This is a genomic window from Neisseria sp. P0020.S005, assembly GCF_051957055.1.
Taxonomy (GTDB): Bacteria; Pseudomonadota; Gammaproteobacteria; order Burkholderiales; family Neisseriaceae; genus Neisseria; species Neisseria subflava_A.
Genome location: NZ_JBQCWV010000003.1, coordinates 173,014 through 230,684 on the forward strand (window position 1 = coordinate 173,014; position 57,671 = coordinate 230,684).

Consider the following 57,671-nt stretch of genomic DNA (forward strand, 5'->3'; position numbering starts at 1 on the left):
GTCTTTAAAAATCGGCGTAATCAGGCGTGCGTTGAGTTTTTTGGTGTTGACGGATTTGAAATATTCTTGTGAGGCGAGGTTGATTAAAACGTCGCTGCCTGCCTGCTTCAGCGTTTGGTTGAGCAGGTCGGTGATTTTATCGCCCCAAAATTCGTAGAGGTTTTTGCCGCGCGTGTTGGTAAAGGCTGTGCCCATTTCCAAGCGGTAGGGCTGCATCAAGTCGAGCGGGCGCAGTACGCCGTATAGGCCGGAGAGCAGACGGACGTGTTGTTGCAGGTAGTCGATTTGTTTCGGTTTGAGCGTATCGGCGGCGATGCCTTCATAGACGTCGCCGTTGAACATAAATACAGCCTGTTTGGCGTTTTCAGGCGTAAACGGCGTGTGCCATACGGCATTGCGTTCGGCGTTGAGCAGGGCGATTTTGTCGGAAACATGCATCAGCTCGGCGATTTGTTGAGGGGCAAGTTTGCGTAATTCCTGCATCAGGATTTCCGCTTCGGGCAGAAGGTCGGGCTGGGTAAAGCTGCTGACGGGGGAGGGGTCTTTTTCGTTGAGGTTTTTGGCTGGGGATAAGACAAAAAACATAATAATTTCGGCTTTGAAATGAATAATGTGTGGGATTGTAGGTTTAAAATCGGGGAAGAACAAGACGGGCTAAACGCATTAATTGAATGCTTTTATTGAAACGTATTTCTGTTGAAAGTAAAATTCGAAGCTTCCACCTGTTTCTGACATTTCTACTTGAGGAGAATATTATGTCTAAAACCATTATCCATACCGACAAAGCCCCTGCCGCAATTGGCGCATACAGCCAAGCAGTCCGCGCAGGCGATACGGTTTATATGAGCGGCCAGATTCCTTTGGATCCGGCCACGATGACTGTGGTCGGTAATGGCGACTTCCGCACCGAAGCAGTGCAAGTATTTAAAAACCTGCAGGCCGTAGCCGAAGCGGCCGGCGGTTCTTTAAACGATATCGTCAAACTCAATGCTTATTTGACCGATTTGGCCAACTTTGCCGTGTTTAATGAAGTGATGGCTGAATTTATTGCACAACCTTTCCCTGCGCGTGCAGCGGTTGGCGTGGCCAGCCTGCCTAAAGGCGTTCAGGTTGAAGCGGAAGCAGTATTGGTTTTAAACGCATAATTGATGTTTCAGACGGCCTGGGCTGGGCTTGAGGCCGTCTGAAAAGAATAACAACGGAAAACAATAATAATGGCACATTACGCAATCGGAGACATTCAAGGCTGCTTTGACGAGTTGACTTTGCTGCTTGCCAAAATCGGCTTTAATCATGGTACGGACACCCTTTGGCTGGTCGGCGATATTGTCAATCGCGGCCCGAAGTCATTGGAAACCCTGAAATTTGCCAAAGAGCACGACAGCAGTGTGCAAATGGTTTTGGGTAATCATGACTTGCATCTTTTGGCCGTCGGTTGCGGTGAAGGAACGCTCAAGCGCAGCGATACGGTTGAGCCGATTTTGACACATCCCGAGAGTCAATCCCTATTGGACTGGCTGCGTCATCAACCGCTTTTGGTGCGCGCCAACAGGCATGTGATGGTGCATGCCGGTATTTTGCCACAATGGTCGGTTGATAAGGCCGAAAGCCTTGCCCGTGAAGCCGAGGCTGAATTGCAAGGTAAAAAATACAGGAAATTTTTTGGCAAAATGTACGGCAACAAGCCGACTGCGTGGACGGATGATTTGACCGGCTACGAGCGCCTGCGGATGATTGTCAATGTCTTTACCCGTATGCGTGCGTTGACGTACAAAGGCGAATTGGATTACGAATATAAATCCACTTTGAAGAAGATGCCGCTTTACCTGCGCCCTTGGTTTAAAGCGCCTGATAGGCAGAATTTGGATTATATTACCGTGTTTGGGCATTGGTCGTCGTTGGGCTACGTTAATACAGACCAAGTAATTGCTTTGGATACCGGCGCGTTGTGGGGCGGAGAGCTGACAGCGGTCAATTTGGATACCAACGAAGTAATACAGGTACCGTCATTGGGCGGATTGGACTGGAAAACGGCATTAAAATAGTTTGGATAAGATAAAAGGCCGTCTGAAATGTTTCAGACGGCCTTTTTGTATTGGTTAATCCAAAGAAGGAAGGAGTTTTCCCGGATTCATAATGCCGTAAGGGTCAAGCTGATTTTTGATGGCATGCATCAGAGCAAGTTCGGCCTGTGTACGCACTCGGGGCAGCCAATGTTTTTTGATGATGCCTACGCCGTGTTCGGCGGCAATCGTGCCGTGGCAGGCAAGGATGTTTTCATAAACAATGGTATTGACGGCGTCTTCGTATTGGTAGGCTTCGTTGCTCAATACGTTGGGGAGGAATGTATTGTAATGCAGGCTGCCGTCGCCCAAATGTCCGAAGCAGACAATTTGTATGCCGGGAAAACGGATTTCCAGGGCAGGAGCGCATTGGCGGACAAAGGCGGCCACTTGGGCGATAGGGACGGCGATGTCGTGTTTGATGCTGGTACCGAGTTTGCGTTGGGAAGCGGAAATATTTTCACGCAAGGTCCATAAGTCGGAGCGCTCTTGCTCGGATTGCGCCAAGATACTGTTTTCCCAGCCGTTTTGATAGAGAAATTCGGCAAGTTTTTCATCCAGTCCGGCCTCGGGAAGGGAATCTGCAAGTTCAATCAAAATATGCCATTCCGCATCGGCAGGCTTTTTGAGTTGGCTGAATTCTGAAGATAAATCGAGGGCAAAGCGGCTGATCAGCTCGAAGCTGGTCAAGCGCTCGGCAAAATGACCTTGCACAGCAGTTAAAAGCGAGACGGCGGATTCAATATCGTCTAAACCTACCCATGCGGTCGCTTTGGTTTTGGGCTGGGCAAAGAGTTTGAGTGTGGCGGCGGTAATGATGCCCAATGTTCCTTCGCTGCCGATAAAAAGATGGCGCAAGTCGTAGCCGGTCGTGTTTTTGTGCAGGGGCTGAAGGTGGGAAACCAGTTCGCCGTTTGGTAAAACGACTTCCAAACCCAATACCAAATCACGCATGCTGCCATAACGCAAGACATTCAAACCGCCGGCATTACAGGCGATATTGCCGCCGATTTGGCAAGAGCCTTCGCTGGCCAGGCTGAGCGGAAACAGTCGTCCGACTTCGGCTGCCGCCTTTTGAGCATTTTGCAAAATCACGCCTGCTTCAACCGTCATGCTGTTGTCGGCAAGGTTGATATCGCGGATACGGTTGAGCTTGGAGAGATTGAGCAGTACGCCTTCGCTGGTTACCGTTGCGCCGCATAATCCGGTATTGCCGCCTTGCGGGGTTACGCGGATGCGGTTTTCAAAACAGAAACGCATGATTTTCTGCACACTTTCGACAGAGTTCGGCTGTAAGACAATATCCGGCGAAGAAACAAAACGACGGCGTTGGTCGTTTAACAAGGCCGGAGTGGCTTCGATGATTTCAGAGGCGGAAAGAAACTCAGCAAAACGGTCGTGAAGGTGCATGGCAGTCAGGCGGAAAAGTTGGGAAGTGGAGTGTGAAGAATGTAAAAAAGCAGGATACGCAATGGTATCCTGCCTTTCTTATATTCAAAAGAATATTATTTAGCAGCTTCAGAAGCGGCAGACGCAGCGGCTTCAGCAGCAGAAGCAGCAGCTTCAGTAGCAGAAGCAGCGGCTTCAGAAGCAGATGCAGCAGCTTCAGTAGCAGCAGCTTCGGTAGCTTCAGCAGCAGATGCAGCAGCTTCAGTAGCAGAAGCAGCGGCTTCAGAAGCAGCAGATGCGGCAGAAGCAGCAGTTTCAGCAGCTTTATCAGCACCGCCACAAGCGGCCAAAGCTAAAGACAACAAAGCAGCAGCGAACAGAGATTTTTTCATTTTTGAGGACCTTTTTTAAATCGATTTAAACTAAAAATAGCCGTCAAACGGCCTGTACAGTAGAAATTCATTGCTGAATTTTTCGTTATTATGCCCCACGGGGTTGGTCAATGCAACGTTGCTTAACCGTTTGCATACTAAAATCAATACAAAATTAGCGAAAATAATGTAAATCAGGGGAGTAGGTAAAAAATAATCTAAAAATATTCATAATTAATGAAAATTTTAAAAATCATTTTTATTCAATAGCTTGATTATTTTTAACTGTTGTTGGATTTAAGGGTTTGGAATGTTTTTGCGTTTGGGGATTTTTTTGTAATTTAGCAACTTTGTGTTGTGAAAAAGCAACTTTTATGGATTGGAATCATTCAATTTTGTTTTTTATATGGACTTTTTCGGTTTTGTTGTGTTCACCAAAAGTATTTGTTTAAGGTAAACCGATTGTTTAGTTACAGCTGTGATAGAATAGCCTGAACCTGACTTTTAAATATTGATTAAGGACGACATGATGTCTATTGTTAAAAATTCCGTAGTTTCCCTGCATTATGAAATGTATGATGCAAACAACCAGTTGTTGGACAAAACCGAAGAGCCGATTGCTTACTTGCATGGCGGTTATGACGGTATTTTCCCTTTGGTGGAAGAAGCGTTGCACGGCAAAAATGTAGGCGATACCGTCGAAGTGGCTTTGTCGCCTGATGATGCTTTCGGCGAACAAGATCCTGAGCTGGTGCGCATTGAAGATGTCAGCGTGTTCCCTGTTGAAGTTGAAGTCGGCATGATGTTTGAAGCCGATGATCCGGAAACCGGCGATGTATTGATTTATCGTGTAACCGATGTTGCCGACGGCAAAGCCGTGGTGGACGGCAACCATCCTTTGGCCGGTATGAAAGTATTGTTCAAAGCGACTGTTGAGGGCGTGCGCGATGCGACTGAGGAAGAAATTGCCCACGGTCACGTACACGGTCCGCACGGTCATCACCACCACTAATCAGGCTTGAAGCATGATAAAGGCCGTCTGAAAAGGAATGTAACCTTCCTTTTCAGACGGCCTTTAAGTTTTTACAAGACAGATAAATAGGAAATTTTGGCGCAGGTCAAATCAAACAGGGAAATATGGATTTTGTTAGAGACTACAATGAATTACATGTAACGGTGCGACAAGATCTGTATTAAGATTCAGATATTGGTAAAACAGGCAGAATGCAATGAGTGAGACATTGGAGCAGCAGGCTCTAGAGGCCGGTATTGATTTAGGCTACCACGACATCAACGGTACATATCATGCGACCAAACCTGAGGTTTTGGAATCGATCGTTGCTGTTTTGGACAAAAGCAAACCGGATTCAGACGGCCTTTATCTGAATACGATGGTCGCGCATGAAAACGGTGAAGAATCTTTACAGATGCCGTCTGAATTTCATGGTGCAGAAGCGGTCGTATTGAGTGATGAGGCGGATGAGTGCCAGAACTTGACTTTATATCCGGGCGACAACGATACGCTTTGGATTAAGCTGCCCCAACTGGCTTGCGGTTATTACACCTTGTCGGCCGAGACCGGCGGCAAATGTCGCCTTGTGCGCCTGATTGTTGCGCCTGAATCGGTTTATCAGCCTAAACTGCTTGCCAATGGCGGTCGGATGAATGGTTTGACCATGCATTTGTACAGCCTACGTTCCGAGCGCAACTGGGGCATAGGCGACTTTACCGATTTGCTGAACCTGATGAAATATGCAGCAGAGAAAAAGCTGGATTTTGTCGGTATCAATCCTTTGCATGCCTTGTTTACCAGCAAACCTGCCTTTGCCAGCCCGTATAGCCCTTCTTCGCGCGAATGGCTCAATCCCATTTATTTGGATATCGAAAAAGTCGGTGCGTTTACTTATAACGAGCAACTGAAAAACTGGCTGGCACAACCGAAAATCCGTCAGCGCATTGCCGCTTTGCGTGTTACGGAAACGGTGACTTATACGGCGGTTTGGGCATGCAAGCGTGATGCGTTGCACATGGCGTTCAACGCTTTTGAACAGGATACTTGCGAAGCTGCAGAAAATGAACGCGCTGCATTTGAAGCATTTGTTGCGGACAAAGGCGAGGCTTTGCAGGGCTTCGGTTTGTTTGAGGCTTTGGGCCAGTATTACAGCCGTCCCGGACAAGTGGGTTGGCAGTCATGGCCGTCTGAATTTCATCAACCTGATAGCGAAGCAGTAGAAAAATTTGCGCGCAGTCATGAGCGTGAAATCCGTTTTTATATGTGGCTGCAATGGCTTTGTGCGGAGCAGTTGCGCGAAGTCAACCAAGCCGCTGCCGAATACGGTGTCAAACTCGGCATTTACGGCGATTTGGCGGTTGGCGTGGCGCGAGGCAGCGCGGATACTTGGTTAAACCGTCAAGATTATTGTATGGACTTGTCAGTCGGCGCGCCGCCCGATCCTTTGGGGCCGACAGGGCAGAATTGGGATTTGCCGCCGCTTAATCCGTTGATGTTGAAGCATACGGGCTATGAAAAGTTTGCCCATCTGTTGCGCGAAAACATGCGCCTGTATGGCGTATTGCGGATTGACCATGTGATGGCATTGTGTCGTTTGTGGTGGGTTTTAAACGATAAAACAGCAGATTTCGGCGCGTATGTGCATTACGATGCCGAAGTGATGTTTGCTATTTTGGCGTTGGAAAGCCGGCGCAACCGTTGCGTCATCATCGGCGAGGATTTGGGTACGGTACCGGACGAAGCCCGCCATCTGCTCAACCGCTATCAGGTTTTCTCTTACAAAGTAATGTATTTCAGCAAGGGCTGGAACGGTTTCCAATTGCCGGAAGAATACCCCGAGCAGGCGATTACGGTCATCAGTACCCACGATGTTGCGCCCTTGGCGGGCTATTGGACAGGCAAAGATTTGGATACGATGTTCAAACTCGGTACTTTGCATGATGCAGCCGCTTTTCAGACGGCTTTGGATGAGCGCGAACACGATAAAGCCGATTTGCTGGATAAATTGAAATATACCGGCTGTCTGGGTGCAGACGTACAAATGCCGGCAAAAGCCGATGAAACCTTGCTGGCGGCTTTGCACAAATACGGCGCATTGAGCCGCAGCAAGCTTTACGCCGTACAACTGGAAAACCTGCTGGGCGTCATTGACAATCTGAATGTCCCGGGTGTAACCAAAGGCTATCTGAACTGGGCGCAAAAAATGCCGGTTTCTTTGGAAGATTTCCTACAACACCGCCTCATGGGCGGCCAACTTGCCATTATTGACGAGGTACGCATGAAAACAAACAGCCAAATCAAGACTTATCATGAACTTGACCAAATCGAGCGCGATACGGTCGAAAGCCTGTTTCTTGCCACCCATAGCGATGTGTTCGCTTATTTGGGACGACACCGCCTTGCAGAGGGCGATGAAGTGGTACGCGTTTTGATTCCCGGCGCAGTAAGCGTGGATATCGTGAACCGCCGCAGCGGCGAACTCATTGTGCCGTCTGAAAAAATTGATGAACGCGGTTTCTTTGTGGCTGTTTTGCCCGATGATGCGCCCGATTACGCTTTGAGTATCCGTTATGCCGAAGACTCCGAGCCTGTAATTGAAGAAGACCCTTATCATTTCAGCTCTGCGTTGCAAGACATGGATTCTTGGCTGTTGGCCGAAGGCAAACACCTGCGTCCTTATGAGACTTTAGGCGCGCATTTTGCCGAGTTGGATGGCGTAAAAGGCGTACGCTTTGCCGTCTGGGCGCCAAATGCGCAACGTGTTTCCGTCATCGGCGAGTTCAACAACTGGGACGGCCGCCGCCATGTGATGCGTTTTCACCGCGACAACGGCATTTGGGACATCTTCATTCCTGCTGTCAAACTCAATGCCCTCTACAAATTTGAAATCCGCGATGCCAACGGCGATGTGCGCGAAAAAGCCGACCCGTATGCTTTTGGTGCGGAACTACGCCCGACCACGGCATCTATCGTGCGCGGTTTGCCTGACGAAGTCGAAGAACCGGCCTTCCAAGCCCGTGCCAACGCCATTGATGCACCGATCAGCATTTATGAAGTGCATTTGGGTTCGTGGAAGCGCAATCCGGAAAACAATTTCTGGTTGACTTACGAAGAGCTCGCCAAAGAATTGGTCGCATACGTCAAAGACATGGGCTTTACCCATATCGAGTTCCTGCCTGTTTCCGAATATCCGTTTGACGGCTCATGGGGCTATCAGGCAACCGGTTTGTATGCGCCGACCAGCCGTTTTGGTTCTCCGGAAGACTTGCGCGCATTGATTAAAGCCGCACACGACGAGGGTATCAGCGTTATCCTCGACTGGGTAGTCGGCCATTTCCCAACCGATGATCACGGCCTGGCCAAGTTTGACGGAACCGCGCTGTACGAACACGCCGATCCGCGCGAAGGCTACCACCAAGACTGGAACACTTTGATTTACAACTTCGGCAGAAATGAAGTGAAAAACTTCCTGCAAGGCAACGCCCTGTATTGGATAGAACGTTTTGGCTTTGACGGTATCCGCGTTGACGCGGTGGCTTCGATGATTTACCGCAACTATTCACGCAAAGACGGCGAGTGGATTCCGAACCAATACGGCGGCCATGAAAACCTTGAAGCCATCGCTTTCCTGCGCGATACCAACACCATGTTGAAAGAGGAAGTTCCGGCTGCGACTGAAATCGCCGAAGAATCTACATCATTCGCCAACGTCACCCGTCAAGAAGGTTTGAACTTCAGCTTCAAATGGAATATGGGCTGGATGAACGATACTTTGCGTTACATGATGGAAGACCCCATCAACCGCAAATATCACCACAACAAAATGACCTTCGGCATGATGTACCAATACAGCGAAAACTTTGTGCTGCCACTTTCACACGATGAAGTTGTGCACGGCAAACGTTCGCTGCTCGGACGTATGCCCGGTGACTGCTGGCAGCAATTCGCCAACCTGCGCGCCTACTACGGCTTTATGTACGGCTTTCCCGGCAAAAAACTCTTGTTTATGGGCAACGAGTTTGCACAAGGCCGCGAGTGGAACTACAACGAAGGACTGGATTGGTTCCTGCTCGACCAAGAAGGCGGCTGGCACAAAGGCGTACAAGACTTTGTGCGCGAGTTGAACCATGTCTATAAAGACACTGCGCCGCTTTACCAATTAGACCAATGGCCTGAAGGCTTTGAGTGGCTGGTTGCCGATGACGGCGACAATTCCGTATTCGTTTTCGAGCGCCGCGACCGCGAAGGCAACCGCGTTATCGTCATCAGCAACTTCACACCAGTAGTACGCGAAGGCTACCGTTTCGGCGTGAACTCTGCCGGCGAATACCGCGAAATCCTCAATTCAGACGACCTGCATTACAAAGGTAGCGGCGTTTCTGCTGGCGCAACGGTGGAGACAGAAGAAGTTTGGTCGCATGGCAAACCAAATTCCCTGTCTGTTACCGTACCGCCGTTGGCAACCGTGTACCTGTATCAGGCGGCAGTCAAAGAAGAAGCGTAAATCAACTTTGAGGGTGGGCATCATGCTTGCCTAAACAGCTGAAAATTAAAAGATAGTGGTATCAATATGACTCAAGGCCGTCTGAAAGATTTTCAGACGGCCTTATATTGGACACGAAACCAAATACATACCAAGGAATCATTCTATGACTGCCAAATCATGGCATATCGAGGAAGGCAAGCCTTATCCCATGGGCGCGACCCTGACGAGCAAGGGCGCGAATTTCACCTTGTTTTCCATCAATGCCGAAAAGGTCGAATTGTGTCTGTTTGATAAGGATAAAGAAACCCGTTTGGAGATGCCTTCGCGGCGCGGTTCGGTATTTTACGGATTTGTGCCGGACGTTAAGGCAGGGCAGCGATACGGTTTTCGCGTGTATGGACGTGAAAACGCAGAATACGGCTCATGTTTTAATCCCAACAAATTGCTGATTGACCCGTATTCCAAAAAAATTGACGGCAAACCAAGCTACCGTACCGCCGAAGAAATGGCATGGTTCAGGCCGGAAGATGAACGCGACAATGCCGCCGTTGCGCCGAAAAGCGTCGTGATCGGACGCAGCCGATTTAATTGGGCCAAAGATTGCCGTCCGGAAATACCGTGGGGCAAAACCGTTATTTATGAAGCCCATGTCAAAGGGTTTACCAAGCAGTTCCCCGATTTGAAGTACGCAGGCACTTATAAAGCCTTGAGTGATAAACGGGTTTTGGCCTATTTGCAAGAATTGGGGGTGACGACGGTCGAGCTGCTGCCGATTCATTATCATCTGGACGAATACCATCTTCAGCAGATGGGCTTGAGCAATTATTGGGGCTACAACACTTATTCCCACTTTGCCGTCGAGCCGTCTTATGCCGATAATCCCGAGCGTGCGACGGCGGAGTTTAAACAAGCGGTCAAAGCCCTGCATCAGGCAGGTTTGGAAGTGATTTTAGATGTCGTGTACAACCACACGGCAGAGCAGGACGACAAAGGACCGATGCTGTGTCAGCGCGGTATCGACAACACCTTATGGTATTGGCACACCCCTTACGGCAATTATGAAAACTGGTCGGGTTGCGGCAATACGCTCAATATTGTCCGGCGCGACGTTACCCGTTGGGCGGCAGACAGCTTGCGCTATTGGGCCGAAGAGTTTCATGTCGACGGCTTTCGTTTCGACTTGGGAACCGTATTGGGACGCGAACCCGATTTCCAATCGTATGGCCGTTTTTTCCAAGTCCTGTATCAAGACCCGGTTTTGGCCGGCTTGAAACTGATTGTCGAAGCATGGGACATCGGCGAGGGCGGCTATCACTTGGGCAATTTCCCTCAACCTTTTGCCGAATGGAACGGCCGTTTCCGCGATGATATGCGCGCGTTTTGGTCATGGGAAAGTGGCAATTTGGGCGCATTTGCCGAACGTTTGGCCGGGTCGTCCGATATTTTCAACCACAGCGGCCGCCACCCGTCTGCCAGTATCAACTTCATCACTGCACACGACGGCTTCACTCTGCGCGATTTGGTCAGCTACAACGAGAAACACAACGAAGCGAACGGCGAAAACAACCGCGACGGGCATAATGAAAACATCAGCTACAACCACGGCGTAGAAGGCGAAACTGATGATGAAGAAGTTTTGCTCAACCGCGAATACACTTCCAAAGCGCTGCTTGCCTCCTTATTTTTATCCAACGGTACGCCCATGCTTTTGGCCGGCGATGAGTTTGGCAACAGTCAGCACGGCAACAACAACAGCTACTGCCAAGATAATCCGATTACATGGTTGGATTGGCAAAATGAGTCCCATATGTTGCAGAATTACACTCAAGAGCTGATACGCGTCCGAAGTCAAATCAAGTTGCTGACAGATGATTGCTGGTGGGAAAAAGAGCGTGTGCAATGGCTCAATGCTGATGGCAGCCCGATGACGGAATATTGTTGGCACAACAGGGGCAGCAAGGCGATTCAGATTGTTTTGGACGATAAATGGCTGCTGTTGGTCAATGCCAAACGTAGTCGTCAGTTATTTAACCTGCCTCAAGGCAATTGGGAAATTTCTTGCGTACCATCTGAGAAATTTAATTACGAAGAATCAGGAAAATGTGTTGTTGAGCATATGGGGATTTGGATTTTACATAAAACAAATTAAATGAGAATTAAACTATTGATTGATTAACTCTTTGATATTTTGTCGATATTTGTTCATTTTTAGCTTGGTAGTATAAATTGAAAATGCCGATAAGATGATGAATGGTTTAATTGTTAATTGAATGTTTTATAAAGAAAAATATATCCTTTTTTTTGAATCTTTCCGCTATAATCTCCTTAGTTTGTAACAAATCTACGCACCATTCCTTTCAGACGGCCTGTTGCCGTTGTCAGGCCGTCTGAAAACCGAGTTTCGTTGTTTTTAATAAAACCATCAGGCGCGTTGTCCAGTGCCTCACGCTAGAGAAAGGCTTCCATGGCTAAGAAAAAACTCCCCATCTCCGGTTACGATTATGTAATGCCTAAACCGGACGCCGAAACCATCCGCAAGTCCATCGTTTACAAGCTGATTTTCATCTTGGGCGTAGATCCGAAGGAGGCAACTTCACACCAATGGCTCAACGCCGCCATGCTTGCCGCGCGTGACCTGATTGCGGAAGATTTCCTCAAAACACGCCGCGCCCACATCGATAACAGCAAACGCATGGTTTATTACCTGTCTATGGAATTCCTGCTTGGACGTTCGTTTGTCAACGCGCTGATTAACGAAGGCGTTTACGCCGAATTTGAAGAAGCCTTCAAGCAACTGGGCAAAGAATTTGCCGATGTTTGCGAACAAGAAGAAGATCCGGGTTTGGGTAATGGCGGTTTGGGCCGTCTGGCCGCCTGCTTCCTCGACTCTTTGGCAACCCTGCGCATTCCGGCCATGGGCTACGGCATCCGTTACCAATACGGTATGTTCAAACAAGAAATCGTGGATGGCCAACAAGTTGAAAAACCCGATTTGTGGCTCGACCAAGATTTGGCATGGCAATTTGCCCGTCCGAACAAACAATATTCCGTCCGTTTCGGCGGTCAAGTGTTGAACTTGGGCAACAAAAAAGAATGGCAGCCGAGCGAAGAAATCTCCGCTTGGGCATACGATGAAATTATTCCGGGCTATGGCGGCGAATGTGCCAACCCATTGCGCTTGTGGACTGCACACGCAGGCAACCTGTTCGACCTTGCCGACTTCAACCGAGGCGATTATGCCTCTGCCGTTCGCGCACAAAACAGCGACGAAAACATCTCACGCGTTCTGTATCCGAACGACTCTACCGATTCCGGCCGCGAATTGCGCCTGAAGCAAGAATACTTCTTGGTTTCCGCTTCTGTTCAAGACATTGTTGCCCGCCACAAATGCCGTTTCCCAAGCATCCGCACTTTGGCAGACGAAGTCGCCATCCACTTGAACGACACCCATCCGGTGCTCGCTATTCCTGAATTGATGCGCATCCTGATTGATGAAGAGGGCATCGCATGGACTGAAGCATGGAATATGTGTTGTAAGATTTTCTCTTACACCAACCACACATTGATGAGCGAAGCCTTGGAAACTTGGCAGGTTGACCTGATGGGCCGTCTGCTGCCGCGCCACTTGGACATCATCTTTGAAATCAACGCCTACTTCCTCAATGCCTTACGTGCCATCGGCAACTTCGACGACGACTTTGTCCGCCGCGTATCCATCATTGATGAAACCCACGGCCGTCGCGTCCGCATGGCATGGCTTGCCGTGATCGGTTCGCACAAAGTCAACGGCGTGGCAAAAATCCACTCCGATTTGATGACCACATCCATCTTTGCCGACTTTGCCAAAATATTCCCAGAACGCTTTACCAACGTAACCAACGGCGTAACCCCGCGCCGCTGGATCAACATCGCTAACCCGGGCTTGACCAAATTCTTGGACAAACATCTGGGCGACGAAGACTGGCGTCTGCATTTGGACAACCTGACCAAGCTCAACGACAAAGTAGACGATGCTTCCGTACAGGCAGAATTCGGTGAAGTGAAAAAAGCCGCCAAAGATCGCCTTGCCAAATACATCGAAACTGAGCTGGGTATCAAAGTTAACACCGATGCACTTTTCGACATCCAAATCAAACGTATCCACGAGTACAAACGTCAAGCATTGAACGTGATGCACATTGTCGACCGTTATAACAAAATCTTGGAAAACTCGGATTTCGATTGGCAGCCGCGTGTGTTCATCTTTGCCGGTAAAGCCGCTTCCGCCTATTACATGGCGAAGAAAATCATCCGACTGATTAACGACGTTGCCAAAGTCATCAACAACGACACCCGTATCCGCGACCTGATTAAAGTCGTTTACATCCCGAATTACAGCGTCAGCCTTGCCCAAATCATCATCCCAGCCGCCGATTTGCACGAACAGATTTCACTGGCAGGTACAGAAGCATCCGGTACCAGCAACATGAAATTCGCCCTCAACGGCGCAATCTGTATGGGTACACTGGACGGAGCGAACGTTGAGATTTTGGAAAAAGTCGGCGCGGACAACTGCTATATCTTCGGTAACACCGTCGAGCAAGTCGAAGAAATCCGCCGCAACGGTTATGACCCATTGAGCTATATCGAGCGAGACAGCGACCTGCGCCGCGTCGTCAACCAAATCAGCCAAGGCACTTTCTCTCCGGAAGAGCCAAACCGCTACAACGACGTGTTGCAACCATACGGCGACTTCTATCAACTGATGGCCGATTTCCGCAGCTACATCGACACGCAATACAAAGCGGACGAGCACTACCGCAACGTATCCGCATGGCGCAAATCAGCCTTGATCAACATCGCCAACATGGGCTTCTTCTCATCCGACCGCTCCATCGCCGACTACTGCCGCGATATTTGGTACATCAAACCATTGAGCGAAAAAGAATTGCCCAGCAGAAATTAAGCGTTGAGCAGATAGCGAAAGCCGATACATCGGAAAGGTGTATCGGCTTTTTTCAGACGGCATGAAATAGAAACGAGTAAAACAGTATGGTTGTATCGCTGTTTTAGCGTATTTCGAAATGACTCAATTTTAAAATCGATATTTAAAATTTAGTAACCATTCATTCTGACGGTAGCGGTAATGTGCTGTATTGCTATGGGAGATTGAGCGTCTGAAACGAAATTCAGGATACACGCCTTTAAGGTTCCACTGCGGAAAGCCCACAGCGGCTATCATTATGTATTGATTGTCGCGCCGCCGTTTGTTGTCGCTGACAAAACTTGCCGCATCATAAAGACTGCGGCGGTGAAGCAGGATGGCGTTGAGGTAAGTACCGCTTGAAAAAAAACTATACGCTCCCAGCCGTGTTGTATATTCCTTGCTGGAAGAAGATTTTTCGGGATAGGCTTTGCGTGTTGCATCAAAGTTGGCGAACAGGCCGCTTTTCGATGTGAGAGAAAATTCTGTCCCCGCGCCCAGTTCGTATTGTTTGTAGTCGGCAAAATAATCTTTGCTTTGTCCGCTGTATCCGGTCTTTTTCGCTCCGGCACGGGCATTGACACGCCAGCGCGGGGAGAGTGTGCGCGACCAGTCGGCATCCACACCCCATGCGCGGTAGTGGGTGTGGCGGTTGCGGAAGTCGTATTCGAAATAGGGCAGCAGGGAAAAGGAGGAGCGTGTGTCGGCATAGGTATATCCCGCGTACAGCGAACTGTTGTGATAGCTGTAATCCGGCATGGCTGTCGAATCTTTGTCTTTTTCCGTGTAGCGGTTGCCGTACAGTACACCGCGCACCAGTACACCGTGATGCCCTTTGAGCGGGATGGTTTTTTCGGCGGTCGCGCTATAGGATGAGAAGGTCGAATCCGTTGGCGCGGGCAGGGTGCGCTCCATCAGGCACATGCCTGAGATTTCCCACACGCATTGGTTGATGCCGTTGCCTTGGTTTACATTGCTATTGTAGCCGTAGCCGAGGCTGATTTGGCCGTGCCAGCGGCGGCGTTTGCCCAGTTCGGACAGATAGTTTTCCACGATGGGGCGGGTTTCAGCAGGAATATCCGTTTTCAGAACTTTCTCAAACGCGGCGGCGGACTCTTTGTTTTGGTTGTCTTCGGCATAAAACCGCCCCGCTTCGAGCAGCAGGCGGGGGTTGTCGGGTTCGGCTTCCAAGGCCGTCTGAAAACTGTTCCCCGCCGCGTGGAAATCCCCTTCGTCCCGTTTTTGCAGCGCATCAGCCAAATGAATCAGCGCGGGTTTATGCTGGGGCAGTTTGGCGTAGCGGGCAGCGAACTGGCGCACCTTGTGCCACTGCCGCGCGTTGAGGGCGTGGTAAATCGCGCTTTCCAACTCTTCCGCCGTGTCGCCGACTTGGTAGACTGTACCGTCTATCATGATGTAGTCGTCGTTTTCTCCCACTTCCCCGTGTGCCTGCTCCGTGTCCAGCCAGCCGCTTTCGCGGTATTGCTGCGTTTGGCGGCTGCCCTCGTCCAGCAGGCGGCGGCGTTCGTCCGCGGCATCGTCGGACGGGGCGGCAAGGCAGACCGTACAGAGCGGTAGAAAAAGCAGGCAGAAGTGGTGTTTCATGGGATAGGGTCCTTTGGGCGGGGAGGCCGTCTGAAAGAAGTCAGATTCGATAAAACCAAAGCGGGATGCAGACTATGGTCAAGCTGCATCCCGTTGTATTCTTGACAATTTGGGCTTATTGTTTGCGACCGCCGAAGGCTACATCTTTATCTGCTCCCGCGCGATCCACGATACCGGCCAAGGCTTCCGCACTGTTGCCGTAGAAACGGCCGGTAATATGTTCGTTCACCTTGCCGTTGTCAAATGTGCCGTTGCTCCGAATATTGGTACCGGCGAAGTTTACACTGTCACCTGGACGGGAGATACTGCCTGTCAGTGAACCTGACCCTGTCCCGTAATTAGCGGTAAGTGTACCGGTGTAGAAATCGTTGCGGCCGGGAGTGTGTTTGTTCACGCCCAATACATTGTATTTAGCATTAACGAGCTTCGGCATATTTCGGGTCGGATTGTCGCCTACATACCAAACGGTGCGTTTGCCGTCCGCCATATTCAAATCCGTACTGTTTTGCGGCGGATTGCCTTTGCGCGGTGCCCATTCGCCGAAGAACACGTTGCCGTCGCTGCCGTTCATACCCGGCACCTTGGCGATGACTAGGCCGCCGAACTTGGGTGCGGCGGGAATGGCCGGGTTGGCCATCTGGCGCACGCTGTATACTTCGGTGTTGTTGTGGCGGTTTTCATACCACACCTGTCCCAACGGCGGATTATAGAACCAGCCGATTACCGGTTTCACATCCTTTAAGGTCAGATAATGCGGATTGCGCGTGCCGTCCACATTGGCATAGGGGTCGTTGCCGTTAATCGGAACTTTCTGTGTGCCCTGTTTATATTTGATACCGATATGTTTAACCGGGCCGTCTTCCAGATTGATGGAGTTTGACCAACTATGGCCGTTGTCGGTACTGAATGCTAAGCCTGCCTTGCCAGCACCGAAGGGCTGCCAACTGGAGGTACCTGGTTTGACCGTTATCCAATAGCCATCCTTTCTTTTTTGACTTGAACCACCTTCCGGAGCGGCGACGGCTGCGCCAAAAACACCGCACAGCGTCGCGGCCAACAGGGTTTGTTTGAAGATAGACATGATAAGTCTCCTTTTAAACATTAAGTGAATAACAACAAACATCCGCTTTATTGCCGCCGGCTGGCGGAAAAAACGGCAAAAAGCCTTCCCCTGCGGGGCGGTTTGGTTTGTGTATCCCTATGTCCGGCGCGTTTGCCGCACCTGTCGTTATCCGTCCGGCTAAAATTTCGCCGTCAGCCCGAAGGTAACCGTCCTGCCCGGCCCGGGGGCGGGCACGTTGGACATCGGGTCAAGGTAGTAGCGGTTGGTCAGATTGGTAATGCCTAAGTTGACGTTGAGGTTTTTGTGCACCTGATAGCGGCCGTACACGTCCCATGTCAGCGAGGGGTTCCAATGGTAGGGCTTGCCGGTGCTGTTGAAGATATGCCCCAAACCCCGCTTCAACAGTTGGTCGTATTGCTTGGTATTGACGCGGCTGTGGTAGATGCCGCGCAGGCCGAATTCGAGTTTCTCGCCCAAGGCGCGCATGCCCGCATCAAGGTTGACCGAATACTTCGGCTGCAGTGCCTGGTAGCCGCGCGTGCTGCCGTAGCCCCCTTCGATGCAGACCGGTATGCCTTTGTAGCCGTAGGGGTCGAAATCGAAGGCCGTGTCGCGGTCGCACATCTGCTGTTTCAGGCGGTAGGTCGCGCCCAGCGCGGCGAAGAAGCGGCCGCTGTCGATGCGGCCCTGCCATTCCAGCCCGGCGGTATCCTTGCTGTCGTATTGCACGGTGCGGAAATGGTCGGTGGTCTCGATTACGTTCCGGATGCGGTTGCGGTAGTAGGTCAGGCGCATATCGCCTTGGCGCAGCCGGGCAAAGTGCGGTGCGAAGTTAAAGTTGTAGCCGATTTCCAGGCTGCGGCTGCGTTCCGGCTTGAAGCGGAAATTCGGCGCTTTGGGCGATCCGACATAGTCCAGGTCGTTGTAAAAGCTGCCGACTTCGTACACGCTGGGGAAGCGGGTCATCTGCGCGTAGCGCACGAATAAGCGGTTGTTGTCGGTCAGGTCGTAGCTGACGGCGACGGTCGGCGCCCAGGCATGGGCGCGTATCGGTTTGGGCTGCGCCCAGTATTGCTCTTCAGTGTAGTGTTTATTGATAATCTTATGTTCTGATCCGGTATCACCGCCGGTTTCCGGATAACCGACACCCATATTGGATAGTTTTCCTGCTTTGTAATGATCAAGACAGGTTATTACGCTATTTCTTATACAGTTCTCAGAATTCCCCAACCCTGCCCAATATCGGTAATGTGACTGATTCAATCCCTGTGGATTGGCAACCTTTTCCTGATAATTTTTCACAAAATCATGGAAATGTTCGGGCAGCGAACCGCTGTCCAGCTTGCCGTTCACAAACGGCACATATACGGGGCGCACCCGGTACAACGGATGATTTTGAGAATTATTACCATAATAACCTGTACCGTCACCATAAGCAAGCCCGTCACTGCCGATATATTGATACTGGTCGTATACCTTATATTCCGAACTATTATACTCTTTCGGCAGTTTATAGCGTGCGCCGTGCGCCTGCATAGCCCGGTTGGCGGCGGCGATGGCGGCATCATCGCCTGACTGGTGGGCACGTCGGCTCTGTTCGGATACCGCGTCCCAATCGCGCCGCTCCCGATCGCCAACCAGCTCGAAATATGGGATGTACACACCGTCCGAATAAGTGCCGCTGTCGCCACCTCCGGCCTGATAGCGTGGGTCGCGGCGGGCGCGGCCTTCGGCCAGGGCGGTATCGAAGCCCCTGAAGTTGTGGTAGCGGATGCCGGCGGAGATTTTCAAACGGTCGGTGGCCTGCCAGTCGAATACCAAGTTTGTTCCCCATTCGCGCCGTTTGCCACCGCGCGGGCCGGCGATTTTCGTCATGCCGGTGGCCATGCCGGCAAGATTGAACAAATCCTGAGAGTTAACCACATCCACTTCTTCCTCAAGCTTCTCGTTCTGATAGTCGGCGGACAGGGTCATGTTCAGGCGCGGGTGTAGGCGGAAGCGGTTGTTGAGGTCGAAGCCCGTACGGCTGACGCGGGTTTTCTGTTCTGCTCCGGAAAGCACACGGTATTGTCCGTTTTCGTTGGGCAGGATTTTCATCACTTCTTCTTTGCTCAAACCGTTGATGCCGTAATCGTTCAGCAGGCTGCCGCAGCTGCTGTAGTTGTCAGCATAATCTGGCGGAAGTTGTCCGCGTTTGGTACACCAGTACCAGGCATCGTAATAGGGGTCGGGGCGGGCGGCAGACAAATCCATGCCGCCGCTCTGGTGGCGGGTGGAGTTGGTTTTGATGCGCCACAAGTTGGCCTGCAGGTCTATCCAGCGGCTGTTTTCGGGCTTCCAGTCCCAGCCGAGTTTGTAGGTGTCGGTGCGGATATTGGAATCGATACTTTGCATCTGCGGCGACAATGATCTGGGGCGGCTGCTGGGGTTGTGCTCTTCCATATTCATCACATAGGTGGCGTGGAAGGGGTTGATTTCGCCGAAGCGCACGTCGGTGCGCATATACTGCCAGCCAAGTTTATGGTTGCTAGGCAGATGCCAGTTGTTTTTCAGCAGCAGGGTTTTGGTCCTGATGTTGCTGTTGAACACTTCCACACCGGGGTGGTAGACCTTGGCCATATTGGGCACGAAGGTGGCGGAGTTTTTGCAGTCGAATTCGCTGCCGCCTTCATCGCCGCATTTTTGCAGGTCGTATACCGGATTGTGCAGGTAGCCTTCCGCATCCTTGCGTCCGGCAAAGTAGTTGCCCTTGTCGCGGTAGCTGTAGGCGGCCAGGCCGTCTGAAAGTTCGGTTTTGAAGGCGGCGGCGGCCATATAGCTGCGGTCATTGCCGAAACGCCAATTGTCGCGGCCGCTTTTATGTTTGGGCGGGGTCAGGCCGTCAGCCACCAAGGCCTGCGGGCTTTGTTTGCCGGTATGCGGGTCGACGCCGCCGCCCGCGCCGTCGGCCGTCGCGCCGAAAGGCAGGGTTCGGTAGTCTTCCCAGCCCAGCCATTGGTTGAGGTTGTTGGCCTGTTTGTTGCTGTTGTTGGAGAACTCCGTTTTCAGTTGGAAGCCGAATTTTTTCCCTTCGGGGATGATGTCGGCGGGTTCGATGGTGCGGATGGTTACCGCGCCGCCGACGCCCGATTTCACGCCGCGCGTGAGGGCGGGGCTTTTTTCCACCGCGATGCTGCGGAATAGGGCGGGGTCGAGGTAGTTGCGGTCGCCCACTCCGTAGTTGTTCATCCATACGTCTATGGTTTGCTCTGTACCATCCACAGTAACGGGGATGCGGCCCTTGCCGGTGATGCCGCGTATGTTGGGCGTAATCGCGCCGCCGGCGGTGCGGGTGTTCATGTTGTACACGCCGTTTAAGCCTTTGAGTACGTCGCCGGCGGATTGGACGCGGTAGCGTTCGAGGTATTCTTTGCCAACATAGGCGTTGGAGACGTTTTTGTAATACACGTCGTCCGCGCCTTTTTGGTCGTTGGTACGTTTGCCACTGACAACAACGGTATCCAATTCTTGGTATTGTTTGGGTTGAGCTGAGGTTTCGATGGCATTAGCAACGGTTAATGTACTGAATGCGCTGGCAAGGCTGAGAATAATTATTTTGGGTTTGGGAGTAAAAGTAGACATAGTTTCTCTTTGTTAAGAACTTAATATAAGAGGTTAAAATACTCTTTTATATAAAAAATATAAAATTTTTAAATATTATTAATATTTATATCATAATTGATTATTCTTATCATTATTGAAATAATCTAATAAATAGTCGTTTTTATCATAATTTTATTTGGATAATATTCAGATAAATAGAAATATGAAAAGGCCGTCTGAAAATGTTCAGACGGCCTTTTGTTTCATTTACTTTGAGAATCAATCAAGCAAGATTATTTTTCAGCTTCTTCAAAACCGACGACTTCTAAGCCGAAGCCGGTGAGGCCGGTGAAGGATGATGGCTGGCCGAGGACGCGCAGTTTTTTGACGTTGAGGCCGGCGAGGATTTGTGCGCCTATGCCGTAACTTTTGCTGTCCCATTTGTAGGCTTGGTTTGCGCCTTTGGGCAGGGTGCGGTCGAGCAGGGTGGCGCCGTCTTCGGTGCGGTGCAGGAGGATGACTACGCCGCTTTCGGCTTGTTGGATGCGCTCAAGGGCTTTGGGCAGCGACCATGAATGGCGCGGATTGGCTTGGATGAAGTCCATGACGCTGAAGGGTTCGTGGACGCGGACGAGGGTTTCTTCGTCGGCGGTTGGTGTGCCTTTGACGAGGGCGAGGTGGGTTTCGCCGGAGAGTTTGTCGACGTAAACGTGTTGTTGGAACTCGCCCCACGGGGTTTGTACGGGTGCGTTGCCCATGTCTTCGAGCAGGCTTTCGGTACGGCTGCGGTATTCGATGAGGTCGGTAATGGTGCCGATTTTGAGATTGTGTTCTTCGGCGAATTTCATCAGTTCGGGCATACGCGCCATGGTGCCGTCGTCGTTGATGATTTCGCAGATGACGGCGGCCGGAATCAGGCCGTTCATTTGTGCCAGATCGACGCCGGCTTCGGTATGTCCTGCGCGGACGAGTACGCCGCCTTTTTGGGCGCGGAGTGGGAAGATGTGGCCGGGTTGGACGATGTCTTCTGGTTTGGCGGATGGGGAAACGGCGGTTTGAATGGTCAGGGCGCGGTCGGCGGCGGAAATGCCGGTGGTAATGCCGTGGGCGGCTTCGATGGAGACGGTAAAGTTGGTGCCGTATTGTGCGCCGTTTTTCTGGGTCATCATGGGCAGGCCGAGTTTTTCGACCATTTCGCCGTCCATCGGCAGGCAGACCAAGCCGCGTGCGTTTTTGATCATGAAGTTGATGGCTTCTGGGGTAACGAATTGGGCGGCCATCAGCAAGTCGCCTTCGTTTTCGCGGTCTTCGGCATCGGTGATGATGACCATTTTGCCGGCTTTGATGTCTGCTAGGATTTCGGGGATGGTGGAGATGTGGGACATGGTATTTCTTTCTTGGCTGATGGTGGGGGCGTGGCGGTCTTGGTGGTCTTGATCCAGCCACATGTCAGGCATATTGGCTGCCTGCTCGATTTTTCGGGCTTTTTTCTCGCCGAAAGATTTGTTTTTCAGCAGGGCGGACAGCTCGCCTTGGTTGATGGCGATGGCTTGTGCAAACTTGGTCTGCTGGCCGTTGTAGTGTTGTGTTATCCATTGCCGCAGATTGTGGCGGCGCAGGTCGGTGGTATTCATGATGAGATGAAATTGAATTGTGTGTAATGGATTGTAGTCTTGTCTTTACCAAAAGGCAAACTTTGTTTGTTGAGATTTTTTATTACTTTTTGGTAATGAAATTTATTGTTTCAGACGGCCTGGGTATGGCTTGAAATTGACGGTTTTGGGAGAATATGGGGAATGTTTTGATGATTATTTTAACGGGGGATGTTTGAAATGAAAATGCTTGGGCGCGGATTGGTCGTGCTGGTGTTGTGTGTGCTGACGGCTGCAGGCGGCTGGTTTTATGCCCTGCATGGTCAGAACGAAGAACATCAGGTTTTGTCCCGCGAAGGGGTTTTGATGCAGATTAAGCAGATGAACCGCTTGGAAAGTACGGCATTTTATATCGATACGATTATCCGTACGGAGAAAAAAGGGGATTGGCGCAGGCTTTGGCAGGATTCTCAAAGCGGTATTTTTATTGTGCGCGGTAAGGTGTTGGCCGGTTTGGATTTGGACAAGTTGAACTCGGACAATGTCAATATTGTGGATGACAAGGTATTGATCAGCCTGCCGGCGGTGGAAATCTTGAGCGTGGATTTGGAAAATATCGAAGTGTACGATATTCAGACCGGCTCGTTTAATTTGCTGCCTATGGATAAGTCTGTATTTAAGACGGTGCAGGAAGAGGCGAAACGGCAGGTATTGCAAAGCGCGTGCAAGGCTGAGATTTTGGAACATGCCAACCGTCAGGCGCAAACGCAATTGGAAAACTTATTTGCATTGACGCAGACGAAGGTATCTGTCTATCCGGCTGCAGTAGGGAAGTGCGGTTAAATAGATTGCTTGAAAAGATAAGGCCGTCTGAAAAATTTTCAGACGGCCTTTGTTTCATTAAACCATTATCCGCGTCGTAAAACGGCGGTATTGATGTATTTTTGAATGCCTGTTGCAATGGCTTGGGCGCATTGTTGGCGGAAGGATTCGCTGCCGAGCAGCCGCTCTTCGGTAGGGTTGGAGAGGAAGGCAGTTTCCACCAAAATGGACGGAACATCAGGCGCGCGGAGGACAGCAAAGTTAGCCTCGTCAACGCGGCCTTTGTGCAGTTGGTTGAGTTTGCCCAATTCGGTCAAGACGGAATGGCCGAGCTTGCGGCTGTCGCGCAGGGTCGCGGTTTGGGTCATGTCCAAAATGGCGTTGTCGACATTGGAGTTGCCACTGGTTTGTACGCCGCCGATGGCGTCGGCGTTGTTTTGGGTTTGGGCAAGGAATTTTGCCGCCGAGCTGGTCGCGCCTTTGGTATTGAGCATATATACGCCGGTACCGCGTGCAGACGGGCTGGTAAAGGCATCGGCGTGGATGGATACGAATACGTCGGCATTGCGCGCACGGCCTTTGGCAACGCGTACGCCCAATGGGATAAAGATGTCTTCGTTGCGCGTCATAAATACGTTGTAACCCAAGGCTTCGAGGCGTTTTTTGGTTTCGCGTGCGATGGAGAGTACGACATTTTTTTCTTTGAGGCCGCTCGGGCCGATTGCGCCGGGGTCCTCGCCGCCATGACCGGGGTCGATCATAATCACAGGACGGCGGTTGCCGCCGCTGCCGCGATTGTTTTTAGGGGCAGGGGTGTCGTATGCGATATTGGTATTTTGACGTTGTTTGGGGACATTGCCGTTGAGTAAGGCCATCATCGGGTCGTTGGCATCTGCGCCGTGCGGATAGAGGTCGATAACCAAGCGGTTTCTGAAGTTACCGACGGGTGCGAGCGCAAAGACTTGCGGATGGGTGCTTTGTTTGAGGTCGATGACGATACGCACGGTATTGGGCGTATTTTGACCGGCACGAATGCTGCGGATAAAAGGGTCGTTAGACAGCACTTTGCTGGAAATGCCTTGCAGGACGCTGTTGATTTCCGCACCTTGAATATCCACGACCAACCGGTTGGGGTTATCCAACATAAAATGTTGGTATTTCATCGAGTGGTTGCTCTCAAGGGTAACGCGTGTGTAGGCGTTCGCCGGCCAAATGCGGACGGCAAGGAATTGCGCAGGAGAGGCCGGTTTGGCCAATGCGGCACCAACGGGCGTGAGGGTGAGAAATAGTCCTGTGCCTTGACGGAGAATGTGTCTTCTAGTTAATTTGACCATGATTCTAAACTTTTTCGGCCTTGGTTTGTGTGGGCGGAAAAGGTGCAGGTTCTGCCCTTATCGGTGTACGTCAATGTAATAGTAATGTCTGCCGGAGGCGTGAATTCCCCACCTTGTTGCGGCCATTCGATGAGGCAGATGCTGTCGGGCGCAAACAATTCGTCCAAACCGGCATCTTCCCATTCCTCGGGCATGGTAAAGCGGTAGAGGTCGAAATGGTGGAGGGTGAATGTATCCAGCGGATAAGATTCGACAATGGTGTAAGTCGGGCTTTTGACTGCTCCCGTATGCCCCAGTCCGCGCAAAATCCCGCGTGTCAGCGTGGTTTTGCCTGCACCCAGCCCGCCTTCAAGATAGATGGTCAGCGGAGCGGAAAGCTGTTTGCCCCATTCTTCACCCAGTTTCAGGGTTGCTTCTTCATCGGGCAGAAAACGGGTGTACAGTCCGTTTGAGTGCATGGAATAGGCCTTGTCGTTCAAAAGGCTTAATTATGATGGAATTGGCGGCGTTTGCAAACCTGATAGACGATAAAGTTAGATAAAGATAGTGTTGAGGCCGTCTGAAAACGGAATTCAGACGGCCTTTAATGTTAAAATCAAAATATCCCCCATAAAATTGCGAGACAGCTTATGCCTTTATCCATAGACGAACAATTATTGCCACACCGCAATGCCATCGACAGCATCGATGCGGAAATCCTCCGTTTGCTCAACGAGCGCGCCGGTCATGCGCATGCTATCGGCGAATTGAAAGGGACAGGCGCGGTGTACCGTCCTGAACGGGAAGTGGCCGTTTTACGCCGGATTCAGGATTTGAACCGCGGCCCTTTGCCGGATGAATCGGTTACCCGGCTGTTTCGCGAGATTATGAGCGAATGTTTGGCGGTAGAGCGTCCGCTGACGATTGCCTATTTGGGCCCGAAGGGAACATTTACCCAGCAAGCCGCCATCAAACATTTCGGCCATGCCGCACACACCATGGCGTGTACCACCATTGACAACTGCTTTAAACAGGTTGAAACGCGTCAAGCCGATTATTTGGTGGCACCGGTAGAAAACTCGACCGAAGGCTCAGTGGGCCGTACTTTAGACTTGTTGGCCGTAACCGCTTTGAAAGCCTGCGGCGAAGTGGTTGTCCGCATTCATCACAATCTGCTGCGTAAAGACAGCCACGAAATCGGCGGCATTACCAAAGTTTTCGCCCATGCCCAAGCCTTGGCGCAATGCAACGACTGGCTCGGCCGCAACCTGCCCAATGCGGAACGTATCGCCGTAGCCAGCAATGCAGAAGCAGCGCGGTTGGTTGCCGAGTCTGACAGCCCGAATGTGGCCGCCATTGCCGGACGTATCGCCGCGGAAATTTATCAGTTGAGCTTTGCCGCCGAGTGTATCGAAGACGAACCGAACAACACCACGCGCTTCTTGGTGATGGGCCATCAAGAAACCGGCCGCAGCGGCAACGATAAAACCTCTTTGGTCGTCTCCGCGCCGAACCGTGCCGGTGCCGTTACTTCTTTATTGCAACCTTTCACCGAGTTGGGCATTTCCATGACCAAATTTGAAAGCCGTCCAAGCAAATCGGTTTTGTGGGAATACCTGTTCTTCATCGATATCGAAGGCCACCAAAGCGATGAAAATGTCCAAAAAGCCTTGCAGCTTTTGGGCGAACGCGCTTCCTTCGTGAAAGTTGTCGGTTCTTATCCAACCGTTGTTTTGTAAGGATTATTGGGTATCAAAGGCCGTCTGAAAAGTTTTCAGACGGCCTAAATTATGTTCTCAATAGTTGCCATTTATGCAACATTATTGGCAGATTGATGTCAGTAAGTTTGCATGATTGGAAATGAACACTCTATAATCCGAACGTTTTTAATATTTTCATGCAAAGAAAGGAGCAAGCCATGACACGCAATACTTCAATCCGCTCAATCACATTCTTTGCAGCCCAAGCGTCGGTCTGACTTTCGGATAACGCTTTTCGCATTCCATGTCGCCCGCTTCGGGCTGCTTTCCCTACGATTATCGGCTAGAAACCAGGTCGTCTGAACATTTCGCAGACGGTGGATACTTATTGTCATCTGTTGACGGTTTCTATCCGTTTTAAAGAAAGCATAAACACATGGGCAATTATCCCCATCATATTCAAATTATTGCCGATTCAAATACATGGATTGAAGGCAACGCTGTCGCACAGCTCGAAACCACCGCCCGATTACCGCATATGCTGCGCGTTGCCGGAATGCCGGATTTGCATGCAGGGCGCGGTTATCCGGTTGGTGCGGCATTTTTCAGCGACCGTCATTTTTATCCTGCCCTGATTGGGAACGACATCGGTTGCGGTATGGCGTTTTGGCAGACCAATTTACGCGCAGCCAAACTCAAACCGGCTAAACTCGCCAAACAACTGGGTAATATCGATACGCCGTTGAACAAAGACGAACAGGTTGATTTGTTAGGCGACGCTGTCGATATGCGCCAATTTTCAGACGGCCTTGCCGTAGGTACGATTGGCGGCGGCAACCATTTTGCCGAGTTGCAAACCGTTGATACCGTTTATCGCATCGATTTGCTTCCGCCTAATTTTGATGAAAACTATCTGCAACTGTTGGTGCATAGCGGTTCGCGCGGATTAGGCCAGCAGATTTTGCAACGCCATATTGCCGCCTTTGGGCATCAAGGTTTGGCAGAAGGGGGCGAAGCGGCAGCAGCCTACCTTGCCGAACACCAAACAGCCCTTGAATTTGCCAGCCTTAACCGCCGTTTGATTGCGGCCAGAATGCTTGACCGTTGGCGTGCAGAAGGAACATGCCTGCTCGATGTCCACCATAATTTTTTGGAGCAAACCGAGATTGACGGCATAACCGGTTGGCTGCACCGAAAAGGTGCAACGCCCACCGATAAAGGCTTGGTTATGATACCCGGCTCGCGCGGCGATTACAGCTATCTGGTCCGACCTGCCGAAGATTGCCAAATTTCGTTGAACACATTGGCTCACGGCGCAGGTCGGAAATGGCAGCGCGGCGAATGTAAAGGCAGGCTGTCGCACAAATATACTGCCGACAGCCTGCGCCAGACCGAATTTGGCAGCGTAGTCGTTTGTCAGGATAAGGCACTGATTTTTGAAGAAGCGCCGCAGGCTTATAAAAGCATCGACAGCGTTATTACTGCCATGAAAAACGCTGGTTTGATTGAATTGGTCGCGCGGTTTAAACCTGTTTTGACTTATAAAACCGGCGGCGAGTGTGGAGCGTAAAGATGAAACAGAATACACCAGCGGTTTATCTGCAAATTTCCACCGCGCAAGGGCCGGCAGAGTGCCGTATATTTGCCCGTTTCGTCTTGGCCAAATTGCTTGCCGAAGCTCAAGTAAAAGGCATTGATGCCGAACTTGTTACCGAAACCGCCGATAAGCACGGCATTTTGTCGGCGACGCTTAAGTTGGCAGGGCAGAAAGCCGAAAGCTTAGCGCAAACTTGGCAGGGGACGCTCCAATGGATATGCCCCAGCCCTGTCCGTCCGAAACATCCGCGTAAAAATTGGTATATAGGCGTTTTCCGCTTGCCCGATATGCCGCAGATGTATGAAATGCCGTCTGAAAACGGAATCGAGTTTCAAACCTGTCGTTCGGGTGGCAAGGGTGGGCAACACGTCAATAAAACTGAAAGCGCCGTTCGCGCTACCCATAAAGAAAGCGGCATTTCCGTGCGGGTCGAGAGCGAACGTAGCCAGCATGCCAATAAAAAATTGGCGGTAATGTTATTGGCGCAAAAGCTGGCGGAACATCATGTCGGACAGGCTGGAAATTTTGCGCAGGAGCAGCACGCGCAACTCTATCAAGTTGAACGCGGCAATCCGAAAAGGACGTTTGTCGGTACTGCATTTAAGGAGAAGTAATTTGCCTGCCGGATAAGGAGGTATTTAAAACATAAACAAAGGCCGTCTGAAAACTTTCAGACGGCCTTTTATCGTTTTATCGATTAGCGTTCGCTCAACGCTTGTTTCATACGCGTAATCGGTTTGATCAGGTATTGGAAGATGGTTTTTTCACCGGTTTTGATGTCCACCGTTGCAACCATACCCGGAATAATCGGCATAGGTTTGCCATTTTTGTCTTTCAGGGAGTTGTTTTCGGTTTGGACGAGAACACGGTAATAGACTTGGTTCGGGTCGAGTTTCAGGTCGTTGGCACGGTTTTGCATGGAATTGCTGACGGTATCGGCACCAACGAGGGTAACCTTGCCTTCCAAACCGCCGTAGATGGAGTAGTCGTATGCGCTGACTTTAACCAATGCAGGTTGGCCTGCGCGGATAAAGGCGATGTCTTGCGGGCGGATATAGGCTTCGACCAACAGTTTGTCGTCAACTGGGACGATTTGCATGATGTCTTCGCCTGCGTTCACAACGCCGCCGATGGTGGTGACTTTTATGCCTTTGACGATGCCGCGCATAGGCGCGCGGATTTGTGAGCGTTCAACCGGGTCGGCACGCATGGCAACGTTTTCTTTGGATTGCGCCAGTTCGGATTCGGCTTGCAAGAGTTCGTTGTTGGCATCGGCTTTGTAGCGGTTGCGGCGTTCGGAGATTTGGGTAGCCAAGTCTGCGGAATCGCGGCGCATTCTTAAAAGTTCGACTTCGGAAACATAACCTTCGGAAACAAGAGGAGCAGTAATGGCAATCTCTCGATCAAGTGCGGCCTTGCTTTGGGATAGGCCGTTGATGGCATCCACCATGACTTGGCGGCGTGCTTTGTAGGCGGCAATTTCGCGACGGCGAAGCTCAGGGCTCACGCTGTCTGGGAAGGAGAGCTTGGTTCCGTAGGCTTCAGCTTTAAGGCGGGCAATAGTGGCTTCGAGGTTTGCGACTTTGGCTTCGCTTTCGCGCAAAACGGCGGAGCTGCGTGTGTCGTCGAGTTTCATCAGAATCTGATCTTTCTCGACCATATCTCCTTCTTTAACCATGATTTCGGTTACGATGCCGGGATCCAGGCTTTGGATTACTTGCTCACGGCTGCTGGGAATGATATTGCCGTTGCCACGGGTCACTTCTTCGACAGGGCTGTTGTAAGCCCAAATAACGAAGACAATCATCAGAATAAAAAACAGGATGATGACAATAAACTGGCCACTGTGTTTTTCTTTTTGAAGGGCGGCGTTGAGGTCGTTGATAAGGTCGAGATCTTTGGATTTGACGTTGTTTTCGTGGCTCATAATCGTGTGTCTTTATTGTGTTTGGTGGATTTTAACCATTAGGGCAGGCTGTTTGAAAGGGCAAGTAGGTTTCAGACGGCCTTTTGCTTTATCGTGCTGCTGATTGAGAGGTAGCAGCAGCTTGTTGCTGTTGTTTGACGTTGGCTGCTTTGGCCTGTTCGTTTTGCATGAGTTTTTGCAATACGAGGTCACGCGGGCCGTCCATCACGACTTTACCATTGTCCATCACAATGATGCGGTTGACGATTTGCAGCACTTGCGGACGGTGGGTCACCAAAAGCATGGTGCGGTTGCGACCCCATTGGGCAATGGCATTGAGCGCCATGCGTTCGGTAGCTTGGTCCAGGCTGGTGGTCGGCTCGTCCAGCAAGACGACTTTCGGGTTGCGCAAGGTCATGCGCGCCAAGGCGATGATTTGTTTTTGACCTCCGGACAAGCCCAAGCCGTCTTCACCCAGAGGCATATCCAAACCGCGCGGATGGTTGCGGATGATTTTGTCGAGGCCGAAGCGGTTGAGCGCAGTCAGTAAGTCTTGGTCGGTAGAGTAGCTGCCGGTACGCGCCAAGTCCATGTTTTCACGCAATGTGCCGAGGAACAGGCGTGGCGATTGGCTCAACAGCAGGACTTGATCGCGCAGGAAGTTGGGGTCAAGCTGGCGCATATCGACGCCGTCAAGGGTAACATTGCCTTTTTCAGTGTCGTACAGACCGCTGGCCAGTTTGAGCATGGTGCTTTTACCGCTGCCGATACGGCCCAAAATACCGACTTTTTCGCCCGGTTTGATGGTCAGGCGCAAATCTTCGACCGCGCTGTTGTTGTCGGCTTGATATTTGAACGATACGTTTTCAAAGGTAATACTGCCTTGAACATTGTCCAAAGTAATGTATTTTCGTTCCGGATTGCGCTCGATAGGGCGGGTAACGATGTCGTTTACGCCTTTAAGGGCAAGTTTGGCCTGTTGGAAGCGGGTAGCCAAACCGGCGATTTGTGCCAACGGCGCCAAGGCGCGGCCGGACAGAATCACGGAGGCAATCAACGCACCCATCGTGATGCGTTCCGCATGGTTGTCGGCATGAATCAGATAGGTACCGACGACGACCAAGAAGACGGTGTTGAGCTGCTGCATGGCAACGGCGAAGTTGACCATAAAGTTGCTGGTGTCTTTGACTTTGATGGAAGAAGCGGAAGTTTTGGCGGTGTATTCGTCCCAGCGTTGTTGCGCCCAAGATGTGGCGTTGTTGGTTTTCAGGGTTTCGATGCCTTCGATGGCTTCAACGGCAAGGCCGGAGCGTTGCGAACCTTCTTTCATCGATTCGTTGATGTGGCGAGAGAGCGGGCGTTGTACGACAAAACCGACAATCACGACAATCGGAATGATGGTTAGGGGAACGAGTGCCAGTTTGCCGCCGACCATGGAAATTACGAAGATAAACAGCAACAGGAAAGGCAAGTCGACAATGGTCAACAAGCTGGCACTGGTCATGAACTCGCGTACGGCTTCAAATTCGCGCAGGTTGCTGGCGTATGAACCGGATGAAGCGGGACGGTCTGCTAGACGCAATGCCATCACGCGGCGGAACAGGGCCGAGCTGATGATTAGGTCGGCTTTTTTGCCGGCAATATCGGTCAAATGACCACGAATCATCTTGGCGGCAAATTCAAACAAAATCGCCAAGACCACGCCGATGCTCAATACCCACAAGGTTTCATAGGCTTGGTTGGGAATCACGCGGTCGTACACGTTCATCACATACAGGGAGCTGACGAGCGCAAGGAAGTTGATGATGATTGTGGCCAAAATGACTTGGTAGTAGTAGCTGCGGAAACGCCAAATGACTTTCCAAAACCATGCTTTGGGCAAATGGTATTCAGGCAGCTCCGAGCGCATATCGGTAGCCATTTTGGGTTTGATAAACCAGCAGTAGCCCAAATACAGGCCGGAGAGCTGCTCGTGGCTGAGTTCCTGTTCCAAACCGTCAACCTGGCGGATATGGTATTTGCGCTCTTGTCCTGAGCCTTCGATTTGGGTGATGACCGCTGCTTCTTCGTTGTGCAGGATAATCATGACCGGCACGGCAAGCGAGGGGATATCTTCCAGATTGCGTTTGGATAAGGTGTTTTCAAAGCCGTGGCTGCGCAGAATTTCGACCAGCGAGTGATAGTTGACCTTGAGCTTTTTGTCACGCACGACTTCGGCGGACAAAGCGGCTTCGGATACGGGTGCACCCAAAAGGCGGGTCACTAAAACGATGTGTTCAATGATGGCTTTCATATTTTTCGCGTAATGTTTTTGATTTAACCGGCGGATATGGCTTTATTTTTTTGCCAAACCGACCCAAGCGGAGATTTTGGCCTGAGTATTTAAATAGTCGAGTGCCGCATCGCGGAAATCGTTGCGGGCGGCAACGTAATCCTGCTCGATGGAGGATAACTCGCTGTATGCGCTCAAAACGTCGGTCAGCGTACGTCTTGCAACTCTAAATTGCATTTCATAGGCTTTGATAACATCTTTTTGAGCGAGAATATGTTGAGCTGTTAATGCGGTGCGCTGTTCGCTTTCCTGCATATCGATGGCCGACGTTTGAACGCGTTCGTTCATGTCGCGCAGGATTTGTTCGGACTTGGCTTCTGCAGCAATCAATGATTTGGCATTGCGCTCTACATTGTGGCGTGCAGCAATATCCAACACATTCCATGCAACGTTTAAATAAAGCTGTCTGGTGTTGCGCGTTGCACTGCCTTCCAAATTGAGGGCAGGCAGGCGTTCGGCTTTGGACGCATCCAAATCTGCACGGACGCTGTCGCGCTCGGCCAATTGCGCCTGATAGGACGGATTATTGTTGCGGTTGGGGTTGTTGTAGCGTTCGCTGATGGATTTCGCCGTATCGTTTTTAAACGGATCTTCCAAATCGTTGGCGGTCAGCTGGCGCGAGGTATAGCGGGATAGGCGGCTCAGCGCCAAATCTATGGTGCGGCGTTGTTGGGCGATAATGTTGGCTACTTGCAGCTGGCGTGCGCGCGCTTCAATCAGTTCAAAGTGGCGGCCGGCATCCTGTTTGACGATTGTGGTCAGGGTTTTTATGAGGGCGTTATGGCGCGCCAAAGTCTGCTCGTTGAGGAGCAGGGTTTCTTTTGCACGCAATGCGCTCAGATAAAGGCGGCCGATATCGCTGCCCAGCTGCTCTTGGCTTTCGGTGTATTTGTGTTGATAGTATTCTTCGCGGCTGCGGTCGCGGCGGACGGCGGCTTCAATCGCACCCCATGAGTAGATGTTCACGCTGCCGCGCACGCCGATACCGTCATCCATGTCGTTACTGTTGTATTTATTGTGTTGCGCCAGCACTTTCGTGCCGGTCAGGGTAACGACAGGATAATGGCGCGCACGGGTGGCCTTGGTCGTGCTTTGCGCTGCTTCTTGAGTGGCTTTGGCTTCACGCACAATCGGGTCGCTTATTAAAGCATCCCTGAGGATGTCTTGCAGGCTGTATGCAGAGGCCGTCTGAAACGGCAGCAGACAGCAGGCGACGGCAACGGCCGATGACAATAAACGGGGCTTTGTGGGGGAAGAATAAATATGCGGCATGATTTTTAACCAAATGATTTATATATTATCGTTGTCTGTATCGGGTATCGCCTGAGGTCATGACCGGGCAAATTTTGAACGAGAACACATACATTTACAAAGCATAAAGCATTTTTTCCAGCTTTTCACAATATTCTGATAAAAGGTCGAGATACAGGCCTCAAAGTATATTATTGCAAAGCGCGACTATCGTATCTAATAATTTTAATGTAAAAAATCTATCAAAAAGGCCGTATGAAAGGATTTCAGACGGCCTTTTTCAACCTTAATCCTTACGTTGCAATACAGCGGCAAAGAAGCCGTCGGTTTGGTGTTCTCCGGAGTTGAGGCGCAGGTATTTTCCGGTATCCAAATCGACCTTCAGGCTTTGCAGAAGTTCGGTGCAGTTGACGAGTTCAAACTCGGGATGTTCGGACAGGAAACGTTCGACTTGCAGCTCGTTTTCTTCCGGCAACACGCTGCAGGTGGCGTACACCAAGCGGCCTTGCGGTTTCACCAGTTTGGAGGCGGCATCGAGGATGCTGTGTTGCTGTTCCAAAAGGTTGGCCACGGTCTCGGCAGATTGGCGGTATTTGAGGTCGGGATTACGACGCAGCGTGCCTAAGCCGGAGCAAGGGGCATCGACCAACACACGGTCGGCTTTGCCTGTCAGTCGGGCGATGCGGGTATCGTGTTCGCTGCTGATGCGTTCGGGGTGGATGTTGGTCAGTCCGGCGCGGGTCATGCGCGGTTTGAGGTTGGCAAGGCGTTTTTCGGCGATGTCGAAGGCGTAGATTCTGCCTTTGTTGGCCATTTGCGCACCGACAGCCAAGGTTTTACCGCCGGCACCGGCACAGAAATCGACAATGATTTCGCCGCGTTTTGCGCCCACCAATAAGGCAAGCAGCTGGCTGCCTTCGTCTTGGACTTCCAGCGTGCCGTCCAAAAACAGCTCATGCTTGTTAAGCGCGATTTTGTTTTTCAGGCGGATGCCCCAAGGCGAATAAGGCGTTGCCTCTGCATCGGCACTTTCGGCTTGCAACAATGGCAATACTTTGTCGCGTTTACCTTTCAAGCTATTGACGCGGATGTCGAGCGGGGCAGGTTGGTTGATGCTGCGGCCGAAAGCGAGGATTTCTTCTTTGCTCCAATGCTGTTGCAGTTGTTCCACCAGCCATTGCGGCAATTCTGCGGCGGTATTCAGGCCGTCTGAAAACTCGGTTTTACGGGCTTTCAAATTGCCGAGGAACGCTGTTTCTTCTTCATCAAGCAGGTCTTTGATTTGGCTGATGTTGGTACTTCTGCCGAGAACCAGTGCGGCGAGAGCGGCTTTGCGCGGCTGCGCGTGCGGACGGCGCAGGGCGGTACTGATTTTTTGATAGTGGCGCAATGCGGCAAAGGCGGTTTCGGCGATTTCGTGGCGGTCTTGGCGGCCGAGCTTTTTGTGTTCGCGGAAGTAGGCGGAGAGGACGGCATCGGCAGGCTGTTTGAAAGTCAGCATTTCAGCCAAAACTTTGGCGGTATGGTCGAGTTGTGCGGCGTTCATAATGTAATGGGTTCTCTTAAAGTTGGTAAAGGGTTTCAGACGGCCTTCATGATGCGTTCGATTTCGTGCCAAAAGCCGTCCGGCCGTAATTCCAAAACGGCAATCAAGCCTTGGTCGATACGGCGGATTTCGGTTGCGTTTAATGTTTCGGTTTCGGCGACACGCGCAGGTGCAAGATAGGCCATGCGGTCGAGCAAGTGATAACGCGCTTCTTGGCGTTCAAACCCGTATTCCGCCCAATCTTGAATATAGATGCCGCGCCAGCCGTATGAGTTAAGTGGCGGCTCAAAAGCATGGGAACCTTGTGGAAAAAATCCGATGCCGCGCACGATGGAAACAGGGAGCGGATTTTCCGGCAGGGCTTGTGCGGCTAAGGTTGCTTTGCCTTGCGGCGTATGCAGCAGCTGGGATTGCTGCACCAATTTGGCGGCCTTGTCCGTCAGCGTGTCTTTGGGATTGAGGCCGCGCAGGTTTTGCACTTGGTCTCCGCCGTAGTATTTACACGCCAGCTCGATATGGTAGGGCTGTTGGTTGAGGGAAACGACGAAATCCGCAGCGCCTAAGGTTTGGCCGTCTGAAAAAACGGGCAGGTTGTAGGCATGCAGTTTGGCGTGCGGCGCGTTGGCAAACCAAAAAGCCAGCAGCTCTTCGGCATAAATGCCGAGACGGTGCCCGAATGGGGCGCGTTGGGCAAGGTGTTCATTCAGCGGCGCGGGATCGGCGTCCAATGCCAAAAGGTAGCGGAAACCGTGCTCCCCCAATAGTTCGCGCACGCTCAATTCGCAACCGCTTTGCCACAAAGGCGGCGCAGTCAGCAGCGAGGCGAGATCGCGGATGGGTTGGCTGGTGAGTTTCCACCATAATGCGTCTAGGGCGTAATTCATGCTTATCCGAATATCAGTCATGCCGTCTGAAAAAGCTTGTAATGTTTTCAGACGGCCTCAATCAGTCTTTTTTATGGATGCGATGGCTGACGGTATTGAAAAAACCGCGCAGGATGTCGATGTCTTCGGTTTGCGTGTTGGCGCGGCCGAACAGGCTCTGCATACGGCGCATCAGGCGCTCTCCGTTGCGGCGGTTGAAAAAGCCGATGTCGTTCATCACGCTTTCCATGTGGGCGACCATGCCTTTGATTTGCTCGTGGGTCGCAGCGTGGTCTTCCTGTTGCAGGTGGGTCATGGGCGAATCGGTTTGGCTGAAGATTTCGTAGCACACGACCTGCACGGCTTGGGCAAGGTTGAGCGAGAAATAGTCGGGATTGCCGTTGATGGTCATCAGTCGGTTGCAGGCTTGAACTTCTTCGATGCTCAAGCCGAAAGTTTCGTTGCCGAAAACCAGTGCCACTTTCTCGCTGCGGTTGGCGGCCTGCAGTAATTCGGGCACCAAATCGCGCGGGGTTTGCAGCGGCGCGGTGATTTCGCGGCGGCGGCTGGTCAGGGCGCAGGCGATGGTGGTGTCGGCAAGGGCTTCGTCCAAAGAGGCGGCAATGGTGGCATTTTCCAAAACGTCTGCCGCGCCGGAAGCGAGGATGAAGCTTTCTTCCGGTAATTCAAATGATTGCGGGTGCTCCGGATCGAATACGGGCGGATTTTCCGTCATCGGCGTTGCCATCAGATTGGGGGCGACGATGGTCAGTTTGTGCAGGCCCATTGTTTTCATGGCGCGGGCGGCGGAGCCGATATTGGCAGGATGGCTGGTACGCGTGAGGATGATGCGGATGTTGTCCAGATAAGCGGGCAGGGCGGGTTTTTCGGAAGTCATGTTTTGTTTTCTGTTTGTACGGGAATCAGGTATAATGCGCCATCTTTTTGTTTTCAGACGGCCTTTTTCCATGCCGTCTGAAATGTTCTTTAACAGCATCGGAAACGATTAACAGCCTCTTGTGTGCCATGTTCGGCGCATTAGGGCGTATTTTACCTGAATTAGGAAGAAAACCATGAATCCGTTTTTAAATACCGCTTTCAAAGCCGCCCGTAAAGCAGGGCAAATGATGATTCGCGCCGCCGGCAATCTGGATGCCGTCAAAGTAGACAGCAAAGCATTCAACGACTTCGTTTCCGATGTTGACCGCAGCTCCGAAATGATTTTGGTGGAAGCGCTTAAAGAAGCCTATCCGCATCACAAAATCACTTGCGAAGAAGGCGGCTCCCACGGTAAAGCCACCGCCGAGTACGAATGGATTATCGACCCGCTCGACGGCACAACCAACTTCCTCCACGGCCATCCTCAATACGCTATCTCTATGGCACTCCTGCACAAAGGCGTGTTGCAAGAAGCTTTGGTGTACGCACCTGAGCGCAACGACGTGTACATGGCTTCCCGCGGCAAAGGTGCGTTGCTCAACGACCGCCGCATCCGCGTTTCCAACCGCATTGAATTGAACCGCTGCCTGATCGGTACCGGTTTCCCTGTCGTCGATCAAAGCATGATGGACAAGTATCTGGCGATTTTGAAAGATTTCTTGGCAAAAACCGCCGGCGGCCGTCGTGAAGGCGCGGCTTCTTTGGATTTGTGTGCCGTTGCGGCCGGTCGTTTGGACGGTTTCTTCGAGTTCAACCTCAAACCTTGGGATATTGCCGCTGGTGCATTGATTGTCCAAGAAGCAGGCGGCATCGTTACCGATATGTCCGGTAATGAAGGCTGGTTGGAAAGCGGCGACATCGTTGCGGCCAATCCTAAGGTATTGGCGCAAATGCTGAAAATTATTTCTGACCATCAATAAGCGTTTGTAGGGAACGGTCTGTATTTATCATGGCAGGCCGGATTTTCAATAATCGGTAAAAGGCCGTCTGAAACCTGAAATAGGGTTTCAGACGGCCTTTTGTTTTGTTGTTAACGGATTCGGATAAAAGCTGAAAATATGGCTTTTAAAGGAGGCGTTTTTTAATTTTGTCTGTATTTTCTATTGCTTCGCAGTTATGATGTGGATACGTTTGGCTGAAATAATGCCGCATGCAATCATAAAAATAGAAAGCAGAGGAGAATAATGAAACGAGATTTTGAAGCAGTAAAACGCATTGTCATTAAGATTGGAACCAGTTCTTTGGTGTTGCCAAACGGCAAAATCAATTTGGCAAAAATCGACCAACTGGCCTTTGTCATTTCCAGCTTGGTCAGTAAGGACAAAGAAATTGTGCTGGTGTCTTCCGGTGCGATGGGCTTCGGGCTGAATGTCCTCAATATGGAAAAACGTCCGGCAGAAATGGCGCAGCAGCAGGCTGTTTCCAGCGTCGGCCAAGTGGCCATGATGAGCCTTTACTCGCAGATTTTTTCCCATTATCGGATGACGGTATCGCAAATCCTGCTGACGCGTGATGTGGTCGAATATCCGGAAAGTTTGGCAAACGTTACCAATGCTTTTGAATCCCTGCTTTCCATCGGCGTCATCCCTATTGTCAATGAGAACGATGCGGTCAGCGTGGACGAGATGGACCATGCGACCAAATTTGGCGATAACGACCGTTTGTCGGCAGTCGTGGCGAAAATCGTTAAAGCCGATTTGCTGATTATGTTGTCCGATATCGACGGTTTGTTTGATAAAAATCCGGCTGTTCACGCCGATGCCAAGCTGCGCAGCCATGTTGCCGATATTACCGAGGAAATTATTGCTTCTGCCGGCGGATCGGGCAGTAAATTTGGTACGGGCGGCATGCTCAGTAAGATTAAGAGCGCGCAGATGATGTTTGAACATCACAGCCAGATGGTGTTGATGAACAGCGCCAATCCGCGCGATATCCTTCAGGTTTTAGATGGCGCGCCTATCGGAACGTGGTTTGCACAAGAGAAATAGGGAGGTTTGATGAGCTATATCGAACAGATGGGCAAGAATGCCCAAAAAGCCAGTAAAACGTTAATCAGCTTGGGAAGCGTGGAAAAAAACAATCTGCTGCGTCAGGTTGCAAAGGATTTGGTTGAACAGGCTGAGATGATTTTGGCGGAAAATGCCCGCGATTTGGTCGCTGCAAAAGAAAACGGCATTTCGGACATTATGCTCGACAGGCTGCGCTTGAATCATGAACGCATCAAAGGCATTGCGGAAGGTGTTGAGCAGGTTGCCGATTTGCAGGACCCGATTGGGCAGGTTGTCCGTGGCTATACTAATCTGGACGGTTTGAAGATTGTTCAAAAACGCGTGCCTTTGGGTGTGGTCGCCATGATTTTTGAAAGCCGCCCGAATGTTTCGGTCGATGCGTTTTCTCTGGCTTTTAAAACCGGCAATGCCATTATTTTACGCGGCGGCCGCGATGCCATTTATTCCAATACCGCATTGATTGCCGTCATCAGGCAGACTTTGGTACAAGCGGGAATGGATGCCGATGTGGTGCAGCTGGTTGAAGATACCAGTCATGCCGCTGCCGAGGAATTAATGCAGGCAGTCGATTATATTGATGTGCTGATTCCGCGCGGCGGCGCGCGCTTGATTCAGACGGTGAAAGAGAAATCGAAAGTCCCCGTCATTGAAACCGGGGTCGGCAATTGCCATATTTATGTCGATGACAGCGCCGATTTGGAGATGGCGGTCGATATCGTCGTGAACGCGAAAACGCAGCGTCCGAGCGTGTGTAATGCCGCGGAGTCTTTGGTTGTTCATGAAAAGATAGCGGAAGTGTTTTTGCCCAAACTGGAAGAAGCCGTTGCCAAAGTGCATCCGGTCGAATTTAGAGCCGATCAAGAAGCATTGCGTATGTTTAAAAATGCTGTTTTGGCAACCGAGGAAGATTACAGTACCGAGTTTCTTGACTATATTATGTCGGTTAAAACGGTAAAATCGGTGGAAGAAGCCGTCGATTGGATTAACGGCCATACGACGCATCACTCGGAAGCGATTGTGACCCAAAGTATTGCCCATGCCGAGTTTTTCCAAGAAAGCATTGATGCGGCGGCGGTTTATGTCAATGCGTCCACTCGGTTTACCGACGGCTTTGTATTCGGATTGGGCGCAGAAATCGGGATTTCCACCCAAAAAATGCACGCCCGCGGCCCGATGGGTTTGGAAGCGCTGACTTCGACCAAGTTCTACATTAACGGCAACGGTCAGATCCGACGTTGATAAACGCCCCTCAACTTCATCAATTTGCGTATAATGGCGGGAAATTTGATTTTCCCCGAACAACCGATTTAGTAAAAAGGAACACACCATGTCCTCTATCCACGATCAAATCAAAGAAGTCGTTACCACACACCGTGTCGTATTGTTCATGAAAGGCACGAAGCAATTCCCGCAATGCGGCTTCTCTTCCCGTGCCGTACAAATCCTCAATGCGGCAGGTTGTACCGACTATGTAACCGTCAACGTATTGGAAAACGATGCCGTGCGCCAAGGCATTAAAGAATACAGCGACTGGCCGACCATTCCTCAGCTGTACGTTAACGGCGAATTTGTCGGCGGCTCCGACATTTTGATGGAAATGTACGAAGCCGGCGAACTGCAAGAATTGTTGAAAGCTTAAGCATTTTAAATATTCACGCAATGTAAAATTGTTGACAAAGGCCGTCTGAAACCCTGATTCAGACGGCCTTTCGCATGAATACGCACTTTGCGCGCCATGCGAAAAAAAGTATAATCCCCCTCCATCAACGCAATTCGGAAAATCAACATGAACGTTACCGTTATCAACCACCCTTTAGTCCGCCACAAACTCACGCTGATGCGTGAAGCGGATTGCAGCACTTACAAATTCCGCACGCTGACCACCGAGTTGGCACGTCTGATGGCATATGAGGCCAGCCGTGACTTTGAAATTGAAAAATATATTATTGACGGCTGGTGCGGCTCTATCGAAGGCGACCGCATCAAAGGCAAAACGCTGACCGTCGTCCCGATTTTGCGTGCCGGTTTGGGTATGCTCGACGGCGTACTCGACCTGATTCCGACTGCCAAAATCAGCGTTGTCGGATTGCAGCGCGATGAAGAAACTTTGAAACCGGTTTCTTATTTTGAAAAATTTGTTGACAGCATGGACGAACGTCCCGCGCTGATTATCGACCCGATGTTGGCGACCGGCGGCTCTATGGTTGCCACCATTGACCTTTTGAAAGCTAAAGGTTGCCGTAACATCAAAGCATTGGTATTGGTTGCCGCACCGGAAGGCGTGAAAGCCGTCAACGAGGCGCATCCTGATGTAACCATCTACACTGCCGCGCTCGATAGCCACTTGAACGAACACGGCTACATCATCCCTGGTTTGGGCGATGCCGGCGATAAGATTTTCGGTACACGTTAATTGAAATGTTTAGGGCCGTCTGAAAAGTGTCAAATATCAACTTTCAGACGGCCTTATTATATGGTTTGTTTTAAAACCCACATCAGAAAGGACAATCATGAGCTTCCAAGATAATCTGGCCACCATGCCTGCCATCGACCATTTGAGCGGCTTGGATATTCTCGATAAAGAGGACAATGTGGTTCATCACATTCCCAATGCGCCCGGTAAACAAGGCTCGCTCAAGCTTTATCATGCTTTGGCGCAAGAGTTTGACGGCAAGCTGGACGCAGCGGCGGCAGAACGCGGCCTGGCATGGTTTGCTGAACATGTTGCCGATGCCGAAGCCAATCCTGGCAAACATCCGAATATTGATTTGCTGTTTAAAGTGAAAGCTGACAATATCGGCCTGACTTTGAAACCCTTGGCTGCTTAATGAATACAAAAAAGGCCGTCTGAAAATTATTTTCAGACGGCCTTCTTATATGCTTAAAGCCTTAAGCGATAGAAGCTTCAACGAATGCAGTCAGTTGACCTTTAGCCAATGCGCCGACTTTAGTTGCAACGTTTTCGCCGTTTTTGAACACCATCAGGGTAGGGATGCCGCGAACGCCGAATTTGGCAGGAGTGGCTTCATTGTCGTCGATGTTGATTTTAACGACTTTCAGACGGCCTTGGAATTCGGATGCGATGTCGTCCAAGATTGGGGCGATCATTCTGCAAGGGCCGCACCATGGTGCCCAGAAGTCCAGCAATACAGGTACGTCGGATTTCAAAACGTCTTGTTCGAAGCTGGCATCGCTGGCGTGGATAATCAATTCGCTGCTCATGTTTGTTTCCTTTTAAATCGGGATTAATGAATATGTTGTTCAGAATAGTGGCAGACAGGGAAAATTTCAAGTGCCGCCACTAGGTAATAGTTTTTTTGAAATGCGCCTATCGTAATCTTTAAAGATTCAGACGGCCTCTTGAACCATGTGGCCGGAGTGTGCAATCAAATGGCGCGTGTAGTCGCTGCTTGGATTGGCAAACACGTTTTCACATTCGCCTTCTTCAACGATTTTACCGTCTTTCAACACCATCACGCGGTGGGAAATGGCGCGGATGACGGCGAGGTCGTGGCTGATGATGATGAAGGCGAGGCCGTATTCTTTTTGCAGGCCGCTGAGCAATTCAAGGATTTGTTGTTGCCATTGGACATCAAGCGCGCTGGTTGGTTCGTCCAATACGAGGATTTTCGGGCGGACAATGATGGCGCGGGCGATGGCGAGGCGTTGGCGCTGGCCGCCGGAGAATGCGTGTGGATAGCGTTCGAGTGCATCTTCGGGCAGGCCGACTTGTTTGAGGACTTCTTGAACGCGGCGGCGCATTTCTTCGCGCGGCATTTCAGGTTCGTGTACGCGTAAGGCTTCGGAAACGGTATCAAAGACGTTCATGCGCGGATTGAATGCGCCGAACGGGTCTTGGAACACCATTTGGATTTCGCGGCGCAATTCATGTCGCCATGGCTCGCCGTTGATGTTCAGGCTGCCTTCGGAATCGATAAGGTGCATAACGGCTTTCGCCAGCGTGGTTTTGCCGCAGCCACTTTCGCCGATGATGCCCAATGTTTCCCCCGATTTGAGATCGAAAGAAACGGGGTTGAGGATGGTTTTGTCGCGTTTTTTAAACCAGCCGTCTGATTCTTTGACGGAGAAGGCGATTTGTTCGGCCTTAAGGACGGTGGCAGGGTTTTCAGGCAATGGGGCCACTCGGCGCGTTGTGCCGGCGTTGAGCAGCATTTTGGTGTATTCATGCTGCGGATTGGCGAAGACTTCGGCTGCTTTGCCGGTTTCGAGAATACGGCCGTCACGCATAACGGCGACATCGTCGGCAAAACGGCGCACAAGGTTCAAGTCGTGTGTAATGTAGAGCATGGTCATGCCGTGTTCTTCCTGCAGGCGTGAGAGCAGGTCGAGGATTTGGGCTTGGACGGCAACGTCCAAAGCGGTGGTCGGTTCGTCGGCAATCAGGAGCTTGGGCTGGGCTGATACGGCCATGGCAATCATGGCGCGTTGGCGTTGGCCGCCGGAAAGTTGGAAAGGGTATGCCTGGGCTTTTTGCTCGGGCTGGTGGATGCCGGTTTCGTCCAAGAGTTCGATAGCGCGCGTCCATGCCTGTTTTTTATCCAAACCCAAATGCAGGGACAGGACTTCGGCGATTTGTTCGCCGACGCGCATGACGGGGTTGAGGGCGGTCATGGGTTCTTGAAACACCATGCCGATTTCGCGGCCGCGCAGTTTTTGCAGGGCGCGTTCGGGCTGGGTCAGCAGATTGGTTCCGCAATATTTCAGACTGCCTTCAAAGGTAACCATCGGATTGAGGCGCATAATGCCTTGCGACAATACGGTTTTGCCGCTTCCGCTCTCGCCGACCAATGCCAGTTTGCGGCCGGGTTGCAGGGTAAGGTTGATATCGTACAAAACTTGTTTGCTCGGAAAGGAGCCGTTTAGGTTTTCGATTTCGAGTATAGGTGTAGTCATGGTCGTGGCCGTCTGAAAAGTTTGTTGATGACAGATTTTCAGACGGCCTGCATGAATCAAGGGGCCGTCTGAAACAGCGGTTTAGTCTTGAAACTGTTCTTTGAGTTTGCGTTTTAATACTTTGCCGGTGGCATTGCGCGGCAGCTCGTCTTGGAAGATGACTTGTTTGGGGATTTTAAAGTTTGCCAACAGGCCGCGCAGGTGGCTGCGGACTTCGGCTTCTTCCAGTTTCATGCCTTCTTTGAGTTGGATAAAGGCAATGATTTCTTCATCGGCGTATTGGTCTCTCACGCCGATTACGGCAGTGGCTTCCACAGCTTCGAGTTTGTAAATGGCTTCCTCGATTTCACGCGGATAGACGTTTTGGCCTTTGGAGATAATCAGGTCTTTTTTGCGGTCGACGATGAAGATAAAGCCGTCTTCGTCTATGGTGACGAAGTCTCCGGTTTTCAGCCAACCGTTGACAATGGTTTCATCTGTGGCGTCAGGCATATTGAGGTAGCCTTGCATGACCGAGCCGCCTTTGATGATGAGTTCGCCCACTTCGCCGCGCGGCACTTCGACCAATTCGTCATCGACGGCTTTCACGGTCAGGCCGGGCAGGGCGACGCCGACGCTGGCGGTTTTTTGGCGTTCGGGTGTATTGACGGCCACAACGGGCGAGCATTCGCTCAAGCCGTAGCCTTCCAGCAATTTGGCGCGCGGGAATTTGGCTTTAAAGTCGTCGATGGTTTGTCCGGCCAGAGGCGCACCGCCGCTAATAAACAGACGGACGCGGTTGAACCATCTGAAATACCAAGGGATTTTAGTTTTGCTCATGGCGGTGTAAATGGCCGGTACGCCGAGGAAAATGGTAGCGCGTTTGAGTAAAACCTGTTTCAACACGTTGGAGAACGGGAAGACGGATTTGACCAAAATAATCGAGCAGGCTTGATATATCGGCAGCAAAACCATGGCGGTCAGCGTAAAGCTGTGGAACATGGGCAAGAAGACGACGAAGCGGTCTTTTTGCGAAATTTGGAAAATTTGTTCGATGCCTGAAAGGTTGGAAAACAGGTTGCTGTAACTGATTAATGCGCCTTTTGGGTGGCCGGTTGTGCCGGAGGTGTAGATAATGTGCGCCAAATCGTTGGCAGACGGCTGACGGCTCAGATTCGGTTTGCCGGGGAATGTTCGCGCGGCATCGAAATAGCTGTCATCACTACTGGCAGCTTTGGTTTCGCCAATCCAGATGATTTTATTGACTTTGGTTTTGGCTTTGATGTTTTTGAGTTCTTTGGCCAACGGCGCGGAGGCAAACATGAAGCGTGCGCCGCAGTCATTGAGGATGTAGGAAAATTCTTCGCTTTTCAAAAAGACGTTGAGTGGGACGGCTACCGCGCCGATGGAAGTAATGGCGAAATAGGCGGCAATAAATTCGGGAGAATTGGAAACGACAAGGGCAACCCTGTCGCCATATTGTACGCCTTCGTGTTGCAGATAGGCGGCGACGGTTTCTACTTCGCGTTTGAGGGAGGAATAGCTGATTTTTTCTTTGTCGTTGAAAATGACTGTGCCTTTACCGTTTTTTTGGCAGGCTGCAGTCAGCATAGCGTAAAAATTAGGGTGGGTGTGCATTTCGGAGTTTGTGTCCATATTGTGTCGATTGATGTACGGTTTCGATGAACCGTTTATTTCGAAGGATAGGTTTTACATCCTATCGGTAAAATAAGCAAGAGGCCGTCTGAAAATACTTTCAGACGGCCTTGCGCTTTGCTGGGCTTAGGAAAGCAATATTTTGAATTTAAACTTATTTATTCTGTTGATGGGAATATTCCCATTCTTCAAAAGTCTGCCGTTCGGAAGATAGCGCAAGCCGATTGCGTTTCTGTCTCAAGCCATTTTGAGTTTACCGTTGAGTTTGAGGCAGAATCCTGATGACGGATTGGCAGAGCCAATGTTTAGAGACTTTGAGACCTAGCCATTGTTCAGACGGCCATCGGGTACTTTCTTAAACAGGCGATAGAAATTGTCGCTGGTGTTTTGTGCCAATGTTTCTAAACTCTCGCCGCGTAGATTGGCTAAGAACTCGGCTGTATAGCGGACGTAGGAAGGCTCGTTTTGTTTGCCGCGTTTGGGAACCGGCGCGAGGAAAGGCGCATCGGTTTCTACCAAGATTCTATCGGCAGGGACGTATTTGGCGGCTTCCTGTATCAGCGGCGCGTTTTTAAACGTCACAATGCCGGAGAAGGAGATGTACATGCCTAAATCCAAAGCGGCTTTGGCAAAGGCGATGTCTTCAGAGAAGCAGTGAATCACGCCGGAATTAGTATGGCATTCTTTCAAAATCCGCAATGTGTCTTCGGCCGCATCGCGCGTGTGGACGATAACGGGCAGGCCGCTTTCGTTGGCGGCTTGGATGTGGTCGGCAAAGCGTTGATGCTGCCATGACAAATCGCCTTTGCACCAGTAATAGTCCAAACCGGTTTCGCCGATACCGACGATTTTGGGATGTTTGGCCGCTTCTACCATTTCGGCAATGGTAAATTCTTCTGCTTCTTGGCTGTCGGGATGTATGCCGATGGTGCAGTAGATGTGGTCGTTTGCCTGAGCAATGTCGAAGACTTCGGCAAAACTTTGTTTGCTGACGCTGATGGCAAGCGCCTGTTTGACGCTTTGCGCTTCCATATTGGCAAAGACTTCGGGCAGGCGGTCTTTTAAGCCGTCAAAGTTGAGATGGCAATGTGAATCGATTAAATACATGGTATTACAGGGTAAAAGTAGTGCGGTCGCTGCGCAGGCGCGGGCCAAGCTCGGCTTCGATCAGGTTTTTTGCCTGCAGGCAGCTTTCGTGTTCGGAGAATGCAAGACCTACGCCTTTGGGGCGGTGGGCCGAAGTGCGCGCCGGATTGATCCAAACGACTTTGGTTGGCAGGAAGCGTTTGGGATAGTCGGCGATTTCCACGGCCAAGAGAATGTCTTCGCCTAGGGAGAATACGTCATCGGTCGGTACGAACAGGCCGCCGTGTTCTAAAAACGGCATATAGCAGTTGTACAACAGATTGGGGTCTTTGAGTTGCAAAGCCAACATCTTCGCCGGAATGTCTTTTTTATTCATCATTGATTACCTGTTAGGGTTTGTTTTGCCAAAAATCTAAATATTCGATAAGCAGATACTCAAGCTGCATTTTAACACTCAAGGTATGGTATCCGTAAGGGTTGAGCGCGTTCAGACGGCCCAATAGGGCAAACAGCTTGCGTGAATCGGTTTTAGAGGCTGTCTGAAGCAGGGCTTGGGCATGGTGCGGATAATAAAGCGGCGCCATGTTTTGTTGTGCCAAGCCGACATCCATCAGCCACTTTTGCAGCCAGTCGATGAAAACGGCCAGCGGTTGTTTTTGTTTGTCGAACGCGGCGGCGTAGTCGAGTATGGCCAACAGGCGCGGGGCAGCCAGCAGCGTCAGCAACTCTTCGCGCAATGCATCCAATTCGGGAGTCGGTGTGAATAAAGGCGCGCCGCTGTGGAATGCCAACAAGGCTTCGGCATTTTCCACGCCCTGTTGGCGCAGGTATGCCGCAGCCTGCTCATGGGTAGGCGAGGGCAACACCATCTGGCGGCAACGGCTTTTGATGGTGGGCAGGAGTTTGTCGCGCGCATGGGTAACGAGCAGGAAAACGACGTGTTGCGGCGGCTCTTCCAGAGCTTTCAACAAACCGTTTGCCGCCTGTGTATTCATGCTTTCGGCCGGATGTACCAATACCACGCGCAGGCCGCCACGGACAGCGGTCAGGTAAATGTTTTCCACAATATCGCGCACGGCATCGATTTTGATTTGCAGGAGTTTGCGTCCCGTTTCCTCGCCTTCGGGCATTTCCGGCGTGAGTTCGTAAAAGTCGGGATGGGTGTTTTGGCTGAACAAATGGCACGAAGCGCACTCGCCGCATGGTTCATGACTGGACTTGGGCGATTCGCACAGCAATGCTTGCGCGACAAAGCGGGCAAACTCGGTTTTGCCGGTATTTTCTTTGCCGGTAAACAGCCAAGCGTTGGGACGGTTTTGCCAATGGGCGGCGAGCTGTTGCCATTGGGTTTCATGCCATGGGTAAATCATATCGTTTGGGAACTATAAGGTAGGTGGTTATTATACTCTCAGGCCGTCTGAAAAAGGTTTCAGACGGCCTTTAATAAACTGCCCAAAAATTAACCAAATATTGTTTTGCTTTGAAATATCAATGATTAAGCTGACTTATTCACAGCCTTTGCACACGCTTGTTTGGGGAAAATGTGCATTTTGTTTGGGAGTAAAGTTGTGCTTAAAATTTAGGCAGATGTGTTTTTTAATTTTAAATCAGACAGTAATCTGATTTATGCACAAGCTGTCCACGCGATTGAACAGTGAAAATGTGCATGGTGGGGATATATTTCAGACGGCCTTATTTGCTGCTTTTCAACAAAGCGGTCAAATCCCCGATAAATTTTGGTTCCCGTTTGATGAGGTAAACAATCAACGGAAGATTACCCACGGCAACAATCAAATACAGCAACGTGATGCTGTCAAACAACATCAGCAAAACCGCGCTCAAAATGGCGGCTGACACCATAAATACGCCGTTGATGATGTTGTTGGCAGCGACCGCGTGGGCGCGGAAGGTTTCGCTGCTGGCAGTTTGCAGCCAAGTGTAGAGCGGTACGGAGAAAAAGCCTCCGAAAAAGCCGATGGCCGACATCACGAGCATAATCGGATACGCCTTGGCTTGCGATAAGAACCAAATAATGCCGTTTAATTCGGTAAAGCGTTGGCCTTGGGTCAGCCACACCAGCAATAATCCACAGACGGTCAGCCCCAGAGTGCCGATGGTAACCAAGCCCAAAATCAGGCGCTCATGGCTGAGTTTGGCGCATAACACCGAGCCGATGGCGATACCGATGGAGAATAGCGCCAACATCAGGTTGAACACATTATCGTTGCCGCCCAAATGGATTTGAGTGAACGTCGGCAGTTGGGTGGTATAAACCGAGCCGACAAACCAAAACCATGAAATACCGATGATGGAAGTAAATACGGGACGATTGGCTGCCGCTTCACGAATCAGTGAATTCGTACCTTTGATGATGTTCCATTCGATTTTTGTGTCCGGCATTTTAGCGGGTACAGACGGCATAAACAGGCTGGTCATCGTGCCGCCGATGGCGACCAATAATACCAAACCGCCGACAATATACGGCGGAACGCCTGCGACTGCGGTGCCCAAAATTTGGCCGAGCAAAATGGCGATAAACGTACCCGATTCAATCAGGCTGTTGCCCATAATCAGCTCTTTGTCGTTGAGGTAATCGGGCAAAATGGCATATTTCAGAGGGCCGAACAAGGTCGATTGCGTACCCATGCAAAACAGGCAGATTAAAAGCAAAGGTGCGGATTGGATGTAGAAGCCATATGCTGCCACTGCCATAATGATGATTTCCAACAGCTTGATCCAGCGCGCTAAAACGGCTTTATCGAATTTGTTGCTCAGCTGTCCTGACAGTGCGGAAAACAGGAAGTAGGGCAGAATAAACAGCATTGCGCCCAAATTCAGCATTTGGCTGGGCGGCAGCAAGTCATTTTTGCCCAAACCGTAAAAACTGATCATCACGAATAATGCGGTTTTGAATACATTATCGTTAAACGCACCCAAAAACTGCGTCCCAAAGAGCGGCGCAAAACGGCGGGTCGTGTGGAAATTCAGATTGTCTTTTTTAAGGCTCATTGTTTGGATTCTTTGTCTTCGTCTTTTTCGATCAGTTTTTCAGTGGAGTCGTCATCCATCAAAATGCGGTGCGCAGGTCCTTCAAGGTCGTCAAACTGTCCGTTTTTACCCGACCACCAGAAAAACCAGCCGATGATGAAGGCCAAAATAATGCTGATGGGGACAAGGATAAACATACTTTCCATTACATCGCTCCGGTCAAATCGGTCAGGATAAAGGTTTTACCGCTAATGGTCAGGTATTCGTTGCGCAACGAACCGATATTTTTATCGTCAAAAAACAGTTCGATACGGTCTTTAACCACGCGCCAGTATTGCGGGATATCGGTTTGCTCAAAAGGCGACAATACCGCCGCTTCGGCTGCGTCTTCACTTTGCAGCTTGATTACAAAGCGTCCGCTTTGCGGCGGATTTTGCGATTCATCGTCTGCCAACATAATAAAAAATCCGGCGTGTTCGCCGTCTTGAGTGTGGATACTGAAATAATGCATATCGGGGAAATCTTCAAATCTGCCGTCATTTTTTCAGACGGCCTAAAATAAAATTCCGTCCATTTTACATCAAATATTAAGTCAAGCAGCCGATTACATTTTTTGTTAGAATACGACGTTTACTTTGTTAATCTGTTCAGACCGCTACCCACTACGTCCCACAAGGGGTGCAACATAGCCGGAGCAGCAGTCAGGCCCCGACAAAAAATGCCGTCTGAAACCTCAAGGAGCATAAAATGACACAAAAATTAATCTTGGTTTTGAACTGCGGCAGCTCTTCCCTCAAGGGTGCTGTATTGGACAATGACAGCGGCGAAGTATTGCTGAGCTGCCTGGCAGAAAAACTCAATCTGCCTGATGCCTACATCACCTTCAAATTCAACGGCGAAAAACATAAAGTTGAATTGACTGCCAAGCCAGACCATACCGGCGCGGTAGAAGCCCTGATGGACGAACTCAAAGCCCACGGCCTCGACAGCCGCATCGGCGCCATCGGTCACCGCGTGGTAAGTGGCGGCGAATTGTACAGCGAATCCATTTTGGTTACTGACGAAGTTATCGACGGTATCGAAAAATGTATTCCACTTGCTCCTCTGCACAACCCGGCACACCTTTTGGGTCTGCGTGCTGCACAAAGCATCTTCAAAGGCCTGCCGAACGTTGTCGTATTCGACACCGCATTCCATCAAACCATGCCTGAACACGCTTACAAATATGCTGTTCCACATGAATTGTATGAAAAATACGGCTTGCGCCGCTACGGTGCGCACGGTACCAGCTACCGCTTCGTTTCTGACGAAACTGCGCGCTTCCTCGGTAAAGACAAAAAAGACCTGCGCATGGTGATTGCCCACTTGGGTAACGGCGCATCTATTACCGCCGTCGCCAACGGCGAATCACGCGATACCAGCATGGGTCTGACTCCGCTGGAAGGTTTGGTCATGGGTACCCGCAGCGGCGATATCGACCCTTCAGTTTTCAGCTTCTTGGCTGAAAATGCCAACATGACCATCGCCCAAATCACCGACATGCTGAACAAAAAATCAGGTCTGCTCGGTATTTCAGGTTTGTCCAATGACTGCCGTACCATCGAAGAAGAAGCTGCCAAAGGTCATCCAGGCGCCAAACTGGCTTTGGAAATGTTCATCTACCGCTTAGCTAAATACATCGGCAGCATGACAGTAGCGGCAGGCGGTTTGGACGCATTGGTCTTCACCGGCGGTATCGGCGAAAACTCCGACATCATCCGCGAACGCGTATTGGGCTACTTGGGCTTCCTCGGTCTGTACATCGACCAAGAAGCCAACCTGAAAGCCCGCTTCGGTAATGCTGGTGTGATTACCACTGCCGACAGCAAAGCTGTTGCCGTTGTGATTCCTACCAATGAAGAATTGATGATTGCACACGATACTGCCCGTCTGAGCGGCCTGTAATCCGTCATTATTGAAAACCTGCCCGAAAGGGCAGGTTTTTTGTTGTGTATAGATGAAGAAAATTTTGAGAATATATTGAGAAAAGCCGGTAAACATTACGTTTGCCGGCTTTTCCGTTTGATCCACTCGCAGTTTCTGCGAATTCTCTTTTAAGTATTTTTCATAGGGTTGCATGAATGCTATTTCTTACCGTTCTTAATACCCTCACTCAACACCTGTTGAAAACGCTCGTAATCACAAAAGCCCTTTTCATCTTTTTCACAGCCTTTGAGCGTTAAAGCTGTTTGGTTTGGTGGTGTCGCTAAACTTAATGGCGTGGTGTTAATCAGCTGTTCGGTAGATTGATACACATAATCCAACTTAAATTTGAGCTTACCACTTGGTTTGTGCTTCCATACTTCAAATAGCAGCTTGCCACCGATTGGGATATTTTCCAATGAACCATCTAATTCATAAGGCTCAACACCTAATGCAGCCAGCAGAGCGACGATATTAGAATCGTGTCCAACCAATAAGTTAATTTTATTTTCGCTATTTAGCTGCTGCTGAATAAATGCCAATAACGGATATGATGCATTTTGTGCTAACGCTTCATTGTTTTTAAATAAAGTGCGGTAATATTCGTTTTTAATTTCGTTAATTGCGCGCCATTTTTCTTGGCTATCCACACGACCGTTTGCAATTTCAGAATCAGGCTTACCCACATAATGTGCGAGCAATAATGCACTGACAATTTTCTTCCCGGTGCTGATAGAACCCGTAATCTTGACCGACTTGCCGTCTTTGATACTGTATTCACCGACTTTTCCACCTAAATCACATTCGCCTTTTTGCAAGCAGTTTGGTGAATTTTTATAATCGATGATTTCACTCAATAGCGCATAATTTGGCGCTAATTTTTGCTGTAAAGCGGTTAAATCAACGTTATTTTTTGCAGATTCAATCAAAGCTTGGCTTGGATTGTGCGCCTGCGTGTTAAAAATTGGATCTTTTTCTGAACCAATTTCACCGTGATGTTGCAGTTGAACATTACAGCCTGCAAAAGCTCCCGCCACAATGGCCTGACCTGTTGCAATGGTGCGTTGCACTCCATTCGCATAAGCGAAAATACCTTCACCCGATGCACAACGATCTGTCGTTGATAATCCTTTATCAGCAAGCCATTGTCCTAAATATTGGCCGAAATAGGTTTCTAGCACTGTCCCTTTTGCCGTGAGATAACCAGATGGCACATCCCATTTTGCCCACGCATACGGGGAATATTTCGCCATTTCTTGCGGATCTTTTTCCACTGGTGAACGCAATCCGTGTCGGCTGAAAATCAATACTTTCTCTAATTCATAATCAGAACTTGAGGAAGTTTGACCATTTTCTGTTGCAAACGCACTACTTGCTAAAGCTGAGCCAAGCAAAAGTGCGGTGAATTTTAGGGTTATTTTTTTCATATTCGATACCTAATCATTTAATGTTGAAATTGAGCTATAAAAATTCAAGGCATATTTGGTGCCGTAAACTAACACCATAAATACTGCAACAATATTGACTACCGCTTAATCAGTGCAATATTAAGATACTGAGACCTTTGCAAAATTCCTTTTCCCCCGACAGCCGAAATCCAAACACAGGTTTTCGTTTATTTCCGCTCCTAATTACTCCTGATTTTACCCAAATATCCCCTTAATCCCTCTTGGATACCTGATAATCAAGCATCCGGCCGCCTTTTAGGCGGCAACAGACACACTTAGCCTGTTGGCGGCTTTCAACAGGTTCAAACACATCGCCTTCAGATGGCTTTGTGCACTTACTTTGAGCAGCCCGAAATAGGCTGCCCGGGCATAGCGGAACTTACGGTGTAGCGTGCCGAAGCTTTGTTCGACCACATAACGGGTTTTCGACAAATACCGGTTGCGCTTGGTTTGCGCTTCCGTCAGCGGACGGTTGCGGTGGGCTTTGCGCATAATACCGTCCTGCAGCCGATGCTCTTCCAGATGTTGCTGATTTTCCTCACTGTCATAGCCTTTGTCGGCATAGACGGTCGTACCTTCGGGCAGACCTTCCAATAAAGGCGACAGCTGTTTGCACTCATGGGCGTTGGCGGGGGTAATGTGCGGTTTCTCGATATAGCCTTCCTCATCGGTACGGGTATGTTGTTTGTAACCGAGTTTGTAGATGCCGTTTTTCTTTATCCAACGGGCATCGCTGTCTTTACTCGGTGTGGTTTGGCCGCTGACTTGTCCTTTGTTATCGACTTCTATAGCCTGACGCTGTTTGCTGCCGGCAGTCTGAATAATGGTGGCGTCAACGACGGCAGCAGATGCTTTCTCTACTTTTAGGCCTTTTTCGGTCAGTTGTCGGTTAATCAGTTCCAGCAATTCGGACAGGGTGTCGTCTTGCGCCAGCCAATTGCGGTAGCGGCATAAGGTGCTGTAATCGGGGATGCTCAGTTCGTCAAAACGGCAAAACAGGTTGAAATCGATGCGGGTGATGAGGCTGTGTTCGAGTTCGGGATCGGAGAGGCTGTGCCATTGTCCGAGCAGGACGGCTTTGAACATGGACAACAGGGGATAGGCGGGACGGCCGCGGTGGTCTCGGAGGTAACGGGTTCTTTGACGATTCAGGTATTGTTCGATCGGTTGCCAATCAATCACCTGATCCAACTTCAACAGTGGGAAACGGTCGATGTGTTTGGCAATCATGGCTTGGGCGGTTTGCTGAAAGAAGGTGCTCATGGAAAATCCCCTAAATGTCTTGGTGGGAATTTAGGGGATTTTGGGGAATTTTGCAAAGGTCTCATACTGATAGATAGGTTTAGAACTTATAACTGATGGTAAACAGCAAAGTCCTGCCTCGTGCGTAGTTGTTCAAAACGGAGCGTGTCGTACCGCCATATTTGCCATTGCATAAACCGTTGGCATCACATTCGACCTCTTCATCATCCCAACCGCCTTTTCTTTCAAATACGCTGAAATAGCGCTGGGTTGCGGCATCGTTTGCGGCATCCAAAGGATCGACATAGCGTTTATTGAACGCATTTTGAATGTCGAAACGAAGGATAAGGTTTTTCTTCGGTTCATAATTGGCATAGAAATCAAAAATCATTGGCTGTCTGTTGATGCTTTCTGTTTTTTTGATTACCCTTCTGCCCATTTGATGCGAAGAGTAGGTATTGGCACCGGTTGTACCGTCAACAAATTCCTCCTCAGTCGTTGCCCGTGTACTTTTGCCGTAATAGCGCATAATGCCGCCGATGGTCAATTTGTTGCCCAACCATCGGGACCCTAATTCAAACCGACCGTAATCTCGGGGCAAGCGGGAAATTTTGCTTAAGCCGTAGCCTTGTTTGATTTGGTCTTCTTTAGAAGAGTTGCGGGGCGATTCGCTGGCATCGCTATAATTGGTCGGCTGGTTGGTTTTTTGATAGGCGTAAGACAGGGTTGTAAAAAAGCGGCCGAAATCATAGTTCATTTCCACTTCCAAACCGTTTTTATGGACAGGTTTGGCATAGTTTCGATGCTGGATGGAGTATTGCAGGCCGGTACTGGTTACCCAGCTGGGTGCTTTATCCAAATCCCACCATTTGCCATAAACATTGTGGATATAGTTGTTTATTCTGCTGCGGTAGGCGACCAGTTTGAAACCCAATACATCGTCCGGCTTGAAAATCCCTTTTTTGAAGGTATTGAAGCCTATTTGGTAAGTATTGGCCTGTTCCGGCTTAAGGGCTGTATTAACGCCCGAGTCGCCAATTTGTGAAAAATACATTTCTTGAATATTTGGCATTCTATGCGTACGCGAATAGCTGATAAACGGCATAAAGTAGTCGTTGACATTGATGTTTAATGCCACCGAATGGTTTACTGCATGCTTTTTACCGGATTTGGTATAAACCGGTTCGTAAAGGTCGCAGCTTGGCGTGCAATGCTGTTTATAAATTTCAGAATCTTCTCCAAATGCTTTTTTAAAGTCTTCTTGGGTATTGAAGTAGTCGGTATATTCGCCCTTATAGCGGTAGTTGACCATATTGGCGCTGTAATTCAATTGATAAATGCCTTTTTTCAAGGAAGTATCAAAATAGAACGTATTGAATTTTTGCTGGCCTGAAGGTTGCAATATCGTTGATTTTTGGGGAAAGATTCCTTTGTCGCCTTTGAAGCGGCCTAAAAAGCTGTACAGGCCGGCATCTTGATCCGGGCCGTCGTAAAACAGGCTCAGCTCTTCCGGAAAGCGGTTTTTACTGTATTGGTTTTTAAAGAAATTGAAACCGACAGTAGCTTTTAAATCTGTTTTTTGGGGAAGTTTGAAAGAAAAGCTGTTGTTGATATCCAAAAGATTGGCTGTGTTTTTGGTTTCCAAATAATCAAGCAGTCCCCATCCTGAAAAACGTGAGTTTTTCGGATATTTTTGTTTTCCCAAATTATGGGCAGCCAACACGTTTAAATCGACATAATCGCCAATGTTTAAGTTGTAATTGGCTTGGTAGTTGCGGTTTTCTACTTTGCGGCTGCCGATACGGTTGTTCATGGTACGAAGCTGAAGGTCCAGCTTGTTGTTGTCGTTTTCGTATTCCACTTTGACCAAATGGCTGTTTGAGCGTTGTTGCAGGCTGGTCGGGTCGATTGGAGTCAGATCCCATTGCGGTGCCAAATTCTCTTTCCAGCCTCTTTCCAAGTCATCGACATAATCTCTTTGCAAAACTTCAGGATCGTTATATTTTTTGGAGAAAGGGTAGTCCCAATAGCTTTTACCGACCGCATTGCGCTTGGAAAAGTCGCGAACCCAACGATTTTGCCCTTGGTCGAATTTTAATAAGTTGCGTTCAAAATATTCTTGTTTTTTACGGTCCAAATATTCTTCGCCAAAATTGCCGATACGCTGACCGCCGTCGCCTACTTTATAGTTTTGCTCGACATTACGGTGGCTGTAGCCATATAACGCGCCAAGGCGCGCACCGCTGTCAAACCATTTTTGTACTGCTCCGGTTGCCATAAAGTTGCTTTTGGTGCTGTTTGTGCCGGTCAATCCTTTGGTCAAGAGGCCGAAGGTATTGTTTCCGTGTACCACATCGTCTACCCGTAAAGTACGGAAATTGGCTGTACCGGATAAGGTATTGATGCCGTTGGCACCCGAGAAACTGCCTTTGGTTACATCCACGCCGGCAATAAAATTGGGATCCAGTGCCGTACCGAATTGGGAGGAGCTGCCACTGCGTCCGGCATCGGCAGAAGTGGAATAGAAGGTTTGGGTTACGCCGTCAACCATTGTGTTGACACGTCCCAAACCGCTATCGCCACGGATATTGACTGCCAATACGCCCGATCCCTTGTCTTGTTGGGTGAAAACGCCGGGCATGCTCCGAACGATGGTATCAATGTTTTCGCTGGATTGATAAACGCGTTCACGCGAACTTTTGGCTTGGCCTTCGGTAAAAACTTTTTTCTCTTTGGCAATGTGTTTACCTTTGACTTGAATTTCATCAAGCTCTTGAGTTGAAAACTCTTCTTCTGCGTGTGCGATACTTGTTATAGCCAGTAAAGATAATGTTAGTAGATTTAATTTGAAATTCGGATTCATGATAGTTACCTCAGAAACGAAGCTGCTACTGTATAACATATTATTAAACTTTACAAATATTTTGATAATGGTTTTTATTTGTTAAAAAATAAAGTAGATCCTTGTTTCAGGAGATAATCCAACCGCATATGATTAATCTGGCTGAAAAGATAAAGCAGGTCTGAATTTGAATTGGGTTGGTCGAGAAAAGGGGAGATTTAATTGAATTTAAACGGCCGGAAGAAGAAAATTTGATTGCGCTATGTGAATTGAACCGTCGGTTTCAAATGAAACCGGTAAAAAACATGAAATGCAAAATATAAAGTCGATATAGAAAGGTTTGAAGGTAGTTGAAGAAAAGGCCGTCTGAAAATGATATTTCAGACGGCCTTTATTGTTTTAAGCCTTATTCCGGACCGCGGAATGTGTCGTGGCAGGATTTACAGGTTGCACCGGTTTCGCCGTAAGCGGCTTTGATTTCTTCGAGCTTGCCGGTTTGGGCAGCGGCGTTGAGTTTCTCAACTGCAGCGGCAAATTTTTCTTCTTCGGCTTTGAATGTTGCTGTGTCTGTCCAGATGGCAGGCAGGGCGCGGCCGTTGCCTTGAGGGTCGGATTCAAACAGGGTGAACGGTTTTTTGCTGTTTTCGGCGAAGGTTGCGGCGGCTTGTTTGAATTTTTCTACGTCGTAAGGCTCTTCGTCTTTGACCATTTTGCCCATGCGGGTAAACTCAGGCATCATGGATTTGAACGCGGCCGTACGGTCTTCGGAAATAGGGCCTTTAGGCTGGGAAGGCGCGCTGCTGCCGCCGCAGGCGGAAAGGGTAAGCGCCACTGCTGCCAAAGCAACAGGGAGAAAACGGGTTTTCATATGGAGTGTGTCCTATTGTGATGATATGATTATCGTTAAATTTAAAATCAGCCGGCCAAACACTCAGGCCGTCTGATAAGGCGTTATCATACCTTAAACCCAAGTCTGAAACGAGTATAGAAAGGAAACGATATGGCAATTTTGATTACCGGGGCATCGGCAGGATTCGGCGCGGCGATGTGCCGCACCTTTGTTGCGGCAGGCTATCATGTCATCGGCGCGGCACGGCGCGAAGACAAATTGCAGCAGTTGGCAGAGGAATTGGGCGAGCAGTTTTACCCT

General features: G+C 50.1%; 46 protein-coding genes (2 of these 46 only partly in view). 18 read left to right on the forward strand and 28 right to left on the reverse strand.

Annotated features, from left to right (window positions below):
- Positions 1 to 585, reverse strand: partial view of a peroxide stress protein YaaA gene (gene yaaA / locus ACTHTU_RS04055; protein WP_440361824.1) — the 5' portion only. It extends 195 nt beyond the left edge of the window; only the first 585 of its 780 coding nucleotides appear in the window; its start codon is at positions 583 to 585; the stop codon falls past the left edge of the window.
- Between the two features lie 170 nt (positions 586 to 755).
- Between yaaA and ACTHTU_RS04060 the strand changes: the two genes are divergently transcribed.
- Both ACTHTU_RS04060 and ACTHTU_RS04065 read left to right on the forward strand, forming a co-directional pair.
- Positions 756 to 1,145, forward strand: coding sequence for a RidA family protein (locus ACTHTU_RS04060; protein ID WP_440361825.1), 390 nt, complete (start codon positions 756 to 758; stop codon positions 1,143 to 1,145).
- Between the two features lie 69 nt (positions 1,146 to 1,214).
- A complete protein-coding gene (locus ACTHTU_RS04065) occupies positions 1,215 to 2,045 on the forward strand; it encodes a symmetrical bis(5'-nucleosyl)-tetraphosphatase (RefSeq protein ID WP_440361826.1) in 831 nt (276 codons plus the stop codon).
- 54 nt (positions 2,046 to 2,099) lie between these two features.
- Here the strand turns inward: ACTHTU_RS04065 and ACTHTU_RS04070 are convergent, their stop codons facing one another.
- Both ACTHTU_RS04070 and ACTHTU_RS04075 read right to left on the reverse strand, forming a co-directional pair.
- Entirely contained in the window at positions 2,100 to 3,473 is a 1,374-nt protein-coding gene (locus ACTHTU_RS04070) for an FAD-binding oxidoreductase (RefSeq protein WP_440361827.1), read from the reverse strand.
- A gap of 95 nt (positions 3,474 to 3,568) precedes the next feature.
- On the reverse strand, positions 3,569 to 3,844 hold the full coding sequence (locus ACTHTU_RS04075; RefSeq protein ID WP_440361828.1) for a hypothetical protein: 276 nt from the start codon (positions 3,842 to 3,844) through the stop codon (positions 3,569 to 3,571).
- A 508-nt stretch (positions 3,845 to 4,352) separates the two neighbouring features.
- Here ACTHTU_RS04075 and ACTHTU_RS04080 point away from each other — a divergent pair.
- The 4 genes from ACTHTU_RS04080 (at position 4,353) to ACTHTU_RS04095 (ending at position 14,266) form a co-directional block, all read left to right on the forward strand.
- Positions 4,353 to 4,835 (forward strand): FKBP-type peptidyl-prolyl cis-trans isomerase, encoded by a 483-nt coding sequence (locus ACTHTU_RS04080; protein ID WP_003683125.1) that lies wholly within the window; start codon positions 4,353 to 4,355, stop codon positions 4,833 to 4,835.
- A 217-nt stretch (positions 4,836 to 5,052) separates the two neighbouring features.
- The gene (glgB, locus tag ACTHTU_RS04085; RefSeq protein WP_440361829.1) at positions 5,053 to 9,339 is read left to right on the forward strand and encodes a 1,4-alpha-glucan branching protein GlgB; all 4,287 of its coding nucleotides are present in this window, start codon (positions 5,053 to 5,055) and stop codon (positions 9,337 to 9,339) included.
- A gap of 145 nt (positions 9,340 to 9,484) precedes the next feature.
- Positions 9,485 to 11,470 (forward strand): glycogen debranching protein GlgX, encoded by a 1,986-nt coding sequence (gene glgX / locus ACTHTU_RS04090; RefSeq protein WP_440361830.1) that lies wholly within the window; start codon positions 9,485 to 9,487, stop codon positions 11,468 to 11,470.
- Between the two features lie 315 nt (positions 11,471 to 11,785).
- Positions 11,786 to 14,266 carry a glycogen/starch/alpha-glucan phosphorylase gene (locus ACTHTU_RS04095; RefSeq protein ID WP_440361831.1) on the forward strand — a complete coding sequence of 827 codons (2,481 nt, stop codon included), beginning with the start codon at positions 11,786 to 11,788 and terminating at the stop codon, positions 14,264 to 14,266.
- A gap of 129 nt (positions 14,267 to 14,395) precedes the next feature.
- Here ACTHTU_RS04095 and ACTHTU_RS04100 read toward each other — a convergent pair whose 3' ends face one another.
- From ACTHTU_RS04100 to ribBA, 4 genes are all read right to left on the reverse strand, one after another.
- Positions 14,396 to 15,889 (reverse strand): surface lipoprotein assembly modifier, encoded by a 1,494-nt coding sequence (locus tag ACTHTU_RS04100; protein ID WP_440361832.1) that lies wholly within the window; start codon positions 15,887 to 15,889, stop codon positions 14,396 to 14,398.
- A 115-nt stretch (positions 15,890 to 16,004) separates the two neighbouring features.
- Positions 16,005 to 16,970 carry a Slam-dependent surface lipoprotein gene (locus ACTHTU_RS04105; protein WP_063068230.1) on the reverse strand — a complete coding sequence of 322 codons (966 nt, stop codon included), beginning with the start codon at positions 16,968 to 16,970 and terminating at the stop codon, positions 16,005 to 16,007.
- Positions 16,971 to 17,129: 159 nt separating this feature from the next.
- Positions 17,130 to 20,573, reverse strand: a complete 3,444-nt coding sequence (locus ACTHTU_RS04110) for a TonB-dependent receptor domain-containing protein (protein WP_063068229.1) — start codon at positions 20,571 to 20,573, stop codon at positions 17,130 to 17,132.
- A gap of 254 nt (positions 20,574 to 20,827) precedes the next feature.
- Entirely contained in the window at positions 20,828 to 22,168 is a 1,341-nt protein-coding gene (gene ribBA, locus ACTHTU_RS04115; protein WP_377072267.1) for a bifunctional 3,4-dihydroxy-2-butanone-4-phosphate synthase/GTP cyclohydrolase II, read from the reverse strand.
- A 189-nt stretch (positions 22,169 to 22,357) separates the two neighbouring features.
- Here ribBA and ACTHTU_RS04120 point away from each other — a divergent pair, with 189 nt between their 5' ends.
- Positions 22,358 to 22,969, forward strand: coding sequence for a DUF4230 domain-containing protein (locus ACTHTU_RS04120; RefSeq protein WP_440361833.1), 612 nt, complete (start codon positions 22,358 to 22,360; stop codon positions 22,967 to 22,969).
- Between the two features lie 65 nt (positions 22,970 to 23,034).
- Here the strand turns inward: ACTHTU_RS04120 and ACTHTU_RS04125 are convergent, their stop codons facing one another.
- Both ACTHTU_RS04125 and tsaE read right to left on the reverse strand, forming a co-directional pair.
- Complete coding sequence (locus ACTHTU_RS04125) at positions 23,035 to 24,282, reverse strand: N-acetylmuramoyl-L-alanine amidase (protein ID WP_440361834.1); 1,248 nt, start codon at positions 24,280 to 24,282, stop codon at positions 23,035 to 23,037.
- Entirely contained in the window at positions 24,270 to 24,740 is a 471-nt protein-coding gene (gene tsaE, locus ACTHTU_RS04130; protein WP_070823947.1) for a tRNA (adenosine(37)-N6)-threonylcarbamoyltransferase complex ATPase subunit type 1 TsaE, read from the reverse strand. Before tsaE ends, ACTHTU_RS04125 begins: the two co-directional genes overlap by 13 nt.
- Positions 24,741 to 24,911: 171 nt before the next feature.
- Here tsaE and pheA point away from each other — a divergent pair, with 171 nt between their 5' ends.
- The 3 genes from pheA to prfH all read left to right on the forward strand — a co-directional run bounded on the left by pheA (position 24,912) and on the right by prfH (position 28,172).
- Positions 24,912 to 26,000 carry a prephenate dehydratase gene (gene pheA / locus ACTHTU_RS04135; RefSeq protein ID WP_049323519.1) on the forward strand — a complete coding sequence of 363 codons (1,089 nt, stop codon included), beginning with the start codon at positions 24,912 to 24,914 and terminating at the stop codon, positions 25,998 to 26,000.
- 397 nt (positions 26,001 to 26,397) lie between these two features.
- Positions 26,398 to 27,531: an RNA ligase RtcB family protein gene (locus ACTHTU_RS04140; protein WP_440361835.1), complete on the forward strand. Its 1,134-nt coding sequence runs from the start codon at positions 26,398 to 26,400 to the stop codon at positions 27,529 to 27,531.
- Positions 27,532 to 27,533: 2 nt separating this feature from the next.
- Positions 27,534 to 28,172 carry a peptide chain release factor H gene (prfH, locus tag ACTHTU_RS04145; RefSeq protein WP_308881412.1) on the forward strand — a complete coding sequence of 213 codons (639 nt, stop codon included), beginning with the start codon at positions 27,534 to 27,536 and terminating at the stop codon, positions 28,170 to 28,172.
- A gap of 83 nt (positions 28,173 to 28,255) precedes the next feature.
- Here the strand turns inward: prfH and ACTHTU_RS04150 are convergent, their stop codons facing one another.
- From ACTHTU_RS04150 to ACTHTU_RS04175, 6 genes are all read right to left on the reverse strand, one after another.
- Positions 28,256 to 29,485 (reverse strand): HlyD family type I secretion periplasmic adaptor subunit, encoded by a 1,230-nt coding sequence (locus tag ACTHTU_RS04150; RefSeq protein ID WP_440361836.1) that lies wholly within the window; start codon positions 29,483 to 29,485, stop codon positions 28,256 to 28,258.
- 88 nt (positions 29,486 to 29,573) lie between these two features.
- The gene (locus tag ACTHTU_RS04155) at positions 29,574 to 31,757 is read right to left on the reverse strand and encodes a type I secretion system permease/ATPase (protein WP_440361837.1); all 2,184 of its coding nucleotides are present in this window, start codon (positions 31,755 to 31,757) and stop codon (positions 29,574 to 29,576) included.
- A gap of 42 nt (positions 31,758 to 31,799) precedes the next feature.
- Positions 31,800 to 33,068: a TolC family protein gene (locus ACTHTU_RS04160; RefSeq protein WP_440361838.1), complete on the reverse strand. Its 1,269-nt coding sequence runs from the start codon at positions 33,066 to 33,068 to the stop codon at positions 31,800 to 31,802.
- Positions 33,069 to 33,333: 265 nt separating this feature from the next.
- Complete coding sequence (locus ACTHTU_RS04165; protein ID WP_440361871.1) at positions 33,334 to 34,593, reverse strand: RsmB/NOP family class I SAM-dependent RNA methyltransferase; 1,260 nt, start codon at positions 34,591 to 34,593, stop codon at positions 33,334 to 33,336.
- A 35-nt stretch (positions 34,594 to 34,628) separates the two neighbouring features.
- Positions 34,629 to 35,498, reverse strand: coding sequence for a DUF1853 family protein (locus ACTHTU_RS04170; RefSeq protein ID WP_440361839.1), 870 nt, complete (start codon positions 35,496 to 35,498; stop codon positions 34,629 to 34,631).
- Positions 35,499 to 35,538: 40 nt separating this feature from the next.
- Positions 35,539 to 36,354: an RNA methyltransferase gene (locus ACTHTU_RS04175; RefSeq protein ID WP_440361840.1), complete on the reverse strand. Its 816-nt coding sequence runs from the start codon at positions 36,352 to 36,354 to the stop codon at positions 35,539 to 35,541.
- 175 nt (positions 36,355 to 36,529) lie between these two features.
- Here ACTHTU_RS04175 and ACTHTU_RS04180 point away from each other — a divergent pair, with 175 nt between their 5' ends.
- The 6 genes from ACTHTU_RS04180 (at position 36,530) to ACTHTU_RS04205 (ending at position 41,232) form a co-directional block, all read left to right on the forward strand.
- Positions 36,530 to 37,315, forward strand: coding sequence for an inositol monophosphatase family protein (locus ACTHTU_RS04180; RefSeq protein ID WP_049344131.1), 786 nt, complete (start codon positions 36,530 to 36,532; stop codon positions 37,313 to 37,315).
- Between the two features lie 264 nt (positions 37,316 to 37,579).
- Positions 37,580 to 38,383 (forward strand): glutamate 5-kinase, encoded by an 804-nt coding sequence (gene proB, locus ACTHTU_RS04185; RefSeq protein WP_107697020.1) that lies wholly within the window; start codon positions 37,580 to 37,582, stop codon positions 38,381 to 38,383.
- 9 nt (positions 38,384 to 38,392) lie between these two features.
- A complete protein-coding gene (locus ACTHTU_RS04190) occupies positions 38,393 to 39,643 on the forward strand; it encodes a glutamate-5-semialdehyde dehydrogenase (protein WP_440361841.1) in 1,251 nt (416 codons plus the stop codon).
- Positions 39,644 to 39,731: 88 nt separating this feature from the next.
- Entirely contained in the window at positions 39,732 to 40,043 is a 312-nt protein-coding gene (grxD, locus tag ACTHTU_RS04195) for a Grx4 family monothiol glutaredoxin (RefSeq protein WP_003681608.1), read from the forward strand.
- Positions 40,044 to 40,190: 147 nt separating this feature from the next.
- Positions 40,191 to 40,817 (forward strand): uracil phosphoribosyltransferase, encoded by a 627-nt coding sequence (gene upp / locus ACTHTU_RS04200; RefSeq protein WP_003746048.1) that lies wholly within the window; start codon positions 40,191 to 40,193, stop codon positions 40,815 to 40,817.
- 97 nt (positions 40,818 to 40,914) lie between these two features.
- Complete coding sequence (locus ACTHTU_RS04205; RefSeq protein ID WP_440361842.1) at positions 40,915 to 41,232, forward strand: DUF2322 family protein; 318 nt, start codon at positions 40,915 to 40,917, stop codon at positions 41,230 to 41,232.
- A gap of 61 nt (positions 41,233 to 41,293) precedes the next feature.
- Here the strand turns inward: ACTHTU_RS04205 and trxA are convergent, their stop codons facing one another.
- From trxA to ACTHTU_RS04250, 9 genes are all read right to left on the reverse strand, one after another.
- Positions 41,294 to 41,626: a thioredoxin TrxA gene (gene trxA, locus ACTHTU_RS04210; RefSeq protein WP_308881406.1), complete on the reverse strand. Its 333-nt coding sequence runs from the start codon at positions 41,624 to 41,626 to the stop codon at positions 41,294 to 41,296.
- Positions 41,627 to 41,752: 126 nt separating this feature from the next.
- Positions 41,753 to 43,318: an ABC transporter ATP-binding protein gene (locus ACTHTU_RS04215; RefSeq protein ID WP_440361843.1), complete on the reverse strand. Its 1,566-nt coding sequence runs from the start codon at positions 43,316 to 43,318 to the stop codon at positions 41,753 to 41,755.
- 81 nt (positions 43,319 to 43,399) lie between these two features.
- Entirely contained in the window at positions 43,400 to 44,953 is a 1,554-nt protein-coding gene (locus ACTHTU_RS04220; protein ID WP_070824000.1) for a fatty acid--CoA ligase, read from the reverse strand.
- Between the two features lie 321 nt (positions 44,954 to 45,274).
- A complete protein-coding gene (locus ACTHTU_RS04225; protein WP_070712283.1) occupies positions 45,275 to 46,060 on the reverse strand; it encodes a TatD family hydrolase in 786 nt (261 codons plus the stop codon).
- A 4-nt stretch (positions 46,061 to 46,064) separates the two neighbouring features.
- Positions 46,065 to 46,418 (reverse strand): PilZ domain-containing protein, encoded by a 354-nt coding sequence (locus ACTHTU_RS04230; protein WP_003682949.1) that lies wholly within the window; start codon positions 46,416 to 46,418, stop codon positions 46,065 to 46,067.
- Between the two features lie 10 nt (positions 46,419 to 46,428).
- Positions 46,429 to 47,409, reverse strand: coding sequence for a DNA polymerase III subunit delta' (locus ACTHTU_RS04235; protein ID WP_070712282.1), 981 nt, complete (start codon positions 47,407 to 47,409; stop codon positions 46,429 to 46,431).
- Between the two features lie 322 nt (positions 47,410 to 47,731).
- The gene (locus ACTHTU_RS04240; RefSeq protein WP_440361844.1) at positions 47,732 to 49,048 is read right to left on the reverse strand and encodes an MFS transporter; all 1,317 of its coding nucleotides are present in this window, start codon (positions 49,046 to 49,048) and stop codon (positions 47,732 to 47,734) included.
- Entirely contained in the window at positions 49,045 to 49,233 is a 189-nt protein-coding gene (gene ccoS, locus ACTHTU_RS04245; protein ID WP_003681462.1) for a cbb3-type cytochrome oxidase assembly protein CcoS, read from the reverse strand. Before ccoS ends, ACTHTU_RS04240 begins: the two co-directional genes overlap by 4 nt.
- Positions 49,233 to 49,538: an HLGFF motif protein gene (locus ACTHTU_RS04250; RefSeq protein WP_049344144.1), complete on the reverse strand. Its 306-nt coding sequence runs from the start codon at positions 49,536 to 49,538 to the stop codon at positions 49,233 to 49,235. The genes ccoS and ACTHTU_RS04250 overlap by 1 nt, the downstream gene beginning before the upstream one ends.
- A gap of 236 nt (positions 49,539 to 49,774) precedes the next feature.
- Here ACTHTU_RS04250 and ACTHTU_RS04255 point away from each other — a divergent pair, with 236 nt between their 5' ends.
- Positions 49,775 to 50,971 carry an acetate kinase gene (locus ACTHTU_RS04255; protein ID WP_440361845.1) on the forward strand — a complete coding sequence of 399 codons (1,197 nt, stop codon included), beginning with the start codon at positions 49,775 to 49,777 and terminating at the stop codon, positions 50,969 to 50,971.
- Between the two features lie 179 nt (positions 50,972 to 51,150).
- On the opposite strand, the gene ACTHTU_RS04260 is transcribed toward ACTHTU_RS04255, so the two are convergent.
- The 4 genes from ACTHTU_RS04260 to ACTHTU_RS04275 all read right to left on the reverse strand — a co-directional run bounded on the left by ACTHTU_RS04260 (position 51,151) and on the right by ACTHTU_RS04275 (position 57,389).
- Positions 51,151 to 52,416, reverse strand: coding sequence for a histidine-type phosphatase (locus ACTHTU_RS04260; RefSeq protein WP_440361846.1), 1,266 nt, complete (start codon positions 52,414 to 52,416; stop codon positions 51,151 to 51,153).
- A 276-nt stretch (positions 52,417 to 52,692) separates the two neighbouring features.
- Positions 52,693 to 53,700: an IS5 family transposase gene (locus tag ACTHTU_RS04265; protein ID WP_440361847.1), complete on the reverse strand. Its 1,008-nt coding sequence runs from the start codon at positions 53,698 to 53,700 to the stop codon at positions 52,693 to 52,695.
- Positions 53,701 to 53,779: 79 nt separating this feature from the next.
- On the reverse strand, positions 53,780 to 56,542 hold the full coding sequence (locus ACTHTU_RS04270) for a TonB-dependent receptor domain-containing protein (RefSeq protein WP_440361848.1): 2,763 nt from the start codon (positions 56,540 to 56,542) through the stop codon (positions 53,780 to 53,782).
- Between the two features lie 385 nt (positions 56,543 to 56,927).
- The gene (locus ACTHTU_RS04275; protein WP_004520832.1) at positions 56,928 to 57,389 is read right to left on the reverse strand and encodes a c-type cytochrome; all 462 of its coding nucleotides are present in this window, start codon (positions 57,387 to 57,389) and stop codon (positions 56,928 to 56,930) included.
- Between the two features lie 132 nt (positions 57,390 to 57,521).
- Here ACTHTU_RS04275 and ACTHTU_RS04280 point away from each other — a divergent pair, with 132 nt between their 5' ends.
- Positions 57,522 to 57,671, forward strand: partial view of an SDR family oxidoreductase gene (locus ACTHTU_RS04280; protein ID WP_440361849.1) — the start only. It continues 675 nt past the right edge of the window; the window shows 150 of its 825 coding nt (coding positions 1–150); its start codon is at positions 57,522 to 57,524; its stop codon lies beyond the right edge, outside the window.

Coding starts and splice junctions, on each gene's coding strand:
- ribBA (WP_377072267.1), bottom strand. CDS start 22,168: ATGAATACCACCGACCTGCGCCGCCACAATCTGCGGCAATGGATAACA.
- glgX (WP_440361830.1), top strand. CDS start 9,485: ATGACTGCCAAATCATGGCATATCGAGGAAGGCAAGCCTTATCCCATG.
- ACTHTU_RS04260 (WP_440361846.1), bottom strand. CDS start 52,416: ATGAAAAAAATAACCCTAAAATTCACCGCACTTTTGCTTGGCTCAGCT.
- ACTHTU_RS04080 (WP_003683125.1), top strand. CDS start 4,353: ATGTCTATTGTTAAAAATTCCGTAGTTTCCCTGCATTATGAAATGTAT.
- ACTHTU_RS04105 (WP_063068230.1), bottom strand. CDS start 16,970: ATGTCTATCTTCAAACAAACCCTGTTGGCCGCGACGCTGTGCGGTGTT.
- ACTHTU_RS04065 (WP_440361826.1), top strand. CDS start 1,215: ATGGCACATTACGCAATCGGAGACATTCAAGGCTGCTTTGACGAGTTG.
- ACTHTU_RS04225 (WP_070712283.1), bottom strand. CDS start 46,060: ATGTATTTAATCGATTCACATTGCCATCTCAACTTTGACGGCTTAAAA.
- tsaE (WP_070823947.1), bottom strand. CDS start 24,740: ATGCACTCAAACGGACTGTACACCCGTTTTCTGCCCGATGAAGAAGCA.
- ACTHTU_RS04070 (WP_440361827.1), bottom strand. CDS start 3,473: ATGCACCTTCACGACCGTTTTGCTGAGTTTCTTTCCGCCTCTGAAATC.
- ACTHTU_RS04150 (WP_440361836.1), bottom strand. CDS start 29,485: ATGAGCCACGAAAACAACGTCAAATCCAAAGATCTCGACCTTATCAAC.
- ACTHTU_RS04205 (WP_440361842.1), top strand. CDS start 40,915: ATGAGCTTCCAAGATAATCTGGCCACCATGCCTGCCATCGACCATTTG.
- ACTHTU_RS04275 (WP_004520832.1), bottom strand. CDS start 57,389: ATGAAAACCCGTTTTCTCCCTGTTGCTTTGGCAGCAGTGGCGCTTACC.
- ACTHTU_RS04060 (WP_440361825.1), top strand. CDS start 756: ATGTCTAAAACCATTATCCATACCGACAAAGCCCCTGCCGCAATTGGC.
- pheA (WP_049323519.1), top strand. CDS start 24,912: ATGCCTTTATCCATAGACGAACAATTATTGCCACACCGCAATGCCATC.
- ACTHTU_RS04250 (WP_049344144.1), bottom strand. CDS start 49,538: ATGCATTATTTCAGTATCCACACTCAAGACGGCGAACACGCCGGATTT.
- proB (WP_107697020.1), top strand. CDS start 37,580: ATGAAACGAGATTTTGAAGCAGTAAAACGCATTGTCATTAAGATTGGA.
- ACTHTU_RS04240 (WP_440361844.1), bottom strand. CDS start 49,048: ATGAGCCTTAAAAAAGACAATCTGAATTTCCACACGACCCGCCGTTTT.
- ACTHTU_RS04120 (WP_440361833.1), top strand. CDS start 22,358: ATGTTTGAAATGAAAATGCTTGGGCGCGGATTGGTCGTGCTGGTGTTG.
- ACTHTU_RS04165 (WP_440361871.1), bottom strand. CDS start 34,593: ATGAACGCCGCACAACTCGACCATACCGCCAAAGTTTTGGCTGAAATG.
- ACTHTU_RS04270 (WP_440361848.1), bottom strand. CDS start 56,542: ATGAATCCGAATTTCAAATTAAATCTACTAACATTATCTTTACTGGCT.
- ACTHTU_RS04255 (WP_440361845.1), top strand. CDS start 49,775: ATGACACAAAAATTAATCTTGGTTTTGAACTGCGGCAGCTCTTCCCTC.
- trxA (WP_308881406.1), bottom strand. CDS start 41,626: ATGAGCAGCGAATTGATTATCCACGCCAGCGATGCCAGCTTCGAACAA.
- ACTHTU_RS04125 (WP_440361834.1), bottom strand. CDS start 24,282: ATGGTCAAATTAACTAGAAGACACATTCTCCGTCAAGGCACAGGACTA.
- ACTHTU_RS04220 (WP_070824000.1), bottom strand. CDS start 44,953: ATGGACACAAACTCCGAAATGCACACCCACCCTAATTTTTACGCTATG.
- upp (WP_003746048.1), top strand. CDS start 40,191: ATGAACGTTACCGTTATCAACCACCCTTTAGTCCGCCACAAACTCACG.
- ACTHTU_RS04235 (WP_070712282.1), bottom strand. CDS start 47,409: ATGATTTACCCATGGCATGAAACCCAATGGCAACAGCTCGCCGCCCAT.
- ACTHTU_RS04100 (WP_440361832.1), bottom strand. CDS start 15,889: ATGAAACACCACTTCTGCCTGCTTTTTCTACCGCTCTGTACGGTCTGC.
- ACTHTU_RS04230 (WP_003682949.1), bottom strand. CDS start 46,418: ATGATGAATAAAAAAGACATTCCGGCGAAGATGTTGGCTTTGCAACTC.
- ACTHTU_RS04095 (WP_440361831.1), top strand. CDS start 11,786: ATGGCTAAGAAAAAACTCCCCATCTCCGGTTACGATTATGTAATGCCT.
- glgB (WP_440361829.1), top strand. CDS start 5,053: ATGAGTGAGACATTGGAGCAGCAGGCTCTAGAGGCCGGTATTGATTTA.
- ACTHTU_RS04175 (WP_440361840.1), bottom strand. CDS start 36,354: ATGACTTCCGAAAAACCCGCCCTGCCCGCTTATCTGGACAACATCCGC.
- ACTHTU_RS04265 (WP_440361847.1), bottom strand. CDS start 53,700: ATGAGCACCTTCTTTCAGCAAACCGCCCAAGCCATGATTGCCAAACAC.
- ACTHTU_RS04160 (WP_440361838.1), bottom strand. CDS start 33,068: ATGCCGCATATTTATTCTTCCCCCACAAAGCCCCGTTTATTGTCATCG.
- ACTHTU_RS04170 (WP_440361839.1), bottom strand. CDS start 35,498: ATGACTGATATTCGGATAAGCATGAATTACGCCCTAGACGCATTATGG.
- grxD (WP_003681608.1), top strand. CDS start 39,732: ATGTCCTCTATCCACGATCAAATCAAAGAAGTCGTTACCACACACCGT.
- ACTHTU_RS04155 (WP_440361837.1), bottom strand. CDS start 31,757: ATGAAAGCCATCATTGAACACATCGTTTTAGTGACCCGCCTTTTGGGT.
- ACTHTU_RS04075 (WP_440361828.1), bottom strand. CDS start 3,844: ATGAAAAAATCTCTGTTCGCTGCTGCTTTGTTGTCTTTAGCTTTGGCC.
- ACTHTU_RS04110 (WP_063068229.1), bottom strand. CDS start 20,573: ATGTCTACTTTTACTCCCAAACCCAAAATAATTATTCTCAGCCTTGCC.
- prfH (WP_308881412.1), top strand. CDS start 27,534: ATGAAACAGAATACACCAGCGGTTTATCTGCAAATTTCCACCGCGCAA.
- ACTHTU_RS04215 (WP_440361843.1), bottom strand. CDS start 43,318: ATGACTACACCTATACTCGAAATCGAAAACCTAAACGGCTCCTTTCCG.
- ACTHTU_RS04190 (WP_440361841.1), top strand. CDS start 38,393: ATGAGCTATATCGAACAGATGGGCAAGAATGCCCAAAAAGCCAGTAAA.
- ACTHTU_RS04180 (WP_049344131.1), top strand. CDS start 36,530: ATGAATCCGTTTTTAAATACCGCTTTCAAAGCCGCCCGTAAAGCAGGG.
- ccoS (WP_003681462.1), bottom strand. CDS start 49,233: ATGGAAAGTATGTTTATCCTTGTCCCCATCAGCATTATTTTGGCCTTC.
- ACTHTU_RS04140 (WP_440361835.1), top strand. CDS start 26,398: ATGGGCAATTATCCCCATCATATTCAAATTATTGCCGATTCAAATACA.